At 67.7% G+C, this 57,003-nt stretch carries 53 protein-coding genes and 1 pseudogene (1 of these 54 running past the window's edge); 26 read left to right on the forward strand and 28 right to left on the reverse strand.

Annotated elements, in window-relative coordinates:
- Positions 1-113: 113 nt before the first annotated feature.
- Positions 114-698: an SCP2 sterol-binding domain-containing protein gene (locus ACFV15_RS01355; protein ID WP_378348280.1), complete on the reverse strand. Its 585-nt coding sequence runs from the start codon at positions 696-698 to the stop codon at positions 114-116.
- Between the two features lie 71 nt (positions 699-769).
- A pseudogene (locus ACFV15_RS01360) lies at positions 770-1,105 on the reverse strand (SCP2 sterol-binding domain-containing protein); the annotation flags it as partial.
- Positions 1,106-1,263: 158 nt separating this feature from the next.
- Here ACFV15_RS01360 and ACFV15_RS01365 point away from each other — a divergent pair.
- Positions 1,264-1,929 (forward strand): TetR/AcrR family transcriptional regulator, encoded by a 666-nt coding sequence (locus ACFV15_RS01365; RefSeq protein WP_378348136.1) that lies wholly within the window; start codon positions 1,264-1,266, stop codon positions 1,927-1,929.
- Here ACFV15_RS01365 and ACFV15_RS01370 read toward each other — a convergent pair.
- On the reverse strand, positions 1,912-2,754 hold the full coding sequence (locus tag ACFV15_RS01370; RefSeq protein WP_378348137.1) for a MaoC family dehydratase: 843 nt from the start codon (positions 2,752-2,754) through the stop codon (positions 1,912-1,914). The genes ACFV15_RS01365 and ACFV15_RS01370 overlap by 18 nt on opposite strands.
- Positions 2,754-4,091 (reverse strand): 3-oxoacyl-ACP reductase, encoded by a 1,338-nt coding sequence (locus tag ACFV15_RS01375; protein ID WP_378348138.1) that lies wholly within the window; start codon positions 4,089-4,091, stop codon positions 2,754-2,756. Before ACFV15_RS01375 ends, ACFV15_RS01370 begins: the two co-directional genes overlap by 1 nt.
- Positions 4,092-4,185: 94 nt before the next feature.
- Here ACFV15_RS01375 and ACFV15_RS01380 point away from each other — a divergent pair, with 94 nt between their 5' ends.
- The 3 genes from ACFV15_RS01380 to ACFV15_RS01390 all read left to right on the forward strand — a co-directional run bounded on the left by ACFV15_RS01380 (position 4,186) and on the right by ACFV15_RS01390 (position 7,489).
- Positions 4,186-5,475 carry an acetyl-CoA C-acetyltransferase gene (locus ACFV15_RS01380; RefSeq protein WP_378348139.1) on the forward strand — a complete coding sequence of 430 codons (1,290 nt, stop codon included), beginning with the start codon at positions 4,186-4,188 and terminating at the stop codon, positions 5,473-5,475.
- A gap of 52 nt (positions 5,476-5,527) precedes the next feature.
- Positions 5,528-6,481, forward strand: coding sequence for an ATP-binding cassette domain-containing protein (locus ACFV15_RS01385; RefSeq protein ID WP_378348140.1), 954 nt, complete (start codon positions 5,528-5,530; stop codon positions 6,479-6,481).
- A gap of 204 nt (positions 6,482-6,685) precedes the next feature.
- The gene (locus ACFV15_RS01390; protein WP_378348141.1) at positions 6,686-7,489 is read left to right on the forward strand and encodes an ABC transporter permease; all 804 of its coding nucleotides are present in this window, start codon (positions 6,686-6,688) and stop codon (positions 7,487-7,489) included.
- Between the two features lie 66 nt (positions 7,490-7,555).
- Here ACFV15_RS01390 and ACFV15_RS01395 read toward each other — a convergent pair whose 3' ends face one another.
- Together ACFV15_RS01395 and ACFV15_RS01400 are read right to left on the reverse strand one after the other, a co-directional pair.
- Positions 7,556-8,041: a DoxX family protein gene (locus ACFV15_RS01395; RefSeq protein WP_378348142.1), complete on the reverse strand. Its 486-nt coding sequence runs from the start codon at positions 8,039-8,041 to the stop codon at positions 7,556-7,558.
- Between the two features lie 119 nt (positions 8,042-8,160).
- Positions 8,161-9,192: a glycerophosphodiester phosphodiesterase family protein gene (locus ACFV15_RS01400; RefSeq protein ID WP_378348143.1), complete on the reverse strand. Its 1,032-nt coding sequence runs from the start codon at positions 9,190-9,192 to the stop codon at positions 8,161-8,163.
- A 71-nt stretch (positions 9,193-9,263) separates the two neighbouring features.
- On the opposite strand from ACFV15_RS01400, the gene ACFV15_RS01405 reads away from it, so the two are divergent.
- From ACFV15_RS01405 to ACFV15_RS01425, 5 genes are all read left to right on the forward strand, one after another.
- Positions 9,264-10,019: a MerR family transcriptional regulator gene (locus tag ACFV15_RS01405; RefSeq protein WP_378348144.1), complete on the forward strand. Its 756-nt coding sequence runs from the start codon at positions 9,264-9,266 to the stop codon at positions 10,017-10,019.
- A 95-nt stretch (positions 10,020-10,114) separates the two neighbouring features.
- The gene (locus tag ACFV15_RS01410) at positions 10,115-11,311 is read left to right on the forward strand and encodes an AAA family ATPase (protein ID WP_370945724.1); all 1,197 of its coding nucleotides are present in this window, start codon (positions 10,115-10,117) and stop codon (positions 11,309-11,311) included.
- Positions 11,312-11,561: 250 nt separating this feature from the next.
- Positions 11,562-11,711 (forward strand): hypothetical protein, encoded by a 150-nt coding sequence (locus ACFV15_RS01415; RefSeq protein ID WP_176968572.1) that lies wholly within the window; start codon positions 11,562-11,564, stop codon positions 11,709-11,711.
- A 225-nt stretch (positions 11,712-11,936) separates the two neighbouring features.
- On the forward strand, positions 11,937-12,866 hold the full coding sequence (locus ACFV15_RS01420) for a GNAT family N-acetyltransferase (protein ID WP_378348145.1): 930 nt from the start codon (positions 11,937-11,939) through the stop codon (positions 12,864-12,866).
- A 3-nt stretch (positions 12,867-12,869) separates the two neighbouring features.
- Entirely contained in the window at positions 12,870-13,148 is a 279-nt protein-coding gene (locus tag ACFV15_RS01425; RefSeq protein WP_378348146.1) for a hypothetical protein, read from the forward strand.
- Here ACFV15_RS01425 and ACFV15_RS01430 read toward each other — a convergent pair.
- Positions 13,126-13,701, reverse strand: a complete 576-nt coding sequence (locus tag ACFV15_RS01430) for a peroxidase-related enzyme (protein WP_378348147.1) — start codon at positions 13,699-13,701, stop codon at positions 13,126-13,128. The two genes, ACFV15_RS01425 and ACFV15_RS01430, sit on opposite strands and share 23 nt — an antisense overlap.
- Positions 13,702-13,776: 75 nt before the next feature.
- Between ACFV15_RS01430 and ACFV15_RS01435 the strand changes: the two genes are divergently transcribed.
- Entirely contained in the window at positions 13,777-14,133 is a 357-nt protein-coding gene (locus tag ACFV15_RS01435; RefSeq protein ID WP_378348148.1) for a YciI family protein, read from the forward strand.
- 1 nt (position 14,134) lies between these two features.
- Positions 14,135-15,316: an RNA polymerase sigma factor gene (locus ACFV15_RS01440; RefSeq protein WP_378348149.1), complete on the forward strand. Its 1,182-nt coding sequence runs from the start codon at positions 14,135-14,137 to the stop codon at positions 15,314-15,316.
- Here ACFV15_RS01440 and mctP read toward each other — a convergent pair.
- Positions 15,313-16,956, reverse strand: coding sequence for a monocarboxylate uptake permease MctP (gene mctP, locus ACFV15_RS01445; RefSeq protein WP_378348150.1), 1,644 nt, complete (start codon positions 16,954-16,956; stop codon positions 15,313-15,315). The two genes, ACFV15_RS01440 and mctP, sit on opposite strands and share 4 nt — an antisense overlap.
- Positions 16,953-17,228: a DUF3311 domain-containing protein gene (locus ACFV15_RS01450; protein WP_378348151.1), complete on the reverse strand. Its 276-nt coding sequence runs from the start codon at positions 17,226-17,228 to the stop codon at positions 16,953-16,955. Before ACFV15_RS01450 ends, mctP begins: the two co-directional genes overlap by 4 nt.
- A 218-nt stretch (positions 17,229-17,446) precedes the next feature.
- Here ACFV15_RS01450 and ACFV15_RS01455 point away from each other — a divergent pair, with 218 nt between their 5' ends.
- Together ACFV15_RS01455 and ACFV15_RS01460 are read left to right on the forward strand one after the other, a co-directional pair.
- Entirely contained in the window at positions 17,447-19,060 is a 1,614-nt protein-coding gene (locus ACFV15_RS01455) for an alpha/beta hydrolase (RefSeq protein ID WP_378348152.1), read from the forward strand.
- Positions 19,061-19,186: 126 nt separating this feature from the next.
- Positions 19,187-19,459, forward strand: a complete 273-nt coding sequence (locus ACFV15_RS01460) for a helix-turn-helix domain-containing protein (RefSeq protein ID WP_378348153.1) — start codon at positions 19,187-19,189, stop codon at positions 19,457-19,459.
- Positions 19,460-19,514: 55 nt separating this feature from the next.
- Here the strand turns inward: ACFV15_RS01460 and ACFV15_RS01465 are convergent, their stop codons facing one another.
- The 10 genes from ACFV15_RS01465 to ACFV15_RS01510 form a co-directional block, all read right to left on the reverse strand.
- Positions 19,515-20,105: an EndoU domain-containing protein gene (locus tag ACFV15_RS01465; RefSeq protein ID WP_378348154.1), complete on the reverse strand. Its 591-nt coding sequence runs from the start codon at positions 20,103-20,105 to the stop codon at positions 19,515-19,517.
- Positions 20,106-20,214: 109 nt separating this feature from the next.
- Positions 20,215-21,507 carry a hypothetical protein gene (locus ACFV15_RS01470; protein WP_378348155.1) on the reverse strand — a complete coding sequence of 431 codons (1,293 nt, stop codon included), beginning with the start codon at positions 21,505-21,507 and terminating at the stop codon, positions 20,215-20,217.
- Positions 21,504-22,109 carry an ATP-binding cassette domain-containing protein gene (locus ACFV15_RS01475; protein ID WP_378348156.1) on the reverse strand — a complete coding sequence of 202 codons (606 nt, stop codon included), beginning with the start codon at positions 22,107-22,109 and terminating at the stop codon, positions 21,504-21,506. The genes ACFV15_RS01470 and ACFV15_RS01475 overlap by 4 nt, the downstream gene beginning before the upstream one ends.
- Entirely contained in the window at positions 22,106-22,978 is an 873-nt protein-coding gene (locus tag ACFV15_RS01480; RefSeq protein WP_378348157.1) for an LLM class F420-dependent oxidoreductase, read from the reverse strand. Before ACFV15_RS01480 ends, ACFV15_RS01475 begins: the two co-directional genes overlap by 4 nt.
- 75 nt (positions 22,979-23,053) lie before the next feature.
- Entirely contained in the window at positions 23,054-24,877 is a 1,824-nt protein-coding gene (locus tag ACFV15_RS01485) for a phosphoenolpyruvate carboxykinase (GTP) (protein ID WP_378348158.1), read from the reverse strand.
- Positions 24,878-25,195: 318 nt separating this feature from the next.
- Positions 25,196-25,897, reverse strand: coding sequence for a DUF6802 family protein (locus tag ACFV15_RS01490; RefSeq protein ID WP_378348159.1), 702 nt, complete (start codon positions 25,895-25,897; stop codon positions 25,196-25,198).
- Between the two features lie 94 nt (positions 25,898-25,991).
- Entirely contained in the window at positions 25,992-27,818 is a 1,827-nt protein-coding gene (locus tag ACFV15_RS01495) for a dynamin family protein (protein ID WP_378348160.1), read from the reverse strand.
- On the reverse strand, positions 27,818-28,276 hold the full coding sequence (grpE, locus tag ACFV15_RS01500; protein ID WP_378348161.1) for a nucleotide exchange factor GrpE: 459 nt from the start codon (positions 28,274-28,276) through the stop codon (positions 27,818-27,820). Before grpE ends, ACFV15_RS01495 begins: the two co-directional genes overlap by 1 nt.
- 50 nt (positions 28,277-28,326) lie before the next feature.
- Positions 28,327-28,899 carry a hypothetical protein gene (locus ACFV15_RS01505; RefSeq protein ID WP_378348162.1) on the reverse strand — a complete coding sequence of 191 codons (573 nt, stop codon included), beginning with the start codon at positions 28,897-28,899 and terminating at the stop codon, positions 28,327-28,329.
- Between the two features lie 38 nt (positions 28,900-28,937).
- A complete protein-coding gene (locus ACFV15_RS01510) occupies positions 28,938-30,446 on the reverse strand; it encodes a dynamin family protein (RefSeq protein ID WP_378348281.1) in 1,509 nt (502 codons plus the stop codon).
- A 192-nt stretch (positions 30,447-30,638) separates the two neighbouring features.
- On the opposite strand from ACFV15_RS01510, the gene ACFV15_RS01515 reads away from it, so the two are divergent.
- From ACFV15_RS01515 to ACFV15_RS01530, 4 genes are all read left to right on the forward strand, one after another.
- Positions 30,639-31,796, forward strand: a complete 1,158-nt coding sequence (locus ACFV15_RS01515; protein WP_378348282.1) for a sensor histidine kinase — start codon at positions 30,639-30,641, stop codon at positions 31,794-31,796.
- Positions 31,793-32,449: a response regulator transcription factor gene (locus tag ACFV15_RS01520; RefSeq protein ID WP_091288747.1), complete on the forward strand. Its 657-nt coding sequence runs from the start codon at positions 31,793-31,795 to the stop codon at positions 32,447-32,449. The genes ACFV15_RS01515 and ACFV15_RS01520 overlap by 4 nt, the downstream gene beginning before the upstream one ends.
- Before the next feature lie 118 nt (positions 32,450-32,567).
- Positions 32,568-33,674 carry a hypothetical protein gene (locus ACFV15_RS01525; RefSeq protein WP_378348163.1) on the forward strand — a complete coding sequence of 369 codons (1,107 nt, stop codon included), beginning with the start codon at positions 32,568-32,570 and terminating at the stop codon, positions 33,672-33,674.
- A gap of 26 nt (positions 33,675-33,700) precedes the next feature.
- Entirely contained in the window at positions 33,701-34,552 is an 852-nt protein-coding gene (locus ACFV15_RS01530) for a hypothetical protein (RefSeq protein WP_378348164.1), read from the forward strand.
- Here ACFV15_RS01530 and ACFV15_RS01535 read toward each other — a convergent pair.
- Together ACFV15_RS01535 and ACFV15_RS01540 are read right to left on the reverse strand one after the other, a co-directional pair.
- Entirely contained in the window at positions 34,549-35,427 is an 879-nt protein-coding gene (locus tag ACFV15_RS01535) for an SDR family NAD(P)-dependent oxidoreductase (protein ID WP_378348165.1), read from the reverse strand. The two genes, ACFV15_RS01530 and ACFV15_RS01535, sit on opposite strands and share 4 nt — an antisense overlap.
- On the reverse strand, positions 35,424-35,999 hold the full coding sequence (locus ACFV15_RS01540) for a TetR/AcrR family transcriptional regulator (protein WP_378348166.1): 576 nt from the start codon (positions 35,997-35,999) through the stop codon (positions 35,424-35,426). Before ACFV15_RS01540 ends, ACFV15_RS01535 begins: the two co-directional genes overlap by 4 nt.
- Before the next feature lie 246 nt (positions 36,000-36,245).
- On the opposite strand from ACFV15_RS01540, the gene ACFV15_RS01545 reads away from it, so the two are divergent.
- The 6 genes from ACFV15_RS01545 to trmB all read left to right on the forward strand — a co-directional run bounded on the left by ACFV15_RS01545 (position 36,246) and on the right by trmB (position 41,180).
- Positions 36,246-37,160 carry an ABC transporter ATP-binding protein gene (locus ACFV15_RS01545; RefSeq protein WP_378348167.1) on the forward strand — a complete coding sequence of 305 codons (915 nt, stop codon included), beginning with the start codon at positions 36,246-36,248 and terminating at the stop codon, positions 37,158-37,160.
- A gap of 16 nt (positions 37,161-37,176) precedes the next feature.
- A complete protein-coding gene (locus ACFV15_RS01550) occupies positions 37,177-37,944 on the forward strand; it encodes an ABC transporter permease (protein ID WP_378348168.1) in 768 nt (255 codons plus the stop codon).
- Between the two features lie 143 nt (positions 37,945-38,087).
- Complete coding sequence (locus ACFV15_RS01555) at positions 38,088-38,999, forward strand: ABC transporter ATP-binding protein (protein WP_378348169.1); 912 nt, start codon at positions 38,088-38,090, stop codon at positions 38,997-38,999.
- Positions 38,996-39,742, forward strand: a complete 747-nt coding sequence (locus ACFV15_RS01560; RefSeq protein WP_378348170.1) for a hypothetical protein — start codon at positions 38,996-38,998, stop codon at positions 39,740-39,742. The genes ACFV15_RS01555 and ACFV15_RS01560 overlap by 4 nt, the downstream gene beginning before the upstream one ends.
- A 215-nt stretch (positions 39,743-39,957) precedes the next feature.
- Complete coding sequence (locus ACFV15_RS01565; protein WP_378348171.1) at positions 39,958-40,452, forward strand: hypothetical protein; 495 nt, start codon at positions 39,958-39,960, stop codon at positions 40,450-40,452.
- Positions 40,453-40,472: 20 nt separating this feature from the next.
- On the forward strand, positions 40,473-41,180 hold the full coding sequence (trmB, locus tag ACFV15_RS01570) for a tRNA (guanosine(46)-N7)-methyltransferase TrmB (RefSeq protein WP_378348172.1): 708 nt from the start codon (positions 40,473-40,475) through the stop codon (positions 41,178-41,180).
- Between the two features lie 82 nt (positions 41,181-41,262).
- Here the strand turns inward: trmB and ACFV15_RS01575 are convergent, their stop codons facing one another.
- Complete coding sequence (locus ACFV15_RS01575; protein WP_378348173.1) at positions 41,263-43,500, reverse strand: FtsX-like permease family protein; 2,238 nt, start codon at positions 43,498-43,500, stop codon at positions 41,263-41,265.
- Complete coding sequence (locus ACFV15_RS01580; RefSeq protein WP_378348174.1) at positions 43,497-44,162, reverse strand: ABC transporter ATP-binding protein; 666 nt, start codon at positions 44,160-44,162, stop codon at positions 43,497-43,499. The genes ACFV15_RS01575 and ACFV15_RS01580 overlap by 4 nt, the downstream gene beginning before the upstream one ends.
- A gap of 213 nt (positions 44,163-44,375) precedes the next feature.
- On the opposite strand from ACFV15_RS01580, the gene ACFV15_RS01585 reads away from it, so the two are divergent.
- Genes ACFV15_RS01585 through ACFV15_RS01595 form a run of 3 tightly spaced genes read left to right on the forward strand, consistent with a single transcriptional unit; the run spans position 44,376 to position 48,129 of the window.
- Positions 44,376-46,151 (forward strand): sensor histidine kinase, encoded by a 1,776-nt coding sequence (locus tag ACFV15_RS01585; protein WP_378348175.1) that lies wholly within the window; start codon positions 44,376-44,378, stop codon positions 46,149-46,151.
- The gene (locus ACFV15_RS01590; RefSeq protein ID WP_378348176.1) at positions 46,148-46,801 is read left to right on the forward strand and encodes a response regulator; all 654 of its coding nucleotides are present in this window, start codon (positions 46,148-46,150) and stop codon (positions 46,799-46,801) included. The genes ACFV15_RS01585 and ACFV15_RS01590 overlap by 4 nt, the downstream gene beginning before the upstream one ends.
- 14 nt (positions 46,802-46,815) lie before the next feature.
- Positions 46,816-48,129, forward strand: coding sequence for an amidohydrolase family protein (locus ACFV15_RS01595; protein ID WP_378348177.1), 1,314 nt, complete (start codon positions 46,816-46,818; stop codon positions 48,127-48,129).
- Positions 48,130-48,256: 127 nt separating this feature from the next.
- Here the strand turns inward: ACFV15_RS01595 and ACFV15_RS01600 are convergent, their stop codons facing one another.
- From ACFV15_RS01600 to ACFV15_RS01620, 5 genes are all read right to left on the reverse strand, one after another.
- Positions 48,257-48,943 (reverse strand): SDR family oxidoreductase, encoded by a 687-nt coding sequence (locus ACFV15_RS01600; RefSeq protein WP_378348178.1) that lies wholly within the window; start codon positions 48,941-48,943, stop codon positions 48,257-48,259.
- A complete protein-coding gene (locus ACFV15_RS01605; protein ID WP_378348283.1) occupies positions 48,940-50,673 on the reverse strand; it encodes a hypothetical protein in 1,734 nt (577 codons plus the stop codon). Before ACFV15_RS01605 ends, ACFV15_RS01600 begins: the two co-directional genes overlap by 4 nt.
- Positions 50,674-50,709: 36 nt before the next feature.
- The gene (locus ACFV15_RS01610) at positions 50,710-51,285 is read right to left on the reverse strand and encodes a hypothetical protein (protein ID WP_378348179.1); all 576 of its coding nucleotides are present in this window, start codon (positions 51,283-51,285) and stop codon (positions 50,710-50,712) included.
- A gap of 35 nt (positions 51,286-51,320) precedes the next feature.
- Positions 51,321-56,339, reverse strand: coding sequence for an SdrD B-like domain-containing protein (locus ACFV15_RS01615; protein WP_378348180.1), 5,019 nt, complete (start codon positions 56,337-56,339; stop codon positions 51,321-51,323).
- 409 nt (positions 56,340-56,748) lie between these two features.
- On the reverse strand, positions 56,749-57,003 hold the 3' end of the coding sequence (locus ACFV15_RS01620; RefSeq protein WP_378348181.1) for a PhoX family protein. The gene runs 1,836 nt beyond the window's last position; 255 of the gene's 2,091 nt are visible here — the last part of the coding sequence; its start codon lies off the right edge, out of view; its stop codon occupies positions 56,749-56,751.

A 57,003-nucleotide genomic window follows, 5' to 3' on the forward strand; every position in this document is an offset into this window, starting at 1 on the left:
GCCCCCCCCCTCGCCCCCCCTGCCCCCCCCGTTAATCCAGGCCGCATTCTTTTTCGGATAAAACGGCGTGGTGTTTGACCCCTTGTTTTACACCCGTCGGGAACACTCACGACCTAGCCAGGCTTCGGGATGTCGAAGTAGCTGCTGAAGCGGACCGCGGGCGCGTACTCGCCCTTCACCTTCACCTTGCCGGTGACGAACATGGCCGCGACGGCCGCGTTGCCGGTGGCCATGCGGATGAAATCCTCGACGGAAAGGGTGATCGTGGTGTCGGGGGCGCGGCCGAGATCGACGCTGGAAACGCAGACGCCGTCCTCGATGACCGTCTGAAAACGGTCGAAGCCGTCTTCACCGGAACCCTCGAGAAATCGCCATGAGACGACGAAGTTGACGTGCCTGGCTTTGTCCTCCATGAATTGGTCGGACATTCGCCGGAAAATCTCGTCGAGGAATACGCCACGCAACTCGGGGTGGTCGGCGATGGCCTTGATCTGCTCGCGGGACGCGCGGCTGACGATGTCGACGAGCACCTCGGTCGACAGAGAGCTGAGCTCGACGCCGGAGCCGGTACTTCCGAGCATGTGCAAGGTTTCCAGCACCTGCGTGAACTGTTCCGGCGTCAGCTTGGCCAGGTCGATCTTCTGGGCGAACGCGTTGACGGCGTGCTGGCCGCCGATGCGGGCCGCGGTAGCCCTCAGCGGGCGCGAAAAGCGCTGCCGCCAGGTCCTTACTTCTCCTCGGGAGGGCACGGGATCGGAGTCTAGGAGATTCATTCCGATTTCGGAAGCTGGAAGAAACCGCTTAAACCGGCCGCGAAAGCCAGGTCACCTTTGATTTTGATCTTTCCGGTGACAAATAGCACAGCGGGGGTCGCTTGACGGGTGACCAGCTTGAGGAAATCGGACGGCGCGAGGGTGATGGTCACCCTCGGCTGCTCGCCCATCTCGCGGCGCACCGTGCACGCGCCGTCCGCCAGCACGGTCTCGTAGCGGTCGTAGCCGCCCTCACCTGATCCGCCGGTGAGCCGCCAGCGGACTACCACGGCCAAATCCCGCGCACGGTCACGGTCGAGGTGCGCGTCCATCCGGTCGAAGATCTCATCGAGTTCGGCACGGGTCACCTTGGCGTCGTCAGTCTTGCCCACCCTTACAACCTACTCACGCGTAAGGCTACGCGCGAGTAGGTAGGGACGGCAAGCGAGCCGGAGACCCCTTTGGCACCGAATGACCGGTAGCTTTGTCCCTTGCATGAAGGAGGTCCCCGGTGTCCGAGGAAGTACAACGTCCACCCGAACGGGCGAGGCGCCTGCCCCGCGCGGTGCGTGAGCGGCAGATTTTGGACGCCGCCGTGCAGGTTTTCTCGCGCTATGGCTACCACTCCGCGTCGATGGACGAGATCTCCGAGGTCGCCGGCGTCTCCAAGCCGATGATCTACACCTATCTCGGGTCGAAGGAAGATCTCTTCGGCCAGTGCATCCGCCGCGAGGCGACGCGACTGCTCGAAGCCGTCCAGGCCGGCGTGCACCCCGAGCTGCCGCCGGACATGCAGCTTTGGCATGGCCTGCGCGCGTTCTACCGGTTCGTCGCCGACTATCGCGAGTCGTGGACCGTGCTGCACCGCCAGGCGCTGACCGTCGGCGGCGCGTTCGCGGCCGAGGTCGTCGACATGCGCACGCGCGCCATCGAACTGGTCGCGGCGCTCGTCGTGTCCGCGGGCACGCAGAAGGGACTCGGCGAGCAGGCCGAGTTCTCCGGTGAGGGCCTCGCGGCCGCGCTGGTCGGCGGGGCCGAGTCGCTCGCCGATTGGGCGCTCGACCACCCCGACGTCTCCGACGGCGTGCTCGCGTCCTGGCTGATGAACCTGGTGTGGCTCGGGTTCAACGACCTTGTCGAGGGTCAGGTCTGGAAGCCGTCAGAGACGAACGATTGAGCCTTCGAGGTGCGGCTTCGGCTTTCGGGCGTTCCACAGCTCGAACGCCCAGCCCTCATCGGTGTGCCATGAGGTGAAAGCCGCCTTCGCGGGCAGCAGCACCGGCTGCTTGAAGCGCACGTCAACGATGAACGCCTCCGGCAGCCTGCCTTCGAAGGCCGCGAGACTACGCGCCTTCGTCCACATGCCGTGCGCGATGGCCGACGGGAAGCCGAACAGCTTCGCGGTGACCGCGTGCAGGTGGATCGGGTTGCGGTCGCCGGAAACCTCGGCGTAGCGCCTGCCGATGTCGCCGGGCACCTGCCAGATCGCGCTCGGCGAAGGCGCCGCGAGCTGCTCACGCGGTCCGGAACCGGAGCCGCCTCCACGCCGCAGGTAGGTGCTCACGTCCGTCCACACGGGACTGTCGTGCACCGTGAGCTCACTGATCACGTCGAACTGTCGGCCTTTTTCGTGCGGACGCAGGTTCTCCGCGCGCACGCGAAGTGTGAACGTCTCGTCGATGCGCACCGGCCGGTGCTGGGTGATCCGGTTCGCCACGTGCACCATGCCGAGCAGGCCGAACGGGAAGTCCCGCTCGGTCATCAACGCCATCTGCAGCGGGAAAGCCAGAATGTGCGGGTAAGTCGCGGGTAACTCGTCGGTCAGCCGGAAACCGCAGACCTGGTTGTACGCCGCGAGATGCGCCGGGTCGACGACCACGCCGGTACGCACGAACTCCGTACCCGGCAAGCGATCGCCCTCGGATCCGAAGACGCTGCCGAGCAACGCCTTCGGGTACAGCGACGAAAGCGACGGGGTGGTGTCGAGCTCCTTGACGCTCATCACGCCCCCAGCAAAGCCTGGCCGCAGACACGGACCACGTTGCCGTTGACCCCGGCGGACGCCGGATTCGCGTACCAGGCAATGGTTTCGGCGACGTCGACCGGCAGGCCGCCCTGGCCCAGGCTCGCGAGACGCCGCCCGGCCTCGCGGATGAACAACGGCACGGCGGCGGTCATCTTGGTCTCGATGAACCCCGGCGCGACGGCGTTGATCGTACCGCCGTAGGCCGCCAGCTCTCCGGCGCCGACGTTCACCATGCCGATCACGCCCGCCTTGCTGGTGGCGTAGTTGGTCTGGCCGACGTTGCCCGCGATACCGGCGATCGACGAGACGCCGATGATCCGGCCGTTCTCCTTGAGCACCTTGCCGTCGATGAGCTTGTCGTTGACCGCGAGCTGCGAAGCCAGGTTGACGGCGATGACCGAGTCCCAGCCGCCCTCGTTCATGTTGCCGAGTGTCTTGTCCCTGGTGATGCCCGCGTTGTGCACGACGATGTCGACGCCGTCGTGTCGCGTGGTCAGGTACTCGGCGAGCTTCTCCGGCGCGTCGGCCGCGGTGATGTCGAGCTGCAGCGAGGAGCCGCCGACCTTGTTGGCCACCTTGGACAGGTCAGCGCCCTGCGCGGGGATGTCCAGCGCGACGACGTGCGCGCCGTCGCGGGCGAGCACCTCGGCGATGGCCGCGCCGATGCCGCGGGAGGCGCCGGTCACCAGCGCGACCTTGCCGTCGAGCGGCTTGTCCCAGTTCGCGGGCGCGGTCGCCGTCTTGGTGTGTGTGCCGACGCGGATGACCTGGGCGTCCACGAACGCCGACTTGGCCGAGAGCAGGAAGCGCATGGTCGACTCGGCCGCCTCTTCGGCGCCCTCGGCGACGTAGACGAGCTGAGCGGTCGCGCCGCGCTTGAGCTCCTTGCCGACCGAGCGGACGAACCCTTCGAGCGCGCGCTGTGCGATGCGCTCGCGGCCTTCCGCCAGCTCAGGAGGGGTGCCGAGGACGACAACCCGGCCGGACGCGCCGACGCTGCGGATCACCGGGTGGAAGAACTTGTAGACCTCACGCAGTTGCTTCGGGTCCGTCACGCCGGTCGCGTCGAAGACCAGCGCGGCGTGTTTTCCTTCCGCCGGGCTGGTGACGACCTCTATACCGGCGTCGGCGAGCTGATCGCGAAGAGTCTTCTCAAGGCGTCCACCGGGCGCGGCGCCGAGAAGTGCGGGACCCTCTAGAGCGGGTTGGCCGGGCTTGTAGCGGCGCAGGGTCGCTGGGTTCGGGAGGCCGAGTTTGGGCACCACGAACCGCCCCACCGGGGTTTTCGTGAACTGCTGATACCTGTCAGCCATCAGTTGCCTCCCGTGCCGCGTGCGTCACTTCGCAGTCTAACCTACTCGGGAGTAGGTTACAGTGTGATCCAGGACGACCAGAGAGGTGAACACCATGGCCACGAGGAAAGCGTCACCGGTACGCAAGGTCGCGATCATCGGTGGCAACCGGATCCCCTTCGCGCGCTCGAACGGGCCGTACGCGAAGGCGTCGAACCAGGACATGTTCACCGCCGCGCTCGACGGGCTGGTCAGCCGGTTCTCCCTGCAGGACGAGGTGATCGGCGAGGTCGCGGCCGGCGCGGTTCTCAAGCACTCCAAGGACTTCAACCTCGCGCGGGAGAGCGTGCTCGGCAGCCGCCTCAGCCCGGCGACGCCCGCGTCCGACGTGCAGATGGCGTGCGGCACCGGCCTGCAGGCGATCATCAACGTCGCCAACAAGATCGCGCTCGGGCAGATCGACTCGGCCATCGCGGGCGGTGTCGACACCACGAGCGACGCGCCGCTGGCCGTCAACGACGACCTGCGTCAGATCCTGGTCCGGCTCAACGCCGCCAAGACGCTCGGCGACCGGCTGAAGCTGGTCGCGAAGCTGCGTCCCGGCCACATCGTGCCGGAGATCCCACGTAACTCGGAGCCGCGCACCGGCCTTTCGATGGGCGAGCACGCCGCGCTCACCGCGAAGGTTTGGGAAATCACTCGCGAGGCGCAGGACGAGTTGGCCGCGACAAGCCATCAGAGGCTTGCTGCCGCTTACGACAATGGCTTCTTCGACGATCTCGTTACGCCGTTCCTTAAGCTCTCGCGCGACCAGAACCTGCGCGCAGACTCGACGGCTGAGAAGCTTGCGAAGCTCAAGCCCGCTTTCGGTGGCCCGGACGGCACGATGACCGCAGGCAACTCGACGCCACTGTCCGATGGCGCGTCGACTGTACTGCTCGGCACCGAGGAATGGGCCAAGGCGCACAAACTCCCGGTGCTGGCTTACCTGACGTTCTCGCAGACCGCGGCCGTCGACTACGTGCATGGCGACGAGGGTCTGCTCATGGCGCCCGCGTACGCGGTGCCGAAGATGCTCGCGCGTGCGGGATTGTCGTTGCAGGACTTCGACTTCTACGAGATCCACGAGGCGTTCGCGTCGCAGGTGCTCGCGACCCTGAAGGCATGGGAAGACCCGGCCTTCACCAAGGAGAAGCTCGACCTCGACGCGCCCCTTGGGTCGATCGATCGGGCGAAGTTGAACGTCAACGGGTCCTCGCTCGCGGCGGGGCATCCGTTCGCCGCGACCGGCGGCCGCATCGTCGCGACGCTCGCGAAGTTGTTGCACGAAAAGGGATCCGGCCGTGGCTTGATTTCCATCTGCGCCGCGGGCGGGCAGGGCGTCACGGCGATACTGGAGCGGTAAGGGAATAAACCCGAGTGCGTTTTGTCGGGGTCGAGGTCTAGCGTGTCGCCCTATGGTGGCAGTGCGCGCGAAAGCGCTGGTCAAGACCTACGGGTCCACACGCGCGCTCGATGGGGTCGATCTGGAGATCCCCTCGGGCAAGGTGCTGGGACTGCTTGGTCCCAACGGCGCCGGGAAGACGACGACCGTACGCATCCTGACCACGCTGCTTCGCCCGGATTCGGGCGAAGCGGAGGTGGCCGGGCATGACGTGCTGGCCGATCCGGACTCCGTCAGGCGCGCGATCGGGCTGTCCGGTCAGTACGCGGCGGTCGACGAGAACCTGACCGGGTTCGAAAACCTGTACATGGTCGGGCGGCTCTACGGCAGCAAGAAGCCGGCCGCCAAGGCCCGCGCGCGTGAGCTGCTCGCGCGGTTCCGGCTGGAGGACGCGGCCGACCGCCCGGCGAAGACATACTCGGGCGGCATGCGCAGGCGGCTCGACCTCGCCGGCGCGCTGGTCGCCGAGCCGACCGTGGTCATCCTGGACGAGCCGACCACCGGGCTCGACCCGCGCGGCCGCATCGACACCTGGGAAGTGATCAAGGAACTGGTCGCCGACGGCACCACCGTGCTGCTCACCACCCAGTACCTGGAAGAGGCCGATCAGCTCTGCGACTCGATCGTGGTGATCGACAAGGGCAAGGTCATCGCGCGCGGCACGGCCGACGAGCTCAAGAACCAGATCGGCGGCGAGCGGCTCGAGCTCGTCGTCGCCTCGCCTGACGACATCCCGGCGACCGTGCGGGTGCTCACCGAGGTCGGCAGCGGCACCCCGTCGACGGACACGCACACCCGCAAGGTCGACGTACTGGTCGAAGGCGGTCCGAAGGCGCTCATCGAGGCATTGCGCCAGCTCGACGGACTGGGCGTCACCGTGCAGGACGTCGCGCTGCACCGGCCGACCTTGGACGACGTGTTCCTTTCGCTCACCGGACACGCCACCGACGAGGGGGAACACAAGTGAGCAGCGTGGCCAAGGCTTTCTCGGATCGACGGGCCGAGCATCACCTGGCGAAACCTCAAGAACGTCCAGCGCACCCCCGACCGACTGAGGGGGAACACAAGTGAGCAACGTGGCCAAGGCTTTCTCAGATCGACGGGCCGAGCATCACCTGGCGAAACCTCAAGAACGTCCAGCGCACCCCCGACCGACTGAGGGTGGATACGAATGAGCAGCGTGACCAAGGCTTTCTCAGATGGTGGCGTGATCACCTGGCGAAATCTCAAGAACGTCCAGCGCAACCCGGACTGGCTGATGGCGGCGACGCTGCAGCCGATCATGTTCGTGCTGCTCTTCGCGTATGTCTTCGGCGACGCGATCGGCGGCTCGGCGGGCGGCGCGGCGTATCGCGAGTTCCTGATCGCGGGCATCTTCGCGCAGACCGTCGCGTTCAACTCGGCGTTCACCGTCATCGGGTTCGCGAACGACCTGCAGAAGGGCATCATCGACCGCTTCCGCTCGCTGCCGATCTCCCGGTTGGCCGTGATCTTCGGTCGTACCACCTCGGACCTGGTGGTCAGCGTGGTCGCGCTGATCGTCATGTCGCTGTGCGGCCTGCTGGTCGGCTGGCGGATCCGCGGCAGCTTCCTCGACGCGGTGCTCGGCTACCTGGTGATGCTGATGTTCGCGTGGGCGCTGTCCTGGGTCGGCGCGTGGATCGGCCTGGTCGCGCGCAGCGTCGAGGTCGCCCAGAGCGCGGGCCTGATGTGGATGTTCCCGCTGAGCTTCATCTCGACGGCCTTCGTCCCCGCCGACAAACTGCCAGGCGTCCTCAAGGCGATCGCGGACTGGAACCCGTTCACCGCGGTCATCAACTCGGCCCGTGACCTCTTCGGCAACCGGTTCGGCGCCCCGCCGACCGGCTGGCCCGCCGAGCACGCGTCCCTCTACTCGATCCTGTGCTGCGTCGTGATCATCGCGATCTTCGCCCCGCTGGCCACCGCCCGCTACAAAAAGGTCGCCAGCCGCTAGACCCAACAAAATCCCCAGTGCGTCTTTCGGTCCTTGGTAGGGACCGAAAGACGCACTGGGGATTTTTTACTTGCTGAGGGCCTTTTCGGCGCGCTTCTCGGCTTTTTTGGCGGCGCGGCGGGCGCGCCAGCCGAGGGAGGGCTTGCCGGCGGTGTCGCCGACCGCGAGGAGGAGGCCGCCGGCGAGGCTGGCGTTCTTGATGAACTGGGTCTGCTGGTTGGCGCGCTCGGCCGGGTCCTTGATCTCCCAGAAGCGGTGCGTGGCCAGCGTGGTCGGGACCAGGCTCCCGAACAGGGCGAGAGCGGCGAGCCGCGGCGCCTTGCCGGAAGCGAGTGCGAGGCCGGCGCCGATCTTCACGGCCGCGTCGAGGCGGACGAGGGTGGCCGGGTCGCGGGGTACCGACTCGGGGACGATGCCCTCGAGCTTGTCGAAGGTGTCGGTCAGGAAGGGTTCCGCCGCCTTCGCGTGTCCCTGAGCGTCCCGGAGCGCGTTGATGCCGCCGAAGACGAAGATCGAAGCGAGCAGTGGACGTGCGACACGACGGAGTATCACGGTCCTGCCTTTCTCTGGTGCGGATGTGTTCCCGAAGTTACGCCCAGAATGCCCACGCGTCCTGGTCTCCAACCACGCTACCGCCGTATCCGGCTATCTAGCTTGAACGCTATAAAGAGCTAGCAAGCGGGATAGGCCCTCGGCAGCCGGAAGCCACGCGCGGCCGCGATGTCGCGGAGCTGATCCGGGTAGTCGGTGATGATGCCGTCGACGCCGTCGTCGATGAGCTTGTTGGACGTCGCCACGTCGTCGATCGTCCAGGGGATGACCTTGATCCCGGCCCGGTGCGCCTCGTCTACCAGCGCCTTCGTGGTGAACGGCTGGTAATTGGGGTCGCCGGCGTGGCCGCCCTGCGGGTTGCCGTGGACCGGCGACAACGCGGAGGCGCCGAACGATTTGACCGCTCGAACCGGGCTGCCGCCGAAATCGTCGATGTCGAGCCCGCCGAGCCACGGCGACTTGCCGGGCTGGCCGACCTGGAGGAACTCCGGCTGGGTCAGCGCGACCGTCGGGATCCACGGCGCGGCCTTGCGCATGAGCATCAAGGCGCCCCAGTCGAAGCTCTGGACTGTGACGTTGCGCGCGAAGCCGGAGCGCGAGATCTCCTGCACCGCGCGGCTGACGAACTGCTCACGCGGCGCGGTCTCCTGTGGCGCGGCCGCCTCGACCTTGGTCTCGATGTTGAACTTCAGGCCCCACGCACGGTGCTCGCGCGCGAGCTGGAACAGCTCCGCGAGCGTCGGCATCTTGGCGCCGGGCGAGAGCGTCTGGTTGGGGAAGTTGGGCTGCCGGATCGAGCCGCAGTCGAGCGTGCGGACCTGCGCGAACGTCAGGTCTTTGACGTACTTGCCGACATAGGGGAACGCCGGGTCGCCCGGCGTCGCCGGCGCGGTGTCCTTGCACTTCGCGGCCGTCGTCTTGCGGTCGTGCGTGATCACCTCACGGCCGTCCTTGGTGATCTGGAGGTCCAGCTCCAGCGTGGTGACGCCGAGTTCCATCGCCTTGCCGAAGGACGCGAGCGTGCTCTCCACGGTGAGCCCGATGCCGCCGCGGTGCGCCTGGATGTCGAACTGCCGTCGCGGATGCGCGTCGGCGACACCCACCAAGGTCGTCGTGAGCAGGCCGGTCAATGCCAGCGCGAGTGTCTTCATGAGTGAACGGTGTCACCGCCGGGTGAATTCGGATTGACCTTGACGCAACGTCAACCTCTACCGTCGTAGACGTGCCGAACGAGAAGGAGTGGTCGATCCAGGACATCGCCCGCTCAGCCGGGACCACGAGCCGCACGCTGCGCCACTACGGCGACATCGGGCTGCTCGAACCCAGCCGCGTCGGAAGTAACGGTTACCGCTACTACGACCAGGACGCGCTCGTCCGCTTGCAGCGGATCCTGCTCCTCCGGGAGCTGGGACTCAGCCTGCCGTCGATCGCCGAGGTGCTCGAGGGGGAGCAGAACACCGCGGCGGCGTTGCGGGCGCATCTGAAGTGGCTGGAAGACGAGCGACGGCGGCTCGGACGGCAGATCGAGTCGGTCAAGACGACTCTGCGGAAAACGGAGGGAGGTGAACAACTGATGGCAGACGAGATGTTCGACGGCTTCGATCACACGGAGCACGAGAAGGAGGTCACCGAGCGCTGGGGAGCCGAGGCCTACCGCAAGGGGGATCAGTGGTGGAAGTCGCTGACCGCCGAGGAGAAGAAGGCGCACCAGCAGCTCCAGGTCGACATCGCGGCCGACTTCGGCCGGGCGAAGCTCGACGGCCTGACGGTCGACAGCACCGAGGTCCAGGCGATCACCGGGCGGCTGCACGACTGGCTGCGCGGACCGGTCGGGACCGTGTCGAAGGAGTACTTCGCCGGGCTGGGCCAGCTGTACGTCGACGACCCGCGCTACGGGCAGTACGACGAGAAGCAAGGCCCGGGCACGGCTGAGTTCATGCGCGACGCGATGAAGGTCTACGCGGAGCGGAACCTTTAAGAAGGCCGGGGCTGCAGACCCGGCTTCACCCGACACGCCTAGTGCTATCTCGCGGATTATCGGGCTGACGCTAGAAACCCCGATAGCTTGTTAGCGTGGATCCCATCCGCAACCCCTTCGCCCCGGGCGCCGGTCAACGGCCACCCGAGCTGGCCGGTCGCGAGCGCGAGCTCAAGGCGTTCGAAGTAGTTCTCGAACGCGTCGCGCGGGGACGTCCCGAACGAAGCCTGGTGCTGACCGGGCTGCGTGGCGTCGGCAAGACCGTGTTGCTGGGCGAGCTGCGGTCGATGGCGATCAAACACGGCTGGGGCGCCGGCAAGATCGAAGCCCGCCCGGACGCCGAACTCCGCAGGCCGCTGTCCGCGGCGCTGCACCGAGCCATCCGCGACCTCGCTGTCCGGCATCGCGCGCCGGACCGGGTCGAAGAGGTGTTGGGCGTGCTGAAAGCGTTTGCGCTCAAGGCCAACAAGCCGGACGCGAAGCTGCGCGAGCGCTGGCAGCCGGGCATCGACGCGCCGGCCGCGGTCGGCCGCGCGGATTCCGGGGACATCGAGATCGACCTGGTGGAGCTGTTCACCGAGGTCGCCGAGCTGGCGTCGGACGTCGGCACCGGCGTCGCGCTGCTCATCGACGAGATCCAGGACCTCATGCCGGACGACGTGTCCGCGCTGTGCGCCGCCTGTCATGAGCTGTCGCAGTCGAACGCGCCGTTCGTCGTGGTCGGCGCCGGGCTGCCGCACGTGCCCGCGGTGCTCTCGGCTTCGAAGTCGTACTCGGAGCGGCTGTTCCGCTATGCCCGTATCGACCGGCTCGAACGTGAGGACGCGGACCGCGCGGTGCTCGCGCCGATCGAGCGCGAGGACGCGGGCATCGAACTCGAGGCGCTCGACGCGCTCTTCGACGCTTCCGGCGGCTACCCGTATTTCATCCAGGCCTACGGCAAGGCGGCTTGGGACGCGGCTCCAGCCGATCCGATCACGGTCAAAGACGTCCAGATGGCGGCGCCGGAGGCGGAGTCGGAGCTCGCGGTGGGCTTCTTCGGCTCGCGCTACGAGCGCGCGACGCCTGCCGAGCGCGAGTACCTGCTCGCGATGGCGGAACTGACCCAGGGCCGCGACGAGTCGGCCGCCACCGCGGATGTCGCCGTCTACCTGGGGCGTAAGCCGTCCTCGCTGTCGCCGGCGCGTGATTCGCTCATGAAGAAGGGGCTCGTGTTCTCCGCCGAACGCGGGCACATCGCCTTCACCGTGCCGCATTTCGGTCACTACCTGCTCAAACGCGGCGACGAGTAGTCACCTGGCCGGCTTTATCCCGGTCGATACACGTACCTAGCGTTATATAGCGAATTTGCTAGATAGACGTAGGGTTGCCTAGCCGTGACCTGGACCACGAATCCGTCCGTACGAAGGCCCCTGTTTGCCGATGATTCATCGGCAGGTGCGCCAGATCACCGGATAATCGTTGGACTACTTGTGAAAAAAGGCGCATACTAGATGCACAAGCCGAGAACACCAAGAGATCCTCGAAGGGGATGCAGAACCGATGAACAACATCGCCGCCAAGCTCCGTGCCCGCCGCGCAGAGGCTCGCACTCGCCGGGCGCTGAACCGGGCGATCGACACCGCGGCCACCGCGACCGTTCGTCAGGAGCTCATCGCGATCGCCCAGGCGCGTCAGACCTTCACTCGCTGATCCACTTTCGGGTGGCCACCTTCACCCGAATGAGTGACCTAGAACACATAACGCATGGGGTGTAACGCCATTCGCTGTGGCGTCGATACCCCAGATGACCCCGTGATGCTGGCGGACCCCCGACCTGGCAGCATCACGGGGTTTCCATTTGGCACGAATTCGGTTGCGACCAGCGCTGATGCGGCGTAATGCTTGACCATGTCAACGACTTAGTTGAGGTGGTCAATGAACGACCAGCAGCTGACCGAGCGGGTCGCCACGGTCCGGGCCTTCAACCGTCTCTACACCGGCGTGATCGGCGTCCTGAACGAAGGACCGGCCGACGCCGAGTACTCCCTCAGTGAAGCGCGCGTGCTCTTCGAGCTGTCGCAGCGCGAGTCCACTCGCGTTCCTGACCTGCGCAAACGTCTCGATCTCGACGCGGGCTACGCGAGCAGGCTACTGGCACGCCTCGAATCAAGAGGCCTGCTGACCCGCGACCGCTGCGAGGACGACGCCCGGCGCCAGATCGTCCAGCTCACCGAGGCAGGCCATGCCGCGTTCCGGCTGCTCAACGAGCGGACCGTCGAGCAGATCGGCGGCCTGCTCGCCCGCTTCAGCGACCTCGAGCAACAGAAGCTGCTCGACGCGATGGGCACCATCAGCGGCCTGGTCGGCGAACGCCCGTCGAACCCCGCGCTCGTACTCCGCCCGCCACGGTCGGGTGACCTCGGCTGGGTGATCGAACGCCATGGCGCGGTCTACGCCCAGGAGTACGGCTGGGACGAGGGCTTCGAAGCGCTCGTGGCCAGGGTCGCCGCGGACTACGTCGACGGCAAGGGCACCGCGCGCCAAGCAGGCTGGATCGCCGAGCTCGACGGCGAACGGGTCGGCAGCATCTTCTGCATGCCCGGTCCGGACGCGAAGACGGCCAAGCTGCGGCTGTTGCTCGTCGAGCCACAAGCGCGCGGCTTCGGCTTGGGGAAGCGGCTCGTCGACGAGTGCGTCGCGTTCGCGCGCGCGAGCGGGTACTCGGCGATGACGCTGTGGACAGTCGATCTGCTGAGCGCGGCCAGGCACATTTACCAGCGCGCCGGGTTCCGGCTCGTCGAGCAGGAGCCGGTGCACGAGTTCGGCCATGACCTGGTCGGTCAAACCTGGCGACTGGAGTGGTGAACCATGTTCGTCGTCTATTGCCCGGTCTGTGACCGGCGGACCCTGCTCGGCGTCGACGAGGTCGACTGGGTGGAGAACCTCCAGCCGGGGATGATCTCGGTCAGCGGCCACTGCCCGCGCGGGCACGACGTGGCACTGCTGACCGGCGACAAGTTCAAGCCGAACGAGGACCCGCGCTACTACGGCCCCACGCCCAAGCTCTGGCACAAGCCCGCACGCAAGCTGGCCGCGCTGTTCGGCAAGCTGTTCCGCCGCCGCACTAACGCGGCAGCCTGCCCATGAGGAAGAACTCCGGGTTCGGCCGCAACGCGGTCAGGTGAGCCAGGCGGTTCGACATCGCGAACAACGCGGTGATCGCGCCGACATCCCAGATCTCGTCGTCGGTCAGGCCTGCCTCACGGGCGTCCGCCAGCTCGGCCTCGCCGAACGCGGCCGAGTCGTGCGCCAGCGCCAGCGCGAGGTCGACGATCGCGCGCCCGCGCTCATCGAGTTCGACCTGCCACGGGTTGCTCGAAACCCGATCGGCCAGCTCGGGATCCTTGGTTCGCACCCGCAGGATCGCGCCGTGCGCGACCACGCAGTACGTGCAGTGGTTGGCACCCGAGGTCGCGACGACGACCAGCTCACGCTCGGCCTTGGTCAGCCCGTCGGACTTGTCCATCAGCGCGTCGTGATAGTCGAGGAACGCGCGCAGCTCGGCGGGCCGATGCCCGAGCGCGCGGAAGATGTTCGGCACGAAACCGGACTTCCCGGCGATCGCGCCGATCCGTTCGCGCAGGTCGTCCGGCAGTGCTTCGGGCTCGACCACGCCGAACCGGCTCACTTCGTCGCTCATGGATTCCACCGTAGTGTCGATTTGCCGCGCGGTTGTTCGTCTAGGGACCATCAACCCAACGGAAGGAGAGCGGCCATGCCGAACTTCATCGGTTTTCTCCGTAGCACCCAGGAACGCGAAACCCAGCTCGCTCCTGGCGAGGGGCAGCGCGCGCTCGAGCGGTACATCGCGTGGAGCGAGGACCTCGAAAAGCAGGGCAAGCTGATCAGCGGTGGCGGACTCTCGCGCCGCGGCCGTGTGGTCAGGGCTGTCGACGGGGAGCTGACCTCGACCGACGGCCCGCACGCCGAAGCCGCTGAGATCGTCGGCGGGTACATCGTGATCGTGGCGAACGATCTCGACGAAGCCGAGAAGCTGTTCGGCACGCATCCGCACCTGGAGTACGGGCCGATCGAGGTGCGCAAGGTCGGCGAACGCGGGTGCGAGGACTGACATGCCCGCGTCGACGGACGGCGTGGTGGAGCATTTGTTCCGGCACAGTGCCGGGCGGATCACCGCCACGCTGCTCCGCGCGCTCGGCCCGGAACGTCTCGATCTCGCCGAGGAAGCCGTGGCCGACGCGCTGGAGCTGGCGTTGCGCACCTGGCCGCAGACCGGTGTCCCGGAGAATCCCAGCGGCTGGCTGTTCCGGGCCGCGCGCAACCGGGCGCTGGACGTGGTGCGCCGCGAGCGGACACTGCGCACGAAACTGCCGCTGCTCGCCGAACTCGACCACGTCGAGCAGACCGCGGGCGACGACGAACTCGCGCTGATGTTCCTGTGCTGCCATCCCGCGCTGCCGGTCGTTTCGCAGGTGGCGTTGACGTTGAAGACCGTCGGCGGGCTGGGGGTCACCGAGATCGCGTCGGCCTTGCTGACCAAGCCGGCGACCGTGGCGCAGCGGCTGACCAGGGCGAAGAAGTTCCTTCAGGGCAAAGAGCTCGGCCTGCCTGCCGACGACGCTCTGGAGTCGCGTGTGGACAGTGTGCTCGCGATTCTGTACCTGCTGTTCAACGAGGGCTACGACACGACCACCGGCGAAGTGGCGATCCGCGGTGAGCTGTGCGGTGAGGCGATCCGGCTGGGCAAGCTGCTGCTCGCCCAGCCGAGGACCGACCTGCCGCGCGTGCGTGCGCTGGTCGCGTTGATGTTGTTGCAGGCCAGCAGGCTGCCAGCGCGTGTCGACGCCGATGGCGACCTGCTGTTGATGGACGAACAAGACCAGTCCGAATGGGACACAGCGATGATCGCCGAAGGCACTCGGCTGTTCGAAGCCGCCTGCGTCGGCGATGAGCTGTCGGCGTATCACGTGGAAGCCGCGATCGCGCTGTGCCACAGCACGCCGCCGACGGACTGGAAGCAGGTTCTCGCGCTCTACGACCAGCTGTTACAGCTGCGGCCGTCGCCGGTCGCGCGCCTGAACCGGGCGATCGCACTGTCCATGGTGGACGGTGCGGCCGCCGGCATCGCCGAGCTGGAAAGGCTCGACCTGCCCGGCTACACGCTGCTTCCGGCCGTGCTCGGCGCGTTGTGGCTCAAGGCGGGGGATCCCGCGAGAGCCCGTGCATACAACGAAGCGGCGCTGGAGCTCCCGTGTTCGGAGCCCCAGCGCCGCTTCCTGCTACGCCGTCTTTAGTGGGCGCCCACCGCGCGAAGGTCCTTGTCGCCTTCGTCGGCGTGGTAGTCCTCCGGGTTCGTGCTGTCGGTGCCGTTGAACACCTTCATCTTCCGCGCGATCACCGTGAAGATCACCGCGACCAGCAGGTTCGCCACCAGCGCCACGAAACCGACGTAGATCTGCACCTGGGAACCCGAGAACGGGTGCCAGCCGAAGATCGACAGGTTGCCCAGCGGCAGCGCCGAACCGGCGAAGTGCTGCTTTCCGGTGGCGGGGTTGCCGATGCCGTACAGGATGATCAGGCCCCAGCCGAGCCCGACGGCCCAGCCGGCGACCAGGCCCCAGCGGTGCAGCCACCGGGTGTACAGCGAAATCGCCACCGCTGGCAGCGTCTGCAGGATCAGCACGCCGCCGATGAGCTGCAGGTCGATGGAGAACTGCGGGTCGATGAACAGGATGAACGCGACCGCGCCGAACTTCACGATCAGCGAAGCGAGCTTGGCCTGCTTCGCCTCCTGCGCGTGCGTGGCGTCCTTCTTGATGAACTCCTTGTAGATGTTGCGAGTCCACAGGTTCGCCGCGGCGATCGACATGATCGCGGCTGGCACCAGCGCGCCGATACCGATGGCCGCGAAGGCGATTCCGGCGAACCAGGCCGGGAACTGGCCGTCGAAGAGCACCGGGACGATCGTGTTCGTGTCTGGCTTGCCGGTGGCCGCGTTGTTGATCGGCTTGGCTCCCGCGCTGATCGCGAAGTAACCGAGCAGTCCGAGCAAGCCGAGCAGCAGCGAATACGCGGGCAGCGCGACCATGTTGCGCTTGATGACGCTGCGGCCACGCGAAGCGAGCACGCCGGTCAGTGAGTGCGGGTACAGGAACAACGCCAGCGCCGAACCCAGGGCCAGCGTTATGTACTGCAGCTGGTTGTTGCTGTTCAGGTAGATGCCGTCGGTCTTGGCGGGCGTCGCGTCGAACTTCGCCTTCGCGGTGTCGAAGATGTGCGCCCAGCCGCCCAGCTTGCTCGGCAGGTAGATGATCGCCGCGATGATCACCACGTAGATCAGGATGTCCTTGACGAACGCGATCAGCGCGGGCGCGCGCAGGCCGGACTGGTAGGTGTAGACCGCCAGGATGACGAAGGCGACCAGCAGCGGCAGGTGCCCGACGATGCCGGAACCGTTGAGCCCCATCGTGCGCAGCACCGACTCGAGGCCGACGAGCTGCAGCGCGATGTACGGCATGGTCGCGACGATGCCGGTGAGCGCGATCAGCAGCGCGAGCACCGGCGAGCCGAACCGGCCGCGCACGAAGTCGGCGGGCGTCACGTAGCCACGCGAGCGCGAAACCGACCACATCCGCAGCGCGGGCAGCAGCACCAGCGGGTAGGTGATGATCGTGTACGGCAGCGCGAAGAATCCCATCGCGCCCGCGCCGAAGATGAGAGCGGGTACCGCGACGAACGTGTATGCGGTGTAAAGATCACCGCCGATCAAAAACCAGGTGACCCACGAGCCGAATTTGCGGCCGCCGAGTCCCCATTCGTCCAGATGGTCGAGCGAGGCCGCCGCCTTCCAGCGGGAGGCGAGGAAACCGAGCACCGTCACCAGCAGGAAGAGCGCGGTGAAGATGATGAGTTCCGGCCACTGGATGTTGCTCACTTAGCCCCCTCGTCGAGGTCGTCGACACTCAGTTTGTCCGTACGCTCGACGGTCGGCTTGCCCTTGGTTCCCCAGTAGACGATGCCGGTCGAGATGACACCGACGAAGACGAATGCCAGCTGGAACCAGTAGAAGAAGGGCATGCCGAACAACCTCGGGTTCTCGAAGTTGAACAGCGGTGTCACCAAGATCAGCAGTGGCACGAGCAGGAACAGGTTCCACGGGCTGAACTGAAACCCGCTCACCTTTCCGCTGGACTTACCAGACGACATCGGACCTCACCTAACACTCCCGTAACCAGCGGTTAGTGCCGCTGACCCTAGAACGTAGAGGCGGTCTCGTCACGTCCGTCCTATATCGATTTGATCAGCGGCTGCTTGGAGCAACACTCCGCCCGACGAAGGGCGGTTGCTACTGACCGTTCGGACGGATATCAATAGCCCCAAGTCGCGGAGCACGTCTTCGCACGACGATTGAATAGGGGCATCGAATGAAGCGACTCCGCTATGCGGTGGTGATTCCGGCTCTCGCCGGCACCATGCTGGCCGGGTTCACTCCTGCTTTCGCAGGTCAAGAGGCCAAAGGTCAGCCTCTGAACTCCACGAACATCCCAGCTCAGTACGCGAGCCAGAAGCTCGACTGGCACAAGTGCGTCGTCGGCGCCGACCTGCCGACCCCGCCGCCCGCCGGCGCGGAGAACATCGAGTGCGCCGTCTTCAAGTCGCCGCGCAACTGGTACCGCACGAACGAGAAGATCGACCTCACGATCGCGGTCAGCAGGCTGAAGGCGACCGGTCCCGAGTCGACCGGCAGCGTGTTCACGAACCCCGGCGGCCCCGGCGCGCCCGGCCGCAACTTCCCGGCCCGGCTGCGCAACCAGACCCGCCTGCGCGCCGCACAGGACATCATCGGCATCGACCCGCGCGGCACGGGCAAGAGCACCAACATCACCTGTGGTGGCGCGATCGGCACCGGCTCGGACCTCGACCCGCGTGACCGCGACCGCGACAACCTGAACCTGATCCTCGACGCGACGAAGTACGCGGCGCACTCGTGCCAGGTCAAGTCGGGCGAGCTCGGCCAGTACATCAACACCGACCAGACGGTCCACGACCTCGACCTGCTGCGCGTGCTGCTCGGCCGCGACAAGATCAACTGGGTCGGTTACTCGGCGGGCACCTGGATGGGCGCGCACTACGCGCAGCAGTTCCCGACCCGCACCGGCCGGTTCATCCTCGACTCGGCGACCGAGTTCACCACCTCGTGGCACGACTCGTTCGACTGGCAGCCGCTCGGCTTCGAGCGCCGCTGGCGTCAGGACTTCCTGCCGTGGATGGCGAAGTACGACAACCTGTACCACTTCGGCACCACCGGTGAGGCCGCTCGCCAGACCTACGAGAAGGTCCGCTACGCGCTGACCCAGAACCCGGTCGAGGTCGACGGCTCGAACGTCTCGGCCAACGGGCTCGACTCGTTCATCGCCTCGCAGCTCTACGCCAAACGTTCCTTCCCCGGTCTCGCCAGCTACCTGGTCAACGTGAAGACGCTGACCGAGGGTTCGGCTTCGCAGTCGCAGAAGGCCGCCGCGGCCCGTGAGGTCAAGGCGGAGAGCAAGGCCACCGAGGCGCTCGGCCCGCAGCCGCTGATGGTCCCGAGCGACGGCGACGCCTACGACGCCAGCTTCTGGACGATCCCGTGCAACGAGGGACCGTGGCCAGGCAACCGCCAGAGCGTCATCCGTGACTCGCAGAAGCTGATCAACAAGGATCTGCCGCTGCTGGGTGCCGGCTGGCTGATCCAGCCGTGCATCTTCTGGAAGCGTCCCCCGGCTCCGCTGCCCGTGCTCAACGGTGTCGGCGTGCCCCCGGTGATCATCGTCCAGTCGGTGCACGACCCGGCGACCCCGATCGAGGGCGCGACCCGTGCGCACAAGGCGTTCGCGAACTCGCGGATGCTGACCATCACCGGAGAGGGTGACCACGGCATCTACGCGGGCGGCAACGCGGCTGTGGACAAGATCGTGGAGGACTACCTGGTCGACGGCAAGGTGCCGAACGACCAGAGCATCCCCGGCATCCCGCTTCCGGTGCCTCCGGGCGCCTGATACCCCCAGGTGTTGTGGGCCCCGTCGAGTTTCGGCTCGGCGGGGCCCTTTTCTCTTGCCTGTGGGTACCTGTGCACAGAGTTGTCCACAGGTTGTGGATATGTGGATCGGTATTACTATTGGGGCATGGTTCGGGTCCCACTTACGGATGAAGAGCGGTCACGCGGTGAGCGCCTCGGCGCGATCCTGCGCGCCGCACGCGCCTCGCGCAGCATGGTCGACGTCGCGCTCGAAGCGGGCATCTCGGTGGAGACCCTGCGCAAGATCGAGACCGGACGGATTCCGACGCCCGCGTTCTTCACGGTGACCGCCATCGCGGCCGCGGTGGAGCTGCCGCTCGAGGCGTTGCAGGCGGCCGTCGCCGAGCCTCCGGAGTCCGAGGTGCCCCGAGCCTCGTGAGCCAGGGTCGTGAGTGGTACGGCCGGTTCTAACCGGCCAAAACGCTCACGACCCTTTACGAGCGGGCGGCGCGGGGGCGTAGCTGGGCCAGGATGTGGTCCCGGTCGTTCAGGAAGACGTAGCTCTCCAGCGGGAGTTCGTACGTGTTGAGCAGGCGCTCCAGGTCGGCGTACTCGTCGACCGTGAGGTGGATGTTCTCGGCGCAGAGGTGGGCGATCAACGTGTCGACCAGCTCATCCCACTCGCCTGACCACAACAGGCCGCGGTAGTGCATGAAGTCGTCCTGAGGCAGGCGGTTGGCCAGCTGGGCGAGCAGGACGTCGGCGAAGTAGCTGATGCGGCCTGCCGCCAGGTCGGCGACCGTGGGGTTGGCCGGGTCCTTCGCGGTGTCGGGGTTGCGGACGACTCCGGGGCCCGCGATCGGGAATGCCGTGTGGACCATGCCGTCTTCCTCGACCAGCACCACCACGTGCACGCCGTAGCGCTCGCCCGCGCAACGCCAGCGGCCGTTGTACTGACGAGTGCGGGGCTCGCCGGGATCGTTGGCGACGTCCTTGATGACGGCGATGATCTGCTCGTCGGTCCAGCCGGGTGGGAATTCGCTGGTCGCCCTGCGTCCCGCACCCGGTGCATGTCCGCCACCCACCACGAGCTCCCTTCCGATCACTGGCGAGCCTAGCCTGCGAACGGCGTATCGGAATGGACCAAAAGCGGGTACGGCGGTAGCTATTTCACCCCAAAAGCTCGCATTTCAGTTACAGAACGTCACCGTTTCGAGTGAGGACGGCCAGGATCAGCGTCGAGACGATCAGCAGATCGGGGCCGCGCAGAAGCTGGGCGAACAACCGGATCGGAATCTGGCCGAGTACCCGTGAGGTGACGATGCCGAGGTTGTCGAAGGTGGTCGGCGGCCGGGTCGCGGTGCGGACCGCCGACACCGCCACGATCGGCAGCGTCAGCAGCGCCGCGTGACTCGGTGGGTCGCCCAGCACCAGGCCCGCGGTCATGAGCATCACGCCCCATCCCGCGGCCAGCACCAGCATGACGCCCAAGTTCGCCAGCCAGAGTTCTCGGCCGGACGCGCCGAGCCAGCGACGGCGGCCCTCGTTGCGCCACAGCTCGCCGATGCCGCCGGTGAATGGGATGAGCGCGCAGTACGCGGTCAGCGCGACGAACACGACGTCCGGGATGGCCGGTGCGGCCGCGGAGCCGAGTACCGCGGCGAGCGCGAGCGAGACCGCCGCGCCCCAGTAGCGGGCCCGGCCGGCGACGCCGAGCCACGCGAAGCGAAGCGCGGTCGGCCGCCGCAGTGAAAACCGGACGGGGCGGGCGGCGGGCAGTAGCGCCAGCGGGTCGAGGAAGGTCAGCGAGACCGTGCGGACGAGGCGTTCGTTCCAGCCGTCGACCAGTTCCTTCCGCCCGGCGCGGAGCACGGTGTCCGCGGTACGCCACCGAACCGCGCCCAGCGCGAACAGTGCCGCCGCCAGCAGTTCGAGCGCGAGTGGATCCAGCCGTGCCCGTGCGACGAGCAGGCCGAGCGACGCGAGCAGTACCGGGCCGAACTCTTCCCCGCGCACGGGTGGCCGCCTGGCGGTCGAGAGCGAGACCGCCGCGCTGCCCAGCAGCACCGCGGCCGCGGCAAGCCACACCTCTCCGCCGACGCCTGCCGCGACACCGGTCAGCGCGCCGACGTAGACGAAAAGCCCGACGCCGACGCACCAGACCGCCCACATGCGGCGGCCGATGGCCCGCGAACGGTCGCCGCCCGCGAAGTCCAGCCAGGTCAACATCGCGGGCTCCGCCCACACGAAACCTCGGCGCAGCAAGGCACGCCACATCAGCGCGCCACAGACGACCAGCAGGCCGAGTATCGCCTGTACGTCCGCTGTGGACTGTCCGAAAAGGAACGACCGCAACGACGGCAGCCGGAAGAACGCCTGCACCGCGACGCCTGCCGCGAACAACCCCAGCAAGGTCGCCGAATCGCCGGGGCGCACGCCGCCGAACCGCTGCCTGCCGGGCACCTGGACCGGCGCGCTGACCGTCACGCGAACTCCAGCACGCTGTCGGCGGCCTCCAGCAGCGGCGGGTGGTGGGTCGCGACGACCACCGCCGCGCCCGCCGCCGTCGAGCGCGCGATCAGCGCGGTCAGCCAGTCCTTGCCGTCAACGTCCAGCGCCCGTTCCGGCTCGTCGAGCAGCAGCACGTCGTGCGGCCTGACGGTGGCTCCGAGCAGCATCAGCCGCCGTCGCTGCCCTGCGGAGAACAAACCGGCCGGGAGGTTCGCGCGCTCGCCCAGCCCGGCGTCGGCGAGCAACGCGCCGAAGTCGCCGAGGTCGAAGCGGAATGAACCGGCCAGCAGCTCCAGGTGCTGGATCGGGGTCAGCTCGGCGAAGAAGTCCGAATCGTCCATCAGCACGGAAACGGCGCGCCGGAATTCGACCCGCCGCTCGTCCGGGGCCATCCCGGCCACCTTGATCTCGCCGGTCGTCGGCGCCTGCATGCCATAGAGACAGCGCAGCAGGGTCGACTTGCCGGTGCCGTTCGGGCCGATGATCGCCGCGCATTCACCTGGCTCGACGACCAGGTCGAGTTCGGAGAACAACCAGTCGTCGGCCAACTGGACGCCGAGGCCGTCGACCTCGATCACTTCAGCAGCTCGATCACCGGCGCGAAGCTCTCCATGGTCCCCTCGAGCACGGTCAGGTACGTGAAGCCGAACCGTTCACGGTTCGCGCGGATCTGCTCGGCCATCTGCTCGTGGGTGCCGCACAGGAACGTCGGGATCTCGCCGATCTGCTCGATGGTCAGCCCGTCGATCTGCTTCGAGGCCTCCTCGATCGTGCCTGCCCGGTCGTTCGTGACGACCACGCGCGGCGTGAGCACGTTCAGCTCGGCCTCGCGGCCGTTCAGCTTCCCGCGCACGAACTCGACGCGCTCCAGGATGCCTTCGGCGGACTCCGCACGCAGCTGTCCGCCATCCGGGACCTTGGCCGCGCCGGTGAAGCCGATGATCTCGGCGTGCTCGGCGGCCAGCGTCAGCAGCCGGTCACCGCGACCGGCGATGAGCAGCGGCGGCCCTGGCTGCTGCACCGGAGCCGGCTTGTGGTCTGGATCGGCGTAGAGCCGCTTGAGTTCCTTGACCGTGTGTTCGAGATGGTCGATGCGCTTGCTCGCGCTCGGCCACGGCATACCGGTCGACTCGAACTCTTCCTTGATGTACCCGGCGCCGAGTCCGAGTTCGAGCCTGCCGTCGATGAACAGGTCGGTGCCGGTGACCTCACGGGCCAGCAGCACCGGGTTGTAGAAGGCGGCGTTGAGCACGAAGGTGTTGAGCCGCACGCGCTCGGTCGCCTCGGCGGCGAGCACCAGCGCGGGGAACGGCGGCGCCATCCACAGGTGGTCGGCCGCGCCGATCACGTCGAAGCCGAGGCCCTCGGCCTTGCGGCACTTCTCGACCCACTCGGTGCGCGAGGTCGGCACAGTCATGTTGACGCCGAACCTGAAATCCCCAGTCATGGTTCCAAGCTACCCAAAACTAAGAAGGCCTCCCGCACCATTTTCCGGTGCGGGAGGCCTCCTCAAAGAAGCTGCTCAGCCCAGGCGCTGCTTGAGCGCGGCGAGCTCGTCACGCAGCGACGACGGGACCTTGTCGCCGATCTTGTCGAACCACTCTTCGATCAGCGGGATCTCCTTGCGCCACTCCTCGGCGTCGACACCGAGCGCGGCCTGGATGTCCTCGATCGGCTCCGACAGGCCGTCGGTGTCGAGGTCCTCGGCGTTCGGCACGAAACCGATCGGCGTCTCGACCGCGTTGCCGCGACCCTCGACGCGCTCGATGACCCACTTGAGCACGCGCGAGTTCTCGCCGAAGCCAGGCCACAGGAACCGGCCGTCGTCGCCGCGGCGGAACCAGTTCACGTAGAAGATCTTCGGGAGCTTGTTCGCGTCGGCGTTCTTGCCGAGCGAGAGCCAGTGCTTGAAGTAGTCACCGGCGTGGTAGCCGAGGAACGGCAGCATGGCCATCGGGTCGCGGCGGACGTTGCCGACCGCGCCTGCGGCCGCTGCCGTGGTCTCCGACGACATGGTGGCGCCCATGAACACGCCGTGCTGCCAGTCGCGGGCCTCGTTGACCAGCGGAACGGTGGTCTTGCGGCGGCCACCGAACAGGATCGCCGAGATCGGGACACCCTTGGGGTCATCCCACTCCGGCGCCAGGATCGGGCACTGCGACATCGGCGTGCAGTAACGCGAGTTCGGGTGGGCGGCCTTCTCGTCCGAGTCGGGCGTCCAGTCCTGCTTCTTCCAGGAGGTGGCGTGCTCGGGCTTGCCCTCCATGCCCTCCCACCAGATGTCGCCGTCGTCGGTCAGCGCGACGTTGGTGAACACCGTGTTGCCCTTGTCGATGGTGCGCATCGCGTTGGGGTTGGTGTGCCAGTCGGTGCCGGGCGCGACGCCGAAGAAGCCGAACTCGGGGTTGACCGCGTAGAGACGGCCGTCCTCGCCGAAGCGCATCCACGCGATGTCGTCGCCGAGTGTCTCGGCGCGCCAGCCGGGGATGGTCGGCTGCAGCATCGCCAGGTTGGTCTTGCCGCAGGCGGACGGGAACGCGGCCGCGACGTAGTGGACCTTGTTCTCCGGCGAGATGAGCTTGAGGATGAGCATGTGCTCGGCGAGCCAGCCCTCGTCACGAGCCATCACCGAAGCGATGCGCAGCGAGTAGCACTTCTTGCCCAGCAAGGAGTTTCCGCCGTAGCCGGAGCCGTAGCTCCAGATCGCGCGCTCCTCGGGGAAATGCGAAATGTACTTGGTTTCGTTGCAGGGCCAGGAAACGTCTTTCTGACCCGGCTCGAGCGGCGCGCCGACCGAGTGCAGCGCGGGCACGAATTCACGCTCGGTGCCGTCTTCGGTGACGAATTTCTCGAGTGCCGCAGCACCCGCACGCGTCATCACTCGCATTGACGCCACAACGTAGGCGAAATCGGTGATCTCGATACCCAATTTGGGGTTTTCGTCCCCGAGCGGACCCATGCAGAACGGGATGACGTACATGGTGCGACCACGCATCGAGCCACGGAACAGCTCCGTCATCGTGGCTTTCATCTCGTCGGGGTGCGCCCAGTGGTTCGTGGGGCCGGCGTCCTCTTTGTCCAGTGAACAGATGAAGGTGCGCTCTTCGACCCGCGCGACGTCATTGGGGTCGGAAGCGGCCCAGAACGAGTTGGGACGCGACTTGAGCTGCACGAACGTGCCGGCCTCTACCAGCTCCGCGTTGATCCGAGCGGACTCCTCGTCGGATCCGTCCACCCACACGACCCGGTCCGGGGTGGTCAGCTCGGCGACCTCCCGAACCCAGGACAGCACGCCGCTGTGCGTCGTCGGCGCTGTATCCAGTCCGGGGATGGCGACTGCGGTCATCTCGTCTTCTCCTGACTCCGCGACGACAGATAACCCGCACGGAGAACGACGCTGTCCTCGTGCGGGCTGCATTGCCGGCGACCGAATGGCTTCGCGCACCGCCGGGAAGGCGGTGTGCTGGTTTGGGGATTCCACGAGGGTAGCCGGATGACCGGCAGGTAACCGAGAGCTGTCCTGTCGGTTCTCTCACAAGAACGATAAGGGAATCGATTCAGTATCACCGGAATGGGCCATCCGGCGAAAATCTTCCGGTGAGCCAAAACACAAGATCCCCGCACACCGGGTGGCGTGCGGGGACCAGATTGTGACCTGGGTTACTTAATTGGGACTTATCCACTGCCCGGTGGCGGAATCGATCTTCGCGACACCTTCGAGTGTTTCGGTGCCGGCGCCGCCCCACGCCTCGTCGGCCGCGGGGTCGCCGGAGCCGGTTTCGCCCATCAGGCCGCTGGCCTTTTCGGTCCACTCGCCCTTGCCGGTGTGCTCGAGCGTCGTCGAGTGCCCGCTGGAGTCGATCTGCACCGCGACATCGGCCTCACCGTCACCGTCCTTGTCGGTGAACGCGATCGTGCCGCCGTCCTTGGTGTGCACCACGGCGGTGTCGTTCACGCCGTCGTTGTTGGTGTCGACGGTGGCCGCGCCGACATCGACCTCGCCCTTGTCCGGCAGGTCGGCGGTGATGTGCCCGCCGGACCCGGCCTGCTTGCCGGAGTCGTCGTCGCCACCGTGCGAGCCGCCCGCGTTGATCCAGTGGCCGGTGGAGTCGTCGTAGACGGCCTTCTCGGTGACGTTGCCGTCGTCGTCGAGCCTGGCGAACTGGTCGGCGACACCGTCGTGGTTGGTGTCGATGAACGCCTGCGCCGACCCGTCGGGGTTCTCGACGATCGCCGTGTCGGCGACGCCGTCCTTGTCGAGGTCGTAGTTGATCTCGGCGGAGTAGTCCTGACCGTCGGCGTGGATCGTCATGCCTGCGGTGCTGCTGGCGTCAGCGTCCGTTCCGCCACTCTCGTCGACCCACACGGGACATGCCCCCTTTGAGCTGCCTGGATGTTTTCGCTAAGCCTATGACTCACGGTAGGCCTGTCCGGTTCCCCGCCACAACCGGATCACACGGTCAGGCCTTGTCGCGCAGCGTGCGCATCCGGGCGAGCAGCGCCTCGGCCCGGTCACGACCATCGGAAACGCCGCTGAGCCGCTTCGACACGATCGCGATCGTCTTGGCCCGCTCCTGCGCGCCCATCTTGATCGTCTTGTCGACTTCCTTCATCTCGGCCTCGATGGCGTCGATGCGCCTGCCGAGCGCCTCGTCGAGTGCCATGGTCAGCTGCTGCTCCGCCTCGATGAGCTGCTCGGCGACCAGCTGGTCCAATGTGGACCGCGCGTCGGCGATCGCCTCGACCAGCCACTGCTTCATGTGCTGCTTGTCGGCGGCGTGCTTACGCGTGCGCGCCATCCACCAGCCGGCACCGAGGCCGATGATGATGGTCGCGGGCAGGATCACCGGGTTCAGGATCGCGACGCCCGCGAGCGGCAGCGCGGCGACCTTGCCAGCGCCGAGCCCGCCGGAAATACCCATGAAGACGAGCAGTTTGTCCTCGGCGGTCGGCGGCTTCTTCTCCGGCGGCCGCAGCACGACCGGCGGGCCGCCCGCGCGGGCGAACTGGGCGCGGATGACGTCGAGCTCCTCTGCCGAGAACAGCTCGGAGAGCGAGACGTTGGTGACCTGGTTCAGCCGTTGCGCGAGCAGCATCGACACGCGCTGCGACGTGGTCTGCAACGCGATGTCGACCTGCTGCGGCAGGGCCGTGAGGTCGTCGCGTTTGGCCGCGTCGATCAGCTGCCGGAAATGCGTCTGCGCGTCACGCATCTGACGGCTGCTCTCGTGGCCGACCTCGACACGGGTGCGCTGCACCTCGCCGCGCAGTTTCAGCTGCCAGCCCCGCGTCGACGTGCGGCGCTCGGCCATGAGCTGCTCACGGCGCTCGCGCAGCTGCTCGGCCTCGGCCTCACCGGCGGACAACGCCCGGCTTTCGGCCTGGAGCTTGGCCTTCTGCTCGGCCAGCGCACTCGACAACGCGCGCATGGTGTTGGCTTCGCCGAGCATCGCCGAACGGCCGACGAGCAACTCCTGCACCGCGCCCTGCAAAGCGGCGATGCCGGACTTCTCCCGCAGCATCCCGGCGGCCTGCTCGTTCGGCGCCTTGCCTGCCATCTCGAACATACGCGCCGAAACCGGATAGAACGTCGCGTCGGCGAACCGGGGGGCGTGCTGGGCCAGCAACTGCTTGTCGGCTTCGAGCACCTCGCGCCAGCCGCGGAAGGCGTCCGTTTTGGACAGTACGAACAACACCGTCTCGACGCGGTCGCCGACCTTGCTCAGGAACTGCAGCTCGGTCGAGGTGAACGGGGCGGACGCGTCGACCACGAACAGCAGCGCGGTCGCGCTCGACGCGGCCTCCATGGCCAGCTCGCCGTGCATCGAGTCGAGCCCGCCGACTCCCGGAGTGTCCACAATCGACACCCGCTCCAGCAGCGGTACCGGCCCGCTGACCTCGACGTAACGCGGCGGCAGCTGGCCTTCCGGCAGCTCATGCGCGGCGGAGACCCAGTTGATCAGCTGGTCGAGCCTGATCGGCACCGGCGCGAGCTGGCCGGGATAGCACGCCTGTGCGCCCCACTCGGCCGCGTGCTCGAACACCAGGTAGGTCGCGGTCGCGACATCGGCGTCGACCGGCGACAGCCCCGGCGTCGCGAGCATGGCGTTGACCAGCGAACTCTTGCCGCGGTTCGTCTCGCCGACGACCACGACCGACGGGCGCTTCGGCCTGGCCTTGCGCACCTCGTCGACCCATTTGGCGCCGTCGGGGTCGATCTCCCGCAGCAACGTCAGCAGCTGGTCTCGGGTCGCCTGTACCTGCTGCGGCAAACTCGGAGCGGTCACTATGGCCGTTTCGTGTAGACGGTGACGATCGGGGCGCGCAACAGCTTGTCATGGTCGGCGAACCCGACGACCTCGGTCTCGGCGACCGTGCCCGCGAGCGCCTCGTCGTCGGTCGGGGTCGCGCCACCGGCCTCGTGCAGCGCCGGGTCGAACCGGTCGCCGTCGGGGCGCAGCGCGCGCACCCCGATCTCCGCCAGGCCGTGTTCGATGCGCTCGACCACGCCGCCACTGCGTGCGCGATCCATCGCGTAAAGACAGAGCTGGATCAAGGAGCGCCGATCAGCCAGTGCCTGCTCGAGGTCAGCGGGGGCGGCGGTCGCGATAACGGGCTGCACGTCGGGTTCCGACGCGGTCTGCGCCGTTTCGGTTCCGCAGGTGTCGGTTCCGTCAGCCTCGGCGATGATCTGCGCGATGCCTGCCGCGGCGATCTGCCCGGTGGGCACGTCGTCCGGATTCATGGCATCAGTGTGCTGGAACCCGCCGTCGCGGGGGTGCGAAACCGCCGAATTCAGACGAGTTCACCCAGCAGGCCACGCAATGCGACGTCGAGGGCGTCAGTGTCACGCGCGAACCTGGCCGACACGAGAACATGGTTGTCCGCCAGGCGTTGCCAGACCAGACCGGCGACCGAAACCTCGGTCACGGTCATCGTGAACGGGCGCGCCTTGCGGCCGAACGAGGCCTCCAGCTCACGCACGACAGGGCCGACGTTCGCGCCGCGCGGCAGGTGGTTCATCCGATGGCCACGCAGGTGTTTCGACGCGGGCTCTGTGAAGACCTCGACGGCGTGCAGCAACGCGGCCCGCTCGGTGGGCACCGGTGTCAGCGCCCGGCGTTTGTGCGGATCACGCTCGCCGCGCGCGGCGACGAACGCGAGCACATCGGCCCACCAGCCAGGCCATTCCCGCTGCACCGCCGCCCGGTCGACGCCTTCCGGCACGGAAACGGGGACGGGTGGTTCGACCGCGGGCAGGTCGTCGTCGATCGACAACGCCAGCGCGTCGCGCAGGTAGAGGGCCACGTCGACCGCGAGGTCATCGCCCCAGGTGAACCGCCACGATTCGCTGCCTGCCACGTACACGCGAACAGGGTAGCGACTCAGGCCTAGTGCGCCGCGCCCTAGCGAAGTTGTTGCCAAATCAGGAAATATGCCCGGTGCACGACATGCGCGACCCGGCTCTGCGCCGGCGTCGCGCCGAACGAGGCGAACGAGCGCCACCAGCCCGCACGTTCCAGCGCGAACGGCGCGAGCTCCTGGCGCGAGCTGCCCGGCATACCGAGCTGGGCGCCGATGTCGGCGTTGCTGCCCACCCGCAGTACTTCTTCCGACAGGTCTTCCGGCATGTCGACGGCGCCGGACGCGACCAGCGTCAGCGCTTCGAGCAGGCGCAGCTGGTGCGCTTCCGGCTTGGCGAGCAGCACCTCGATGGCGTCGTGCACGCGCTGGCGGTCGCCGGGATCGCCGGACGCGTGTGCGAGCGCGGTGACCGAGGCCAGCGCGGCGGCCGCCTTGATGCCGTCGGCGCGCGCGGCGAACACGAGGTTGAGCCGGTGCCGGACCGCGGCGAGGCCGGAGGCGTCGAGCAGGCTGCGCCGCAACGCGCCCGCGGTGATCTCCGGTTCCTTGCGGATGGCCTCGACGGCGTGCCGGACGCCGAACAGGTCCAGCTTCTCCAGCAGCCGCAGCCGGGTGCCGGACGGGACGTCGCACTCCCAGCTGGTGAAGATGTCGGCCGAGATCAGCATGGTCTCGAGGATGTCGTCGTCCAGCGCGGAGAGCTGGCGCAGTGCTTCGGCGTCGGCCGAGGTGAAGCCGCCGGACTCGGCCGACTCCGCGAGCAGGCCGATCACCGGGAGCACGTCGGCGACACGCGGCTTGAGCGTCGCCGCCTGCTTCTCCGCGAGCATGGTCGCGGCCTTCCAGACGTCGCCGTCGGCGCCGGAGACGGACTCCGGCGCGATGGTGTCGGCCTTGTTGAGCACCGCGATCGCGTTGACCGGCCCGGCTTCGCGGCTCGCGGTCGCGGCGGTGAACGCGGCCAGCGCCTGCTGGTCGTCGGCGCGGACGCCCTGGGTCACCACATAGAGGACGGCCTCGGCGCCCGCGACCGCGTTGCGCGAGGTGTCGTCGAGGTCGTCGGAGCCTTCCTCGTCATCGTCCTTGCGGTGTTTGGCGGCGCCGAGCAGTTCTTCGGTGCGCGAGACCGACGCGGCGTCGAGCGAGCCGAGACCGGGTGTGTCGATCACGGTCATGCCCTGGAGCACGGCGTTGGTCAGGTAGGCCTCGATATGCGAGACCTCCTCGATGTTCACGCCGAGCTCGGCCGGGATGGCGCCGTCAGCGGCGAACGGCAGCACCTGCTTGCGGCCATCGGTGAAGACGACCTCGACCCGGTCGACCGTGCCGTACTGGAACCGGGTGACCAGCCGGGTGCACTCACCGACGTCCGTCGGCGCGACGCGGCGCCCGATCAGGGCGTTGACCAGCGTCGACTTACCGGATTTGATGCGGCCGGCGACGGCGACCTGCAGCGGCGCGCCGAGCCTGCGGAGCACCTCGGCGAAGCCCGCGGCGGTGCGCGCGGAGACCTGGGGCTGCAGCCGGTGACAGAGGTTGGCGACAGACATGGACAGCGGTCCGGCCAGCCGCCCCTCCGGTGCCGTCACGATCCACCCCCCTTGCCCGTCCCGTCGCAGGGAATCCTAGAGGTCATCCTGCGGTCGCACCGAGGGTGCTACCGGCGGGCGACGCGCGGGAGCCGGTCCGCGACCTACTGTGGTGGAGTGCGAAGACTGAGCCTCTGGATGCGAGCTCGCCCGATGGTGGGCGACTCCTTGATCGCAGTGCTGCTCAGCATCATGACGCTGCCGGTGCTGGCCGTCGACGTGACGTCGGAGGACCCTTCGGTCCAGCATCCGTACCTGGCCGTCCCGATGTCGATCATCGCGGTGCTTCCGCTGGTGTTCCGGCGCAAGTACCCGCTCGCGTCCGCGTATGCCGTGCTGCTGCTGAGCATTCCGGACGCGCTCATCGGAGTGGGCATCGGCAGTGCGTTCGGCACGGGCATCGCCGTCTACTCGGTGCTCGTCTACACGGGACGCAGGCACGGCGCGTTGTACCTGGTGGCGGTCCTGCTGGTCAGCTGGGGTCAGCTGTTGCTGGAACCGGTGCCGGACAAGGGCATCTGGGCTTTCGTGATCGCGATCTGCCTGGCGCTGTGCTGGGTGCTCGGCGAGTTCGTCGGCGCGCGGCACGCCTACCAGCGAGAAGTGGAGGCTCGGTTGCATCTGCTGGAGAACGAACGGGACCAGGCGACCAAGCTGGCCGTCGGCGAGGAACGCGGCCGCATCGCCCGCGAGCTGCACGACGTCGTCGCGCACGCGGTGAGCGTGATGGTCGTTCAGGCCGACGGCGCTTCGTACGCGATCAAATCCAACCCCGAGCTCGCGGGCCGCGCGCTCGCCACGATCTCCGACACCGGCCGCGGCGCGCTCGCCGAGCTGCGGCGGCTGCTGGACGTGCTGCGCAACGAAGACGGCGACGCCGAACCCCGTGTCCCGCAGCCCAAGGCCGAGGCGCTGGTCGAACTGACCGAGCGCGTCCGCGCCTCCGGGCTGCCGGTCGACATGGAACTCGGCGAGCTCGGCGACCTGCCGGCCGGTGTTTCGCTCGGGGTGTACCGCATCGTGCAGGAGTCACTGACCAACGCGTTGAAGCACGCGGGCCGTGGCGCGAAGGCGTGCGTCAAGGTCGAACGAACAGGAGATCTGGTGACGGTCGAAGTCACAGACGACGGCGCGGGCACGCTGGTATCGGCCCGCGCACCGGTCGGCGGGCGGCCGGTCACCGGCGGCGGCAACGGCCTGATCGGCATGCGCGAGCGCGCCCACGTCTTCGGCGGCACCCTCGACGTCGGCCCGGCACCGGGCGGTGGCTGGCGCGTGTTCGCCAAGCTGCCCGTTAGGTTGGCGTCGTGATCAAGGTGGTGGTCGTCGACGACCAGGAACTCATGCGGGTCGGCTTTCGCATGGTGCTCGGCGCGCAGGAGGACATCGACGTCGTCGGCGAGGCCGGTGACGGCGCCCAGGCGATCAAGCTCGCCGAGCAACTCCGCCCCGACGTGGTGCTCATGGACGTCCGCATGCCGGTGCTCGACGGCGTCGAAGCGACCAAGGCGATCGTCGCGGCAGGCACGGCACGCGTGCTCGTGATGACCACGTTCGACCTGGACGAGTACGTCTACTCGGCGCTGCAGGGCGGCGCCAGCGGATTCCTGCTCAAGGACACCCAGCCGTCCCACCTCGTCTCGGCGTTGCGCGCGGTCGCGGCCGGCGACGCGGTCGTCTCGCCGAGCGTGACGCGGAGGCTGCTGGACCGGTTCGTCGGCACGGCGAGCAGCGCGATGCGGGACGTCGCCGTGCTGGACGTGCTGACCGACCGGGAGCGCGAGGTCTTCGTGCTGATCGCGAAGGGCATGTCGAACGTGGAGATCGCGGAGTCGCTGTTCCTCTCGGAGGCGACCGTGAAGACCCATGTGGGGCGGATCCTGTCGAAGCTGGAGCTGCGAGACCGGGTGCAGGCCGTGGTCTTGGCCTACGAAACAGGCTTGGCCCGCCCCGGCCTGACGTAGCGGCAGGAGTTCAGCGGGCAGGAAAATTTCCCAAAGCAGAGGGTTTCCCCGTCGGGGAAATCGCTGAATTGGGGAAAGTTTTCTTCCTTTGAGGACTTGCCTGTGTCACTATCGCCTGGTGAACAAGGATGAAGCCGGAGTGCTCGAACTAGGCATTCAGGCTCTGCAGGACCTTCTGGGTGAGCAGTGGACGCTGGACCAACCCGCTGGTTCCGACTTCGAAGCCGGAGACAGCGGGTTCGATGCTCGCGTCCAGATCAAGCCTCCCAGCGGCGGCGACCCCCGCGTCGAGTTGCTGATCCAGGTGCGGGAGAACCTCACCCCCCGCGACGCGATGACGCACCTCGCACCGGTGGCCAGCGTTCTGCGTCAGACACAGGCCCAGGCACCGCTAGTGGTCTTGTCGTCGTGGTTAAGTCCACGAACTCGGCAGGCTTTGACAGACCAAGGGATCGGCTACCTCGACCTGACCGGCAACGTCGCACTCTCGGTTTCGAGCCCAGCGATCCGCCTTCTCACGCACGGCGCCGACAAAGCTCTGAACAAGCCGGCTACGCAGCAGACAAGAAGCGTGACGCTGAAGGGCTCGCGCGCGGGCCGGGTCGTGCGGTTTCTAGCCGACTTCACACCGCCTTATCAGGGAAAACAAATCGCGGAAGCCACAACGGTCGGCGCCCCATGGGTGTCAAAACTGCTTGGCCAACTGGAGAACGAACTTCTCGTCCGCCGCGACGGCCGGACCGTCGCCGAAGTCGACTGGCCCGAATTGCTCCGTGCCCGGGCGCGGAACTACGACCTGCTCAAGCACAACGAACCGATCGGATTGATCGCCCCGCAGGGCATCGACGCAGTACTGGAGAAGATCCGGACTTCGCGGCGACCACGCGTCGCGGTCACCGGCCCGTTCGCCGCGCGCGCGGTCGCGCCGCTCACGACCGGCGGGCAGCTGATGGTTTACGTCGACAACGCGGACGCCTGGGCGGACGAACTCGGGCTGCTACGGGTGGAGGAGAACGCCGATGTTCTTCTCTTGCGCGCTCACGACAACGTCGTCTTCGAGCGAACCCGGCTCGTCGATGGCGTCGCTCACGTCGCATTGACCCAGCTGGTTCTCGACGGCCTCGCCGGGCCCGGCCGGATGCCAGCCGAAGCGGAAGCAGTGCTGCAGCACCTGGTCGAACGCGAACCGGAGTGGCGGCGGCCTTGGATATCACCCGATCGATAAAAGCCTAGGCCACTAGACTTTCCGGAGTGTCCAAAAGACCTGAAGGTGTCGGCGCCGAACAGCTCACGATCGTCGCTCGGCGCGTGCTGCTCGACGGCCTCTGCGCGCTCAAGACCCACCTCGGCGCGATCACCGTTGTCGGCGCTCAAGCAGTTCATCTGCGCACGTCCCATATTCGGTTCACCTCCGGCGCCTACACCTCCGATGGCGACTTGGCGCTCGATCCCGACCGGCTGGTCGACGAGCCGTTGCTGGAAGAAGCCCTTCGTCTGGCCGGATTTGAGCTCATCGTTGGTAATCAGCCCGGATTGTGGTCGCGGCCGGAGATCGTCGACGGCATAGAGACCCGGGTCGAACTGGATCTGCTTGTCGGCAGCACACTCGCCGCAGGAGGCCGCGGCGCCCGGATCCGGCCACACGACAAGATGAGCGCGAGAAAGGTGCCCGGGCTGGAAACGGCTGTCGTCGACCGTTCCCCCTTGATGATCACCGCGCTCGAAACCGGGGACAGCCGCGCGATGATCGTGCACGTAGCGGGCCCCGCCGCACTCTTCGTCGCGAAAGCGCACAAGCTGAAAGACCGCTTCGACGCACAGGAGACCAGGCCTGATCGCCTTTCCGCCAAGGACGCCGGCGACGTCTACCGGCTGATGGCCGGAACCAACCCGGCGGACGTCGCCGCGACCTTCGAAACCCTGCTGGCCGACCCCAGAGTCGCGGACGTGACCGCGACCGGCCTTCGTTACCTGCGTCGGCAGTTCGGCGGGGCCGACACGCCGGGAGTCAGGCTGGCCGTCGACGCCCTGGCGGGCACCGTGCCGGAGACGAGGATCCGCGCACTGGCGCCCGCCTACGTCGGGGTGCTGCCCAAGGACTAGAGGCGAGCCTCGGATTTGCGGCCCGCGAGTACGGCGCCGAAGTCCGGGCGGGTGCCGTCGACGTCGGTGAAGCCGTATTCGTGCATCAACGTCCACGAGGCGATCGTTTTGCCCGCGTACCTGGCGATGTCCGGGTCTTGGACGAGGGCGGCGACGCCGCGGCCGAGGTAGGTCGGGGTCTCGGACCACTCGAAGTCGGCCGGCGCCGTCTTGCCGGGTGCGTCGCGCCAGTTCTCCTCGGTGACCTGGAAATGGTCGAGCATCGCTTCCGAGCGGAGGAAGCCGGGGGTGACGGCCATGCCGACGCAACCCTGCTCGGCGAGCAGGGCGCCGAGTGAGCGGCCGAGTGCGCGGATTCCGCATTTGACCAGGTGATACGGGATGCCCGCGCCGACGTAGTCGTCGACGTCGCCGTCGGTGACCTCGATGACGATGCCGCCCTTTTTGCGCAGGATCAGGGGCAAGAGGCGGTGCAACGCGATGAGGTGGGTGTCGAGTGAGTTGTGGACCAGGTTGAGTGCCATGTCCAAATCGGACTCCCAGAACGGGGTCCACATCTGGGCCATGTGGTCGCCGCCCCAGACGTCGTTCACCAGGATGTCCAGCTGACCGTCCACTTCGGATTCGATGCGGGCGCGTAGTGCGTCCACATCGGACACCGAGGTGAAGTCGCAGCGGACCGGGATGCCGCGGCCGCCCGCGGCATCGACCAGGTCGGCTGTGTCTTCGATGGTCTCGGGCCGGTTGAGCGGGGATTTCTCGGTGCGGGTCGTGCGGCCGGTGACGAAGACCGTCATACCCAGACGTCCGAGCTCCACCGCGATCGCGCGGCCGCAACCACGCGTCGATCCGGTGACCAGTGCGACCTTGCTCATTTCATCCACCCCATCAGTACCGCGTCGATGTCCTGCTCCAACCGGTCGGCCAGCTTTCCCTTCGGCCTGATGGACCAGTCGATCGACACTCCGTTGATCACGTCCAGCAGCGTGCGCGCGGCCCGCGCGGGGCCCGGCGCGCCGGGTAGTTCCTTCAGTGCCAAGCGCACCAGGCGGCGCAGCTCGGTCTCGACCGCGGTGAAGTGCTCGCCGAGCAGTGCGCGGCGAACCGGGTCGACGATGTCCATGCCGAGCAGGCCGAGGTGGTTCGCAGCCGTTTCCGCGTCGCCGAGGCCCACGTAGACACTCAGCGCGGCGGCACGCAGTCCATCCAAAGGACTACCCGATTCGGCGCTCGCCGTGCGCATCGACTCGACCGCGTTGCGTGTCGCTTCGACGCACAACGCCTGGAGCAGACCGTCCTTCGAGCCGAATCTTTTCGCCACCGAGCCGACCGCCACGCCTGCCTCCGCGGCCACCTGGGCCAGGGTGAATCCCGGCCCATGGCGCCCGGTCACGGTCGACGCGGCGGTCAGCAGGCGTTCATCGCTGATGCTGCGCGGCCGGACCATGGCGTTATTGAACCACGGTTCATTAATCACGGCAACAGGGTCGAATCAGGGTCGACTCAGGGTCATTCCCGATCGCGCCCGCTCGCGAACCCGGCCAAGCTACGTCTCAGGTCGGGTACGAGGTTCGGTCTCCAGGATGACGCGACGGGATGGCTCGGTCCGACAAACTGTTTTCAGTCGGGGGACAAACGAGGGCGACGCGGGACTAACGCCTACAAGCGGTTCAGCCGCATCGGAGGAGCAGACATGATCGAGGCAGTGGGCCTCACCAAGCGCTACGGCAAGACGCTGGCAGTGAACAACCTGTCGTTCAGCGTCCCGGCAGGCGAAGTCACCGGATTCCTCGGCCCCAACGGCGCCGGGAAGTCGACCACCATGCGGATGATCCTGGGGCTGGACAACCCCACCTCGGGTCAGGTCCGCATCGGCGGCAAGCTCTACCACGAACTGAAGCACCCACTCCGCTCGGTCGGCGCGCTGCTCGACGCGAAATGGGTGCACCCCAACCGCTCGGCGCGCGCCCACCTGATGTGGATGGCGAGGTCGAACAAGATCCCGGCCAGCCGCGTTGACGAGGTGCTGGAGACGGTCGGCCTGACCTCGGTCGCGACCAAGCGTGCCGGTGGGTTCTCGCTGGGTATGTCGCAGCGGCTGGGGATCGCCGCGGCACTGCTCGGCGACCCGGAGGTGCTGCTGTTCGACGAGCCGGTGAACGGGCTCGACCCGGAGGGCATCCTCTGGATCCGCAAGTTCATGCACCGCTTGGCAGAGGAAGGCCGCACGGTCTTCGTTTCGAGCCACCTGCTGTCGGAAATGGCGCTGACCGCGTCCCAGCTGATCGTGATCGGCAAGGGGCAGCTGATCTCGCAGAGCTCGACCGAGGAGTTCGTCGCCAGGGCGGCCGAGAACACCGTCAAGGTGCGCTCCCCACAGCTCCCGCAGCTGCGCCACGCGCTCATCGGCGCCAGTGCGTCCATTGTGGACGAAGAATCCGCCCTCATCGTGTCCGGTTTGGACAGTGCGAAGATCGGCGAGCTGGCCGCGAACAACGGACTCGTACTGCACGAGCTGAGCCCGCAGACCGGCTCGCTGGAGCAGGCCTTCATGCAGATCACCGGTGACTCCGTCGAGTACCACACCGGCCTCGAAAACGTCGCGTGACGGGAAAGACAAACTCATGACTCTGCTCGCAGTAGAACGCATCAAGCTGTTCACCACGCGATCGCCGTGGTGGTGCGCGCTGGCCGCGCTGGCCGTCACCATCGGTTTCTCCGCGCTGATCACCGGCACCTCGGACACCGGCGAGTTCATCACCGTGTCCAGCGCCGAATTCGGCTACAAGTTCGGCATGGCCGTGATCGTGGTGCTCGCCGCGCTGGCCGTCACCACCGAATACCGCTTCAACACCATCAAGACCACCTTCCAGGCGGTGCCGAACCGCGGTGCGGCGCTGGCCGCCAAGGCCGGGGTCGTCGGCGGGCTCGCCTTCGTCATCGGTGAAATCGCCGGGTTCGGCTCGTGGGCGCTGGCCAAGCTGCTCAAGCCTGAAGCCGACCTCGCGCTGAACAGCGCGGCCGACTGGCTCAACGTCGCGGGCATCGGCGTGGTGTACGCCATCGCCGCGGTGATCGCGCTCGCGGTCGGTATCCTGATCCGCCACAGTGCCGGCGCCATCTCGCTGGTGCTGATCTACAACCTCGCGGTCGAAGACCTGATCACGCTAATCCCCAAGGTCGGTCACAAGATCCACGAGTGGCTGCCGTTCAACGCGGCGCACAAGTTCCTCACCGGCACCGGCGAGTCGAACGGGAGCCGCGGCGGGGACATGGGCCCGCCGCTCTCGGACTCGCCGCTGAGCCCGGGCTGGGCGCTGGCGTACTTCGCCGGGTTCGCGCTGGTGCTGCTGACCATCTCGATCGTCGTCGCCAAGCGGCGCGACGCGTAAGACACCACAGGGGAAACCCCGGCGGGCACTTGGGGAAGTGCCGCCGGGGGTGGGGTAGGGGAAAACAAGGTCCGGGTCGCCGTTCGGGGGGCGACCCGGACCTTTCCCGTTTTCCGCTGGCAGTATGAGTAGCGGAGGTTCCGATGATCGAGGCGGCAAGGCTGACCAAGCGCTACGGCGACCTGCTCGCGGTGGACGACCTCTCGTTCACGGTGAGCCCCGGCCGGGTGACCGGCTTCCTGGGCCCGAACGGGGCGGGGAAGTCCACCACCATGCGGATGATCCTGGGGGTGGACGCCCCCACCGACGGGCACGTCGAGATCGACGGCAGGCCGTACCGCGAGCTCCACCATCCTTTGAGGACGGTCGGCGCCCTGCTGGACGCCTCCGCCAGGCATCCTGGGCGCACCGCGCGCGACCATTTGCGCTGGCTGGCCGCGACCAACGACCTGCCGGTCAAGCGGGTCGACGAGGTGCTCGCCATGGTCGGCCTCACCTCGGTCGCCAAGAAGCGGGCAGGCCAGTACTCGCTCGGCATGCTGCAACGCCTCGGCATCGCGGGCGCGCTGCTCGGCGACCCTCGGGTGCTGCTGTTCGACGAGCCGGTCAACGGGCTCGACCCGGAGGGCATCGCCTGGATCCGGCAGCTGATGCACGCGCTCGCCGCCGAGGGCCGCACGATCTTCGTCTCCAGTCATCTGCTGCCGGAGATGGCGCAGACCGCGCAGGACCTGGTCGTGATCGGCAAGGGCAAGCTGATCTACCAGGGCACCACCGAGGAGTTCATCGCACGCGCGGCCGGGAGCGGCGTCCGCGTGCGCAGTCCGCATCTGCCCGAGCTGCGTGCGGCACTGACCGCGCAGGGCGCGAGCTTCCGCGAGGAGGATGGCGCGCTACTGGTGTCCGATATGGACAGTGAGGCGATCGGTGAGCTCGCGTTCCGCGCGGGCGCGACCCTGCATGAGCTCAGCCCGGCACGCGGCTCGCTCGAGACGGCGTTCCTGCAGCTGACCGGCGACGCCGTCGAGTACCACGCCACGGAGGGCACCCGATGAGCGCGCTGACCGCGGAACGCATCAAGCTCACCAGCACCAGGGCGCCCTGGGTCTGCACCGGCATCGCGGTGGTGGCCGCACTCGGCTTCTCGGTCGCGTTCTTCGGCCTCGGCGGCCCGGAGATCCAGGCGACGGTGGCGAACACGCAGGTCACCGCGTCGTTCGGGCGCACGGTCATGCTCGTGCTCGCGGTGATCGCGGCCGCGAGCGAGTACAACTGGGGCACCATGCGGCTGACCTTCCAGGCCGTGCCGAGCCGGACGCCGGCGTTGCTCGCCAAAGGCCTCGTCATCGCCGTCTGGAGCGCGGTCGTCGGCCTGGTGGTCGGCTTCGGCTGCTGGGTGGTCGGCGTGCTGCTGAAGCCCGACGCCGACCTCGCGCTGCACAGCGCGGCCGACTGGCGTGCCGTCGCGGGCCAAGGCCTGATCTTCGCGCTCACCGGACTGCTCGGCGTCGGCGTGGGCCTGCTGCTGCGCAACACGGCCGCCGCGCTCGCGGTGGCGCTGGTGTGGACCCAGCTGCTCGAAGGCCTGATCATGCTGATTCCGACCGTCGGCCCCGCGATCTACAAGTGGATGCCGTTCTTCGCGGCCCAGCAGTTCATCGGCGGCGACCTGGCGAACTCACAATTACGTATTGGCGACTTGCCAATGAATCCAGTGGCCTACGGCGCTTATTTCGCGGTGATCTGCCTGGCGATCTTCGCGGCGGGAGTGTTTTTGAACAAGCGAAAAGACGTCTGAAAAGGATCAGCTCGACACACTGTGTCCTCTATCGCACCCTGATGGATTAAGACCACGTTAAAACCCTGTGCGATCAGTCACAGGGCGCGAAAGAACGCGTTCTACCAGGCATTATTCAAAGTGTCCCGTCACAGATTCCACTACGGAGGTGACCTTTGACGGTGGATGCCGGCCAAGGTGTTGAGAGAGCTGTTCCCGCCCCTCGCTTGGAGCCGATGCTCGGCCTCGAGTGGTCGCAAGCCATCGAACTTCCCCGCGTCGCGTCGTCCGCGACGAAGCCGTCGGAAATCCGGCGCGCCTGGGTGCATCGCGCACCCGAGGATCATGTGATCGCCCTTTTCCGCGCTTCGAGCCTGGGTGCCGGCCCGGTGCCAGCACCGTGGTGGTTGCGCGCGGTGGCCGAAGGCCGCCTGGAATCCCGCGAAGCCGGGTTCCGTATCGAAGACCGCATCGCGCAGTTGCTGATGCGCAGGCCCGGCTGGGAATTCGTGCCATGGGCCGCGGACGGTGAATCCGGTTATTGGGAATTCATGCCGTCCGAGAACGGCAAGTCGGGCCACACCGTGCCCACCACCGTGCTGAACACCGACCGGCATGACGGTTGGATCGATGTATTGCCGGCGCACAGCGGCAGCACTCCGGAACCGATCGCGGTTCGCGGGCCGGGTGGCCTGCGGTCGCGGCTGGGGGAGTTCGAAGCGGTGCGCTGACCAGCCGTTAGGTTGGTCGGGTGAAGAACGAAGGGCAGCCACGCCTGCGCAGCGTGGTCAGCTATGTGCAGCGCGGCGGCCGGATGACCGTCGGGCAGCAGCGCGCATGGGAGCAGCACTGGCCGCGACTCGGCCGGAAGGTCCGTGACCTGGAACCGGGCCACGTCGATTTCGACGCCTGGTTCGGCCGTCAAGCGCCAGTGCTGCTGGAGATCGGGTCCGGCATGGGCGAGACGACGTCTCAGCTCGCGGCCGCCGCTCCGGAACTCAACTACGTCGCCGCCGAGGTCTACGAAGCCGGTCTCGGCCAGCTGATGCTTCGCGCGGAGAACCTTGGCGTCGAGAACCTCAGGCTGATCAACGGCGACGCCGTCGTGCTCCTGACGAACCACGTCGCCCCGGATTCGCTGTCCGGCGTGCGGATCTTCTTCCCCGACCCGTGGCCGAAGAAGAAGCACCACAAGCGTCGGCTGATCCAGCCGGAGTTCCTCGCGCTGGTGGCTTCCCGGCTCGAACCGGGCGGCACCGTGCACATGGCGACGGACTGGGAGCACTACGCCGAGCAGATGCTCGAAGTGGCCAACGGCGAGCCCGCGCTCCGCAACCGGTACCCCGACGAGCCGGGCGGCTGGGCGCCGCGCCCCGAATGGCGCCCGATCACCAAGTTCGAGAACCGTGCCCACGACGAAGGGCGCGAGTGCCACGACCTGATCTTCGAAAAGAAGTAGCGGGCTTTATCCCACTACCCAGGTGGGATAAAGCCCGCCGCGGCCCGGTCGCCCTCCCCCCGATGAGAAGGCGACCCGGCGGTTACTCGTCCGCCAGCGGTTCCGCGCGAACCCGCTTGAGCGCGGGCGTGCAGACCGAAGCGGCGAGCAGGGCGACCCCGACGCCCAGCACGATGGGTGCGGCGAGCCACGGGCTCAGCACCACCGGTCCCTCATTGGCCAAGCTGAACAACCCCACCCCGACGAGCGTGCCGATCACCCCGGCGCCGATCGTCGCGACCATGGCGGGCAGCGCGGCCTCCATCCGCAGTGCCCTCGACAGGACGCTGATGGGCGTGCCGGCCGCGATGAGCGCGCCGAAGGTGCGACGGCGGTCCATGACCGAACCGGCGGTGGCCACCGCGGCACTGGCCCCGGCCAGCATCGCGGCCACGATCAGGCCGATCACGGTCACCCGGCGCAGGTCGTCGAGCTCGGTCTGCTGCCGATCGAGCTTGCCCTCGCGGCTGTCGACCTGAGCGCCACCGGCGGCGCCCGCCAGTGCGGTGCGGACGACCTCGCGGTTACCCGTTCCCGGCACCACGACCGTGGACTCTGAGTACTGGCCGTACGTCAGGTCCTTCGGCACCAGCGCCGGGTCGATGACCAGCGACGTGAAGATCTGCTGGCCGGTCGCGTTGATCGTCTTGGCCGTCGCGGCGCCCACCAGCGGCACCCCCTGCTTCTCCGAGTCACCCGAGACCTTGGCGTTCTCGACCTTGGCCGGATAGGTGCTGAACAAGGCAGGCGAGCCGTCGCAGCCGCCAGGCACCTTGAACCGGGTGAGCGCCTCGATCTGGGAGCACTCGAGCACCAGCGCGGACCGCTTCGTGCCGTCGGCGGTGGTCACGAAGACCTTCGGCACCGAGACGGCGCGCTCGGGCTGGCCGTACTTCTCCAGCGAGGCGTTGGTCTTTTCGGTGACCTGCGCGGCCTCTTCCGGTGCCACCTCGACAAAGAGCACGGAGTCCTGGAACGGCAGGGAGCTGCCCGCCAGCGACTCGAAGCTCGGCAGCAACGTCAGCGCCATCGATCCGGTGAACACGGCGAGCACCACCCCTGCGGATGCTCGATACGCGCCCTTCGGATCGTCGCGCAGCCTGCGCCCGGCGAGCAGCGCCGACGGCTTGCGCCAGATCCGCACGAACGTCCCGCCGACCCCGGAGGTCACCCACGGGCCGACCAATGCCGCGGAGCCGACCAGCAAGGCCAGGCCGAGGAAGATGAACTGCGGGCCGTCCACGTCCCGCGCGGTGAGGATGGCGATCAGGAAGACGGCACCCGCCGCGGGCAGCGCGAGCAAGCGCCACCAGTGGAGTGGCTTGCGTGCGTGTGACGCCGCAGCGCCGATCGGTGTCGACAGCACCCTGCGCATGCTGATCACGGCGGCCAGCAGCACCAACGAGACCAGGCCCGCGATCAGCGCCGCGGTCACCCCGATCGGCAGGTTGAAGTCGCCGGACTGCCAGGTCCCGCCGTCCCACGGCACGAAGGTGGCCAGTCCGTGCAACGCGGGACTGAGCAGCAGGCCGAGTGCCGCGCCGCCGATCGCGGACAACGCCATCTCTGCCGCGACGATCTTGGTCACCTGCCCCGGTGTGGCGCCCGCCAGCCGGAAGGCCGCGAGCCGCTGCTCACGCCTGGCGGCGGTCAGCCTGGTCGACGAACCGACCAGCACCAGGCTCGGCACCATCAGCACGATCACGCCGACGCCTGCGAGCAAGGTCAGCATCGGGTCGGCCGACGCCGTGCCGTGCTTGAAGCCCGCCACCGCCGTCACCGATTTCGGCATGGTCTCCGGGGTGTGCCCGACCAGCGCGACGAGCTGTTCCGGGAAGCGCAGCGCCTCGTCGCCGAGCGCGCCTGCCAGCTGCGGGCCGAAGCGGTCACCCAGCTGGGACAGCGGGAGGTCGTGGATCAGCCTGCCCAGCCCCGGCGAAACCAGCGTCTCGCCTGGCGCGGGGAACTTGGGCACACCTGGCGGAAGGTCGACAGTGGTCCAGCCGTCTTTGAGTGCCACGTCCACACGCACGAACTTCTTGCCGTTGACGTAGTCGGTGCTCTTCGCGAACAGCAGGTGTCCCGTGCTCCCGCTCGCCGAGCCGTAGTCCTTCTCCATCCAGACCGCACGGCTGTCGCGGGCCTTCGTCGCGAAAGGGAGGGCCACCAGCAGCAGCACCAGCGCGGTCGCGATGGCGACGCCGACCGCGGTCAGTATCGCGGACGTCCTGGTACGGCGGTCGACGCGCAGCACGCGCATCGCGAGTTGGAACGAGTTCATGCCGGGACCCTCGTGGCGATCAGGCCGTCCCTGATGGCGACGGTGCGCGGCATCGACTCGGCGATCTCGCGGTCATGCGTGACGACTATGACCGCGGCGCCGGAGTCGGCGGCGGCGACCAGCAGCGCGTCCATGGTGGCGCGGCCGGTGCGGGTGTCGAGCGCGCCGGTCGGCTCGTCGGCGAAGATCACCTTCGGCCGGTGCGTCAGCGCGCGAGCGATGGCGACGCGCTGCGCCTCGCCGCCGGAAAGCTCACCGGGCCTGCGGCCTTCCTTGCCCTGTAAACCCAATCGGGTGAGCCATTCCCTGGCACCGGAAATGGCTTCCTTGCGCGAGGTTCCACCCAGCAGCCTCGGCAGGGCGACGTTCTCTTCGGCCGTCAGCTCGGAAACGAGCATGCCCGACTGGAAGACGAAGCCGAACTCACTGCGCCGCAATTCGCTGCGCTTCTTCTCGCCGAGCTGGTCGATCCGTTGCCCGGCAAGGTAGATCTCGCCGGCGTCGGCCTTGATGATGCCCGCGAGCACGTGCAGCAGTGAAGTCTTGCCTGAACCGGACGGGCCGACGATGGCGACCGCGTCACCAGGTGCGATGTCGATGTCGATACCGGCGAGCGCGTGCTGGTCGCCGTACCGCTTCACCAGCCCACGTCCGGAAAGCACCGGCGCACTGTCCGTCCGAAAAGGACTTTGTGGCTCCACCACGTTCTCCTCGCTTGGTGTGGAAACTGACTGGCGAAAGCCTCGCGGAGATCGGCACCTGTCCACTTCGGGCAGACGGCCAGGCCTCGGCCGCCCGATATCGGCCGATCGGCCGAGTCAGAACGAGCCGTCCGGCCAAGGTGCGCGAATGGCGTAATCAACTACCTTCACATCGTGCCGGCTGAAAAAGACCTGACCGTACGTGTGATCGACGCCGTACGGTGGCTCGGGCTGCCCGGAGTGGTCCTGCTGGCCGCCCTGCTGACCGACCTCGCGATCATCGTGCCCGCGGCGTTCGACGACCTCGGGCCACCGGGTATCGACCTCTGGGCGGTGCCGGGCATTCTGGGGCTGACCGCGTGCGCGCTGTGGGCGCGGCTGCGGCCTGGGCCCGCCGCGTTCGCGGGCGCCGCGGTGCTGGTGATCTCGTCCGTGCTCATCCGGTACAACCACGCGCCGCTCTACACCACGCTGCTGACTCACATCTCGTTCGCGGAAACCGTCGCGGGCTGCGAGCTGGTGTTCTATTCGGTGCGCCGCCTCAAGCCGGGCCAGGCCTTCGCGATGGTGAGCTCGCTGGTGGTCGCCTGCCTGATCGCCGTCATCGGACGCGGCAGCAACCTGACGCCGGGTCAGCTCATGGAATCGGCCGTGTTCGGCGCGCTGCTGCTCGGGCTGTCCGTGGCCATCGGCTTCCAGGGCCGGACCGAGCAGCAGCCCACCACGGTTGTGAAGCCCCGCGACCCGGATTCGGTCTCGACGCTCGCCCGCGAGCATTGGCCGATCATCGGCATCCTGTCGCTGATGCTGTTCTTCGAGCTCGCGGCCGGGTTCGAAGGTGGCGGGCTGCGCACGCTGCCGATCATCGTGTGCTCGATCGGGGCGGCACTGGCCGCGCTCTACTCGACGCGGTATCCGGTCCGCGCGTCGGTCGCACTGGCCATGGTCATGGCCGTCTCAGCGGTCGCGACCCCGTTCCTCCGGCTCGGCACCGGCTACCCGATCCAATCGGGGATACCGATCACCCAGGTCGCCGCCGGGTTGATCGCGGTGGTCTTCCTGATCCGCTACGCCCAGCAGCGCAGTGCGTGGCTCTGCATCGGGCTGCTGAGCACGGTCGTGGCGGGCGCGGTGATCATCAACGCCGATCCATGGGGCAGGAGCTGGCGGCGGATGCTCGACCCGGAGCGGCTGCAGCCGTACGTGGTCGTCGCGGTGCTGACGCTCGGTATCGCCGTGGCCATCGGGTTGTTCCTGAAATCGCGGGACTCCGAGCGCAAGCAGGTGGTCAAGTCCGCGGTCACCGACGCGCAGACCTCGGAGCGGATGGCGCTGGCCCGTGAGCTGCACGATGTCGTCGCGCACCACGTGACCGGGATCGTCGTGCAGGCGCAGGCGGCCAAGATGGTCGGTGAGCAGAGCCCGCAGGTCGCGCTGGAAGCGCTGGACCGCATCGAGAACGCGGGCACCGAAGCGCTCGCGGCCATGCGGCGTCTCGTGCGAAGCATGCGTGGCGACGCGCCTGCCGGCAGCACCGACTACACCGAGCAGGCCACCACCGATCTCGCCGCCGACCTGCGAAACCTCGTCGAGTCGTCCAACCACGGCGTGCCGACGCGGCTGGACCTGCGCATCGACCGGCAGCTTCCGCATGAGGTCGGGCGCTCGGCGCTGCGGCTGGTGCAGGAGTCGCTGACGAACATCGGCAAGCACGCCACCGGCGCCGAGCTGGCGACCGTGGTGGCCGAGATCAACAACGGCAAGCTGTATCTGCGGATCACCGACGACGGACACGGCACCAACCAGCGGCCCGCCGGTGGTTCCGGGGGCTACGGTTTGATCGGCATGCGCGAGCGCGTCGAGCTGCTGCACGGCGAACTCGTCGCCGGACCGGGGCCGCTCGGCGGCTGGAGCGTTGAAGTGTGGCTACCGCTTGAAGGAGAAGAGTGACCATCCGGGTGCTGATCGCGGACGATCAGGAAATGGTGCGGATGGGGTTCCGCATGATTCTGTCCGCGCAGGACGACATCGAGGTCGTCGCCGACGTGCCGGACGGGATCTCCGCCGTGGCCAAGGCCCGCGAGCTGCGGCCGGACGTGTGCCTGCTCGACATCCGCATGCCGGGGCTCGACGGGCTCGAGGTGACCAGGCAGCTGGCCGGGCCGGAGGTCGCCGACCCGCTGAAGGTGGTCGTCGTGACCACCTTCGACCTGGACGAGTACGTGCACAAGGCGCTGCGCAACGGCGCGAGCGGCTTCCTGCTCAAGGACGCCGGGCCCGCGCTGCTGATCGAAGCCGTCCGCGCGGCCGAGCGCGGCGACGCGCTGGTCTCGCCGCAGGTCACCGTGCGGCTGCTCAAGCACTTCGACGGCGGGCAGGCCAAGCGTGACGTCGCGCCGCCGAGCGAGCCGCTGACCGCGCGCGAACTCGACGTCGTGAAGGCCGCCGCGCGCGGGCTGACGAACACCGAGATCGGCGCCGAGTTGTTCATGTCACTGTCGACGGTGAAGACGCACCTGGCCGCTGTCCAGGGCAAGATCAACGCTCGCAACCGGGTGGAGATAGCGGCTTGGGCCTGGCAGTACGGGGTCATGGACTGACTAAGCTCGTGGCCATGTCACGTCGATTCCGAGCCCCTGTTGTCCTGCCCGCCGACCCGTCCTGTTCGCTCCTGCGCGATGCGGTGGTGGACGTCGACGACGATGGCCGGATCTCCTACGTCGGCACCGCGGCGGACGCACCCGACGCGGCCGGCGCCGAAGTCGTGCAGCTCAGCGGCATCCTCACGCCCGGCCTGATCAACACGCACGCGCACAGCCCGATGGCACTGCTGCGCGGCATGGGCGGCGACCTGCCGTTGCTGCGCTGGCTGCAGGAGATCATCTGGCCGGTCGAGGCCAAACTGGTGCCGTCCGACGTCAGGACCGGCATGCTGCTCGGCTCCGTCGAGATGCTGCGCCACGGTGTCACCACCAGCGCCGAGATGTACTTCGAGGGCGAGCAGATCGCCGACGCCGCGTTGACCACCGGCAGCCGCGTGCTGATCGGCCCGCCGGTGATGGACATCCCCGGCATGGATTGGCGCGCCCAGCTCGCCGGCATCGACGCCTGGATCGACGCCGACGGCCTCCGCTTCGGCGCCGGCGACCGCGTCGAGCTGACCTACGGCCCGCACTCGGCGTACACGCTGAGCGAAGAGGCCTTGCGGCTCACCGCGGAGTCGGCGAACTCGCGTGGCGCCCTGGTGCAGATCCACGTCGCCGAGGCGGCGAACGAGGACGAGCACGTCCGCAAGGAGCACGGCTCGGTCCCGCTGCTGCTGGAGAAGGTCGGCATGCTCGCCGGTCGTGTCGTCGCCGCGCACGCGATCCACCTGTCCGACGAGGACATCGCGCTGTTCGCGAAGTACGGCACCGGCGTCGGCCACTGCCCCGGCTCGAACGCGAAACTCGCCTCCGGCTTCTCGCGGCTGATCGACCTGCGCAACGCCGGCGTCAACGTCGGGCTCGGCACCGACGGCCCCGCGTCCAACGACGACCTCGACCTCTGGGAAGAGATGCAGCTGGCGCCGATGTTCCAGCGCCTGGTCAACCAGGACTCGACCATCCTGACGGCGGCCGACTCCTTCCTGCTCGCCACCCGCGGCGGCGCGAACACACTCGGCCGTGACGACATCGGCGTGCTCGAAGCAGGCCGCTGGGCCGACATGGTGCACATCGGCACCGACGGCCCCGCGTTCTTCGCGGGCCTCGACGTGCCGGACGAGCAGCTGATCTCGAACTTGGTCTGGGCCTCGGGCTCGCGCAACGTCCAGGACGTCTGGGTCGCGGGCGAACAGGTCGTCGCCGATGGCGAGTCGACCCGTGTCGACCGGGCCAAGGTCCAGGCGGACGCCAAGGAGCTTTCGGCTCGGCTCCGGTCGGCTTAAAAAAATCCCAATGTGGCATTCGTCAGGTCCTGGCCTCCCAATGTGGCTTTTGTCAGCTCAGAGCTGACGAAAGCCACATTGGGGGTTCGAAAACTGACGAATGCCGCATTGGGATTTTTTTCCTGGGTCAGGCGAGGCCTGGGCGCAGGGTGATGTCGGTCAGGTGGGCGTCGCGTGAGGCGGAGACGGCGGTGAGGACCGCGGTGGCGACCGAATCCGGGCGCAGGTAGCGGGAGGCGTCGTAGTCGAAGCCTTCGTCGGCCACGATGGCCTGCTGCATCTCGGTGTCGGTGCGGCCGGGGTAGATCGAGGTGACGCGGAGGGTTTCTTCCTCGGCGCGCAGGGCGTCGGCGAAGGCTCGGACCGCGAATTTGCTGGCCGCGTAGGGGGCCCAGCCCGCGCGGGCGTTGAGGCCTGCGCCCGAGTTGATGATGACCACGTGGCCGCGGGCGGCGCGCAGGGCCGGCAGGAGCAGGCGGGTCAGTTCGACGACCGCGAGGGTGTTGACCTCGAAGTTCTTGCGCCAGGCGGAGACGCCCGCTGACTCGATGGTGCCCAGGTCGGCGACGCCTGCCGAGTGCACGAGCACGTCGAGCGAGGTGATTTCCGCCGCGCGGGAGGCCAGTGCGTCGAAGTCGGTGAGGTCGACCTGCCAGGGGGATGCACCGGGGAGCTGGCCGGCGACGGTGGCGAGCGCGTCGGCGTCGCGGCCGCCGAGCAGGACTCGGTGGGTTGGTTCGAGCTGGTGGGCGACGGCTGCGCCGATGCCTCGGGAGGCGCCGGTGACCAGTGCGAGCGGGAGATCCGAAGTCATGACGTAACCGTAGATATGCACTTGCGGGCTTGTACCGGGTCCCGGTCGAAGCGGATGCCGCCTCGGGTGAACGAGCCGGTCAGGTTGGTCATGAAGCGGTCGAACGTCAGCGGCGCGCGGACCGATTCGAGCAGTTCGGCGAGCTGTGGGCACCGCAGCGCGTCGCGGGCGGCTTCGATCTGAGACGGGCTGAACGCGCTCGCCTGGCCGGTGCGGTCGAGCCCGCCGGACGCCGAGTCACCCAGGTCCCATACCGAGGGCGGCAGCCGCTTCTCGTGGCCACTGCGGCCCGAGTTGACCACCGAGGAATGCGCGCCGAGCACCGAGGCGAGTCCGTACTCGTCGTGGATCCACACGTCGAGCGGGACGAGCAGGCCGAGCGCGCCCATCGAGTCCGGCGCGATGGTGGTGTGCGGCCGGAACGTCGGGTAGCCACGCCAGCCCGACCCGGTCCGCACCAGCACTTCGGGCCCGCGCGCTTCCCGGAACGCCTGGAGCTGCGCGGGCATGCCAGGGTAAGCCGCATAGTCCTCGGCGAGCACGGGATGGTCGACGCCGGTGGCCCAGGTCCAGTAGCCACGCTCGTCGGTGATCGCGGTCGCGGCCGGGTGATTGAAGTACGGCACGCGCAGCGAGGTACCGGCGACGACCGCCCAGGCGAGCACGCCGATCAAGGGCGACACCGTCCAGCGCGTCACCGGGAACACCATCACCGGCAAGAGCAGGCAGAACAACGCGGGCAGCAGCATCCGGCCGTGCATGAAGTCGCCGCCGACCCGCGTGACGTACAGGGCGAGTCCGGCTGCGGCGAGCACCGGCACGGAGACGAGCACCGCGAATCGGCGGCCCGGCTTCGCGACCCTGCCGAACAGGCCGAGAGTCAGCGTGACCAGCAGCACCGGAACCCAGAGCGCGTATGGGCTGGTCAGGTCGAGAAAGTACGTCCAGCCACGGTCCCACTGCGCGGCCGAAGCCTCCTTGGCGACGGCCGTATTCGGCGTCACGAGACCGTAGTAGCCCATCCGGAAGACCTGGTAGACGACCGGCAACGCGCCCGCGGCCAGCAGCCAGCCGCCCGTCGTCTTCCACCCGCGCCAGCACAGCACCAGCAGCGCGCCGAACGCCGCCGCGCTGAACAACGCCAGGTCGGGGCGGACCAGCGGACCGAGCCCGACGATCAGCGCGGCGGGCCACACCCGGAGCAGGTTGTCCCGGTCGTAGCCCGCGCGCACGAGCAGCCACCAGCAGCCGCCCAGCCACAGCGAGATGAGGCCGGTTTCCAGCCCTGACGTCGCGAAATCGTGGAACGGCGGCAGCGCCAGCACGATCAGCGCGCCGGCGGGGGCCATCAGCGTGAACCCGGCCGGACGGTAAAGCCTGCGTGCGCCATCCATGGCCAGGAAAAGCCCGGCCAGCGCGAAAACGAGGCCGGTGACGACCGAGATCCACTCCAGCCGAAAGGGCAGCAGGCCCACCACCGCGAGCACGGCCGTCCACAGTGGACTGGTGTTCGCCTCGACCCGCTCGCCCGCGTTGAAGACCGGCCCGTTGCCCTCCCAGAGCTGACGGACCGTGCGCAGGACGATGAGTCCGTCGTCGCTCATCCAGCGCTGGCGCCACGCGAAGATCGCGAACAGCACGAGCACCAGAACAGTGCCGACCGCGGCCCACCACCGATAGTCCGGTGGGGTGTCCTCCTCGATCGGCACGACCGTCGCGCTCGAGTGCATGGTCACGCATTGTCGTTCACCCATGAGGACGGCCCGCTAGTGGGCCAGTTGCCGCACCGCGTAATCGGTCGAAACGGAGACCGCGCTGTACGTCGTGAGGTACTCCTCGGAGGGCTCGGCCCAGGCCACCGCGACGGCGAGCCGGACGGATTCGCCCGGCTCAAGCCCAGGTAGACGCCAGATCAGCCGTGCGGGCTCTGCCATTTCGACCGTGAACTCGTCGAGCTCGTCCACCCACCGGCCCGGCATGTGTTCGCCCGACTCCGCGTCCTCGCGCACGCTTTCGAAGTCCGGACCACCGAGCGTGACGGCGACGTCGGCGGTCTCGAAGGTGAACGCGGCCAGTCGTTCGCCGGTGTCGTAGTCACCGACGGCGTCGTCGGGAATGCCGGTCAACGCGGCCGTCAGCGTCACCTCGGGTACCGGTTCCCGCGCGACGACCTGCCATACCGCGGCCCACAGCGTCACCGGCGGGAAGTGCGCGGGAAGGTCCGGCTTGATCGGCCCGACGCGCAGGTCCACCTGTGCCTTCCCGCCACCGAGGCGGCACGAGAAGCCGACCACGCCGAGCGGGGTCTCGATGACATCAAAAGAAAGCGGGCTTTCCTCCACATGCCAAGTGTGGAGGAAAGCCCGCTTCGTCGCCGTCAGCCGCGAGTGCGGCGCCGGATACCGACGGTCAGCACGAGGCCGCCCGCCAGCAGTAGCGCGCCGATACCGGCCATGAAGCCGATCGGAGCACCGGTCTTGGCCAGGTTCTTGCCCGGCGTGGTGCCCGGCTCGGAGTGGCCACCGATCAGGCCCGCGTCGAGCGTGAGGTCTTCACGCTTGGCAACGCCCAGTTTCGTCACCGGCGTGCATTTGCTCGCCGGGTCCATCGCGGAGTCCTTGCCGTTGTGCCTGGCCGCGTCGGCCTTGGTCGGCGCGTAGCCCTGGTACTCGGCGGGCAGGCTCGTCAGGTCGAAGCAGACCTGGTACTCGCCGTCCTTCAGGTTGTCGAACAGGTACTTGCCCTGCGGGTTGGTCGTCGTCGACGAGACGACCTCGCCGCCGACCTCCTTCAAGATCACCTTGACGTCTTCGACGCCGGGCTCGCCTTGATCCTGGATGCCGTTCTTGTTGGTGTCATACCAGACGAAATCGCCGACCTTGTTGACCGGAGTCACCTTCGGTTCGACGAGCCCGGCGTCGAGTGTGAGGTCTTCACGCTTGCCAGGGCCGAGCTTCGTCACCGGCGCGCATTTGCTCGCCGGGTCCGCCGCGGAGTCGGTGCCGTTGTGGCTCGCCGCGTTCGGTTTGGTGAAGGTGTAGCCCTTGAACTCGCCTGCCACCTCGAAGCACACCTGGTAGCTGCCGTCCGGCAGGTCGCCGAACACGTACTTGCCGTCCTTGTCCGTGGTCACGGACTTGTCGGTGTCCTTGAGCGTGACCTTGACGCCAGGTGCGCCCTTCTCGCTCGGGTCCTGGATGCCGTTGGCGTTGGTGTCTACCCAGACGTAGTCGCCGAGCCGGTTGACCGGCGCGACGATGCCCATGTCGAGCGTCAGGTCCTCGCGGTTGCCGGCGCCGAGCTTGACCGGCTTGGCACAACCTGTCGACATGTCGGCATCGGAGTCCGCGCCAGGCTTGGTGACCTGGTAGTCGGCGTATTGACCGGGCAGGCCCTTCAGGTCGAAGCAGACCGTGTAGGTGCCGTCCGGCAGATCGCCGAATCCGTACTTGCCCTGCGCGTCGGTCACCGTCGACTTGTCGGTGCCCTGCAGCGTCACCTTCACGCCCTGCACCGGCGCCTCGCCGGGGCTCTGCAGGCCATCGCGGTTCGCGTCGACCCAGACGTAGTCGCCCAGCTTGTTGACCGGCGCGACGAGACCGGCGTCGAGCGTCAGGTCCTCACGCTTGGCCGCGCCGAGTGTCGTCGGCTTGGCGCACCCGGTGGCCGGGTCCGCGTCCGAGTCCTTCGCGACGTCGCCGCCGCCGAGCTTGGTCAGCGTGTGGTCCTTGACCTCGAAGCAGACCGTGTACGTGCCGTCTTTGAGGTTGTCGAGGAGGTACTTGCCGTCCTTGTCCGTGGTCGTCGTGACGTCGGTGCCCTGCAGGGTCACCTTCACGCCCTCGACGCCCGGCTCGCCGGCGTCCTGCAGCCCGTTCTTGTCGGTGTCGATCCAGACGAAGTCACCAAGGCGGTTGACCGGCTGGATGAGACCGGCATCGACCGTGAGGTCCTCGCGCTTGTCCTGGCCGAGCGTGACCTCCGGAGTGCAGCCGGTCGCGGCGTCGGCGTCCGAGTCCTTGGTCGCGTCACCCGCGTTCGGCTTGGTCACCTGGTAGCCCGCGACCGCCTGCGGCAGCGCCTTGACGTCGAAGCAGACCGTGTACTTGCCGTCACTCAGGTTGTCGAAGAGGTACTTACCGTCGGGACCGGTGGTCGTGGTCAGGTCGGTGCCCTTGAGGGTCACCTTCACACCCGGCACCGCCGGTTCGCCGGAGTCCTGCAGGCCGTTCCTGTCGGTGTCGGCCCACACGTAGTCGCCGAGCTTGTTCGGCGGCGAGACGAGACCGAGGTCCAGGGTCAGGTCCTCGTGCTTGTCGGCGCCGAGGACAAGCGGCGGAGCGCAGCCGTCGGCGCCCGCGTCCGAGTCCTTGGCGTCGTCGCCACTGTCCTTTTTGGTCACCTGGTAGCCGGTCACCGCGGCAGGCAGCTTCGCGATGTCGAAACAGACCGTGTAGGTGCCGTCGTCCAGGTTGTCGAAGAGGTACTTGCCGTCCTTGTCGGTGGTCGCGGTCTTCCCGGCGCCCTTCAGCGTCACCGTCACGCCGGGCACCGGAGCCTCGCCGGAATCCTGCAGACCGTTCTTGTTCGCGTCGATCCACACGAAGTCGCCGAGGCGGTTGACCGGCGCGATGAGACCGGCGTCCAGCGTGAGGTCTTCACGCTTGGCCACGCCGAGCGTGGTGACGCCGGTGCAGCCGGAGGCCGGGTCGGCGTCGGAGTCCTTCGCGACGTCACTCGCGTTCTTCTTGGTGATCTGGTAGCCGGCCACCGCGGCAGGCAGCTTCGCGATGTCGAAACAGACCGTGTAGGTGCCGTCGTTGAGATTGTCGAAGAGGTACTTGCCGTCAGCGCCCGTGGTCGTGCTGACATCAGTGCCCTGCAGCGTCACCTTGACGCCCTGGACGCCGAGTTCGCCAGCGTCCTGCAGGCCGTTCTTGTTCGTGTCGATCCAGACGAAGTCGCCGAGCTTGTTCGGCGGGGAGGCGATGCCCGCGTCCAGTGTGAGGTCTTCGCGCTTGGCGGCGCCCAAGGTGGCCGGCTTGGCACAGCCGGTCGCGGGGTCGGCGTCCGAGTCGGACGCGACATCTCCGGCGTTGACCTTGGTCAGCTGGTGACCCGTATACGGCGCGGGAAGGTTCGTGGTTTCGAAGCAGACGGTGTAGGCGCCGTCCGGCAGATCCGTGAAGAGGTACTTGCCATCGGGCCCGGTGGTCGTGGTGAAGTCGGTGCCCTTGAGGGTGACCTTGACGCCGGGCACGCCGGGCTCGCCGGCGTCCTGCAGGCCGTTCTTGTTCGTGTCGGCCCAGACGAAGTCGCCGAGCCGGTTCAGCGGCGGCACGACGCCGAGGTCCAGCGTGAGGTCTTCGCGCTTGCCCGCGCCGACGGTGGTGGTCGGCGTGCAGCCGGTGGCGGCGTCCGCGTCGGAGTCCTTCGCGTCGTCGCCACCGTCCTTTTTGGTCACTTGGTGGCCCGCGAAGTCGGCGGGCAGGTGCGCGACGTCGAAGCAGACCTTGTAGGTGCCGTCGTTCAGCTCGGGGAAGAGGTACTTGCCGTCCGGCCCGGTGGTCGTGGTGGTGACCAGCGTGCCGCCACCGTCCTGCAGGGTCACCTTGACGCCGGGCACGCCAGGTTCGCCGGAGTCCTGCAGGCCATTGCGGTTGGTGTCGACCCAGACGAAGTCGCCGATCTTGTCGGGTGGAGTGATGATGCCGCCGTCGAGCGTCAGGTCCTCGCGCTTGGCCGCGCCGAGCGTGGTGCTCGCGGTGCAGCCGTCAGCACCGGCGTCGGAGTCCTTGGCGTCGTCGCCACTGTCCTTTTTGGTCACCAAATAGCCCGCGTACTGCGCGGGGAGGTTGGCCAGGTCGAAGCAGACGTTGTAGGTGCCGTCGTTCAGATTGTCGAAGAGGTACTTGCCGTCCGCGCCCGTGGTGGTCGTGGCGGTGGCGGCTCCTTTGAGCGTCACCTTGATCCCCTGGACGCCGGGCTCGCCGGAGTCCTGGAGGCCGTTCTTGTTGGTGTCGGCCCAGACGAAGTCGCCGAGCCGGTTGACGGGCGGGGTGAGCCCGAGGTCGAGCGTCATGTCCTCGCGCTTGTCGGCGTTGAGCGTGGTCTTCGCCGTGCAGCCGTCAGCACCGGCGTCGGAGTCCTTCGTGTCATCGCCCGCGTCCTTCTTCGTCGGCTTGTACTCGGCGACCGCCTTCGGGAGGTTCGCCACGTCGAAGCAGACGGTGTAGTCGCCGTCTGGCAGCTTGTCGAATAGATACTTGCCCTGCGCGTCGGTGGTCTTGGGGGTGCCGACGTCCTTGCCTGCCCCGTCCTTCAGCGTGACCTTGACGCCGGGCACGCCCGCTTCGCCGGAGTCCTGCAGGCCGTTGCGGTTGGTGTCGACCCAGACGAAGTCGCCGACCTTGTCGATGGCGGGCGGCGTCTTGACGATGATGGTCGCGGTGGCCGTCTTGTCGCCGAGCTTGTCACCGTTCGCCGAGGTCACGCCGGAGACGGTGACCGTGTTGACGTGGCCGTCGTCGTCGATGGTGACGTTCGGGTGATCACAGGTGATGACCTGGTTCTTGCCACCGTCCAGCGTCGCGATCGGCGCAGGTTGCGTCGCGCACCACGGGTCGTCGACCTTGAGGTTCTTCAGCTGGACGCTGCCCTCATTGGTCACCGTGATGCGGTACTTGGCGGTCTGCCCCGCGGTGATCGTGGCTTTCGGTCCCCAGGCGCCGGTGGCCGGGTCCTGTACTTCCTTCTTCACCGAGTAGGCGGCGAGCTGCAGATAAACGCAGTCCCATTTGACCCAGTTGTAGTTCGTTTCGGCGAAGAACCGGACCGAGGTCGCCGCGGCGGGCGCGGTCGACGCCGGGAAATCCTGGCGTGCGACCTTCTTGTCGGTGTTGACGTCGTGCGTGACTTTCAGCTTGTTTTCCAGTACGACCTTGTTGGCCGCGTCGTAAAAACGCAGACCGGTGAACTGGTTGTCACCGGCGCGCGAGAGGTTTTCCGCGTGCGTTCCGGTGAAGTCGGTGAGGGTGTAGATACCGCCGGGCACGAATTTCTGCGCCTGGTACGCGGTGCTGACCATCTTGTCCGGCGTCTGGATCAGCGCGTAGGTCGCGCCGTCGGACGGATAGGTGCCATCGGTGTAGAGCTTGGGAATCTTGTTGCTCGGCGTGCCGTTCGGAACGGGGGCCGCGCCGGTGAACGTGTAGCCCGTCGGCGCGGTCTTCGCTCCGCCGACGACCTGTTCCACACTCGGGTTCGGCGCGATGTTGCCGACGCCGGCGCACCCTGCCGGGATGACGGGTGGCGCCGCGACGGCCGCCGTGGCACCGGCCATGGCCGAGCCGAAGACAAGCGCCCCGGCCGATAAGGCGGCGAGTGCTCTTTTCACCTGACAACTCCAAGCTCTAGAAAAACAGGTGGAAACCACAATGAAAGCTATTCCCCATTCTCGGTACGCGAAATCGCTGAACGGAGTGCGCCGGTAGCACAGCGGTGGTCGATTCGACACCCGAAGATCAAATCGCTCAATCGTGCGGGGAGCGCTCGGAGTGTCGGCCATTCGCGGCTGCGCAAACAGGAATCATCTTGCGTTCTTACCCGAACTGGGTAGCCCGTTCAGGGGACGCGGAAAGTAACGGTGTCGCCCACCGGATTCACAGGCGCTCAGGAGTCGCGGTTCGTTCCGGCAGAGCGTGACGGAACGGAGGGGTGCTCACTCGCCCAGGGGACGCTCACCCGGGTAAAGCAAACGCCGCCGAGGAAACTTCCTCGGCGGCGCCTGGGTCGAGCTTGTGGGACTACCGTTCGCCGATGCGTCCGACGAGACCGAAATGCCCCTTCTTCCACACCGCGACGATCGAAGCACGCGGCTGCGAAGTGCCGCCATCCGGCCAGTGCGACTGCGGGTCGGCCGAACTCGGGGCGTCTTCACCAGGATGCTGCACCGCCACCAGCACAAGGTTGTCCCTGACAACGGGACCACAGGTCTCCGCGCCTGCCGGAACGGTCAGGAACTGTTTGACGAAGCCACGTTCCGGGCCTGCGACCGGAAC

This window comes from Amycolatopsis sp. NPDC059657, assembly GCF_042734395.1.
Classification (GTDB): domain Bacteria; phylum Actinomycetota; class Actinomycetes; order Mycobacteriales; family Pseudonocardiaceae; genus Amycolatopsis.

Bases quoted from the DNA above. Each gene is read 5' to 3' on its own strand.
- ACFV15_RS01380 (WP_378348139.1), top strand. From the start codon at position 4,186: ATGGCCACGAGGAAAGCGTCACCGGTACGCAAGGTCGCGATCATCGGT.
- ACFV15_RS01420 (WP_378348145.1), top strand. From the start codon at position 11,937: ATGAACGACCAGCAGCTGACCGAGCGGGTCGCCACGGTCCGGGCCTTC.
- grpE (WP_378348161.1), bottom strand. From the start codon at position 28,276: ATGAATCCGGACGACGTGCCCACCGGGCAGATCGCCGCGGCAGGCATC.
- ACFV15_RS01480 (WP_378348157.1), bottom strand. From the start codon at position 22,978: ATGACTGGGGATTTCAGGTTCGGCGTCAACATGACTGTGCCGACCTCG.
- ACFV15_RS01600 (WP_378348178.1), bottom strand. From the start codon at position 48,943: ATGACTTCGGATCTCCCGCTCGCACTGGTCACCGGCGCCTCCCGAGGC.
- ACFV15_RS01370 (WP_378348137.1), bottom strand. From the start codon at position 2,754: ATGAGCGTCAAGGAGCTCGACACCACCCCGTCGCTTTCGTCGCTGTAC.
- ACFV15_RS01430 (WP_378348147.1), bottom strand. From the start codon at position 13,701: ATGAGCGACGAAGTGAGCCGGTTCGGCGTGGTCGAGCCCGAAGCACTG.
- ACFV15_RS01385 (WP_378348140.1), top strand. From the start codon at position 5,528: ATGGTGGCAGTGCGCGCGAAAGCGCTGGTCAAGACCTACGGGTCCACA.
- ACFV15_RS01400 (WP_378348143.1), bottom strand. From the start codon at position 9,192: ATGAAGACACTCGCGCTGGCATTGACCGGCCTGCTCACGACGACCTTG.
- ACFV15_RS01455 (WP_378348152.1), top strand. From the start codon at position 17,447: ATGAAGCGACTCCGCTATGCGGTGGTGATTCCGGCTCTCGCCGGCACC.
- ACFV15_RS01540 (WP_378348166.1), bottom strand. From the start codon at position 35,999: ATGGTCCGGCCGCGCAGCATCAGCGATGAACGCCTGCTGACCGCCGCG.
- ACFV15_RS01515 (WP_378348282.1), top strand. From the start codon at position 30,639: ATGGTGGGCGACTCCTTGATCGCAGTGCTGCTCAGCATCATGACGCTG.
- ACFV15_RS01545 (WP_378348167.1), top strand. From the start codon at position 36,246: ATGATCGAGGCAGTGGGCCTCACCAAGCGCTACGGCAAGACGCTGGCA.
- ACFV15_RS01555 (WP_378348169.1), top strand. From the start codon at position 38,088: ATGATCGAGGCGGCAAGGCTGACCAAGCGCTACGGCGACCTGCTCGCG.
- ACFV15_RS01550 (WP_378348168.1), top strand. From the start codon at position 37,177: ATGACTCTGCTCGCAGTAGAACGCATCAAGCTGTTCACCACGCGATCG.
- ACFV15_RS01375 (WP_378348138.1), bottom strand. From the start codon at position 4,091: ATGGCTGACAGGTATCAGCAGTTCACGAAAACCCCGGTGGGGCGGTTC.
- ACFV15_RS01450 (WP_378348151.1), bottom strand. From the start codon at position 17,228: ATGTCGTCTGGTAAGTCCAGCGGAAAGGTGAGCGGGTTTCAGTTCAGC.
- ACFV15_RS01535 (WP_378348165.1), bottom strand. From the start codon at position 35,427: ATGAGCAAGGTCGCACTGGTCACCGGATCGACGCGTGGTTGCGGCCGC.
- ACFV15_RS01440 (WP_378348149.1), top strand. From the start codon at position 14,135: ATGCCCGCGTCGACGGACGGCGTGGTGGAGCATTTGTTCCGGCACAGT.
- ACFV15_RS01595 (WP_378348177.1), top strand. From the start codon at position 46,816: ATGTCACGTCGATTCCGAGCCCCTGTTGTCCTGCCCGCCGACCCGTCC.
- ACFV15_RS01565 (WP_378348171.1), top strand. From the start codon at position 39,958: ATGCTCGGCCTCGAGTGGTCGCAAGCCATCGAACTTCCCCGCGTCGCG.
- ACFV15_RS01460 (WP_378348153.1), top strand. From the start codon at position 19,187: ATGGTTCGGGTCCCACTTACGGATGAAGAGCGGTCACGCGGTGAGCGC.
- ACFV15_RS01435 (WP_378348148.1), top strand. From the start codon at position 13,777: ATGCCGAACTTCATCGGTTTTCTCCGTAGCACCCAGGAACGCGAAACC.
- ACFV15_RS01415 (WP_176968572.1), top strand. From the start codon at position 11,562: ATGAACAACATCGCCGCCAAGCTCCGTGCCCGCCGCGCAGAGGCTCGC.
- ACFV15_RS01510 (WP_378348281.1), bottom strand. From the start codon at position 30,446: ATGTCTGTCGCCAACCTCTGTCACCGGCTGCAGCCCCAGGTCTCCGCG.
- ACFV15_RS01605 (WP_378348283.1), bottom strand. From the start codon at position 50,673: ATGCACTCGAGCGCGACGGTCGTGCCGATCGAGGAGGACACCCCACCG.
- ACFV15_RS01485 (WP_378348158.1), bottom strand. From the start codon at position 24,877: ATGACCGCAGTCGCCATCCCCGGACTGGATACAGCGCCGACGACGCAC.
- ACFV15_RS01425 (WP_378348146.1), top strand. From the start codon at position 12,870: ATGTTCGTCGTCTATTGCCCGGTCTGTGACCGGCGGACCCTGCTCGGC.
- ACFV15_RS01575 (WP_378348173.1), bottom strand. From the start codon at position 43,500: ATGAACTCGTTCCAACTCGCGATGCGCGTGCTGCGCGTCGACCGCCGT.
- ACFV15_RS01390 (WP_378348141.1), top strand. From the start codon at position 6,686: ATGAGCAGCGTGACCAAGGCTTTCTCAGATGGTGGCGTGATCACCTGG.
- ACFV15_RS01560 (WP_378348170.1), top strand. From the start codon at position 38,996: ATGAGCGCGCTGACCGCGGAACGCATCAAGCTCACCAGCACCAGGGCG.